This is a genomic window from Streptomyces sp. NPDC048411, assembly GCF_040704695.1.
Taxonomy (GTDB): Bacteria; Actinomycetota; Actinomycetes; order Streptomycetales; family Streptomycetaceae; genus Streptomyces.
In genome coordinates, this window is record NZ_JBEZKL010000034.1 from 1 (window position 1) to 55,840 (window position 55,840).

Annotated in this window: 54 protein-coding genes and 3 pseudogenes (1 of these 57 cut by a window edge); 37 read left to right on the forward strand and 20 right to left on the reverse strand. The window is 70.2% G+C overall.

The annotated features are described in order from the left end of the window. Positions 1-888 precede the first annotated feature (888 nt). The 3 genes from AB0915_RS14800 to AB0915_RS14810 all read left to right on the forward strand — a co-directional run bounded on the left by AB0915_RS14800 (position 889) and on the right by AB0915_RS14810 (position 2,797). Positions 889-1,302, forward strand: coding sequence for an Imm10 family immunity protein (locus tag AB0915_RS14800; protein WP_366691450.1), 414 nt, complete (start codon positions 889-891; stop codon positions 1,300-1,302). Between the two features lie 153 nt (positions 1,303-1,455). Next, positions 1,456-1,794 carry a hypothetical protein gene (locus AB0915_RS14805; RefSeq protein WP_366691451.1) on the forward strand — a complete coding sequence of 113 codons (339 nt, stop codon included), beginning with the start codon at positions 1,456-1,458 and terminating at the stop codon, positions 1,792-1,794. Between the two features lie 688 nt (positions 1,795-2,482). Then, positions 2,483-2,797, forward strand: coding sequence for a hypothetical protein (locus AB0915_RS14810; protein WP_366691452.1), 315 nt, complete (start codon positions 2,483-2,485; stop codon positions 2,795-2,797). A 211-nt stretch (positions 2,798-3,008) separates the two neighbouring features. On the opposite strand, the gene AB0915_RS14815 is transcribed toward AB0915_RS14810, so the two are convergent. The 4 genes from AB0915_RS14815 to AB0915_RS14830 form a co-directional block, all read right to left on the reverse strand. Continuing rightward, the gene (locus AB0915_RS14815; protein ID WP_366691453.1) at positions 3,009-3,446 is read right to left on the reverse strand and encodes a hypothetical protein; all 438 of its coding nucleotides are present in this window, start codon (positions 3,444-3,446) and stop codon (positions 3,009-3,011) included. Positions 3,447-3,699: 253 nt separating this feature from the next. Continuing rightward, positions 3,700-4,200, reverse strand: a complete 501-nt coding sequence (locus AB0915_RS14820) for a YfbM family protein (protein WP_366691454.1) — start codon at positions 4,198-4,200, stop codon at positions 3,700-3,702. 487 nt (positions 4,201-4,687) lie between these two features. Further along, positions 4,688-6,865, reverse strand: coding sequence for an MMPL family transporter (locus AB0915_RS14825; RefSeq protein ID WP_366691455.1), 2,178 nt, complete (start codon positions 6,863-6,865; stop codon positions 4,688-4,690). Positions 6,866-6,894: 29 nt separating this feature from the next. After that, positions 6,895-7,197 carry a hypothetical protein gene (locus AB0915_RS14830; RefSeq protein WP_366691456.1) on the reverse strand — a complete coding sequence of 101 codons (303 nt, stop codon included), beginning with the start codon at positions 7,195-7,197 and terminating at the stop codon, positions 6,895-6,897. 143 nt (positions 7,198-7,340) lie between these two features. Here AB0915_RS14830 and AB0915_RS14835 point away from each other — a divergent pair, with 143 nt between their 5' ends. Both AB0915_RS14835 and AB0915_RS14840 read left to right on the forward strand, forming a co-directional pair. Further along, the gene (locus AB0915_RS14835; RefSeq protein ID WP_366691457.1) at positions 7,341-8,468 is read left to right on the forward strand and encodes a histidine kinase; all 1,128 of its coding nucleotides are present in this window, start codon (positions 7,341-7,343) and stop codon (positions 8,466-8,468) included. Next, positions 8,465-9,127, forward strand: a complete 663-nt coding sequence (locus tag AB0915_RS14840; protein ID WP_366691458.1) for a response regulator transcription factor — start codon at positions 8,465-8,467, stop codon at positions 9,125-9,127. Before AB0915_RS14835 ends, AB0915_RS14840 begins: the two co-directional genes overlap by 4 nt. Before the next feature lie 367 nt (positions 9,128-9,494). Here the strand turns inward: AB0915_RS14840 and AB0915_RS14845 are convergent, their stop codons facing one another. Both AB0915_RS14845 and AB0915_RS14850 read right to left on the reverse strand, forming a co-directional pair. Continuing rightward, positions 9,495-10,013: a PIN domain-containing protein gene (locus tag AB0915_RS14845; RefSeq protein ID WP_366691459.1), complete on the reverse strand. Its 519-nt coding sequence runs from the start codon at positions 10,011-10,013 to the stop codon at positions 9,495-9,497. A 56-nt stretch (positions 10,014-10,069) separates the two neighbouring features. Further along, entirely contained in the window at positions 10,070-10,852 is a 783-nt protein-coding gene (locus AB0915_RS14850) for a polysaccharide deacetylase family protein (RefSeq protein WP_366691460.1), read from the reverse strand. Positions 10,853-11,585: 733 nt separating this feature from the next. Here AB0915_RS14850 and AB0915_RS14855 point away from each other — a divergent pair. Continuing rightward, positions 11,586-12,830, forward strand: a complete 1,245-nt coding sequence (locus tag AB0915_RS14855) for a protein kinase (RefSeq protein ID WP_366691461.1) — start codon at positions 11,586-11,588, stop codon at positions 12,828-12,830. A 216-nt stretch (positions 12,831-13,046) separates the two neighbouring features. On the opposite strand, the gene AB0915_RS14860 is transcribed toward AB0915_RS14855, so the two are convergent. Beyond that, on the reverse strand, positions 13,047-13,691 hold the full coding sequence (locus tag AB0915_RS14860; protein ID WP_366691462.1) for a dihydrofolate reductase family protein: 645 nt from the start codon (positions 13,689-13,691) through the stop codon (positions 13,047-13,049). A gap of 74 nt (positions 13,692-13,765) precedes the next feature. Here AB0915_RS14860 and AB0915_RS14865 point away from each other — a divergent pair, with 74 nt between their 5' ends. From AB0915_RS14865 to AB0915_RS14875, 3 genes are all read left to right on the forward strand, one after another. Beyond that, the gene (locus AB0915_RS14865; RefSeq protein WP_366691463.1) at positions 13,766-14,287 is read left to right on the forward strand and encodes a helix-turn-helix domain-containing protein; all 522 of its coding nucleotides are present in this window, start codon (positions 13,766-13,768) and stop codon (positions 14,285-14,287) included. Between the two features lie 164 nt (positions 14,288-14,451). After that, positions 14,452-14,748: a hypothetical protein gene (locus AB0915_RS14870; RefSeq protein WP_366691464.1), complete on the forward strand. Its 297-nt coding sequence runs from the start codon at positions 14,452-14,454 to the stop codon at positions 14,746-14,748. Between the two features lie 157 nt (positions 14,749-14,905). Beyond that, positions 14,906-15,337, forward strand: a complete 432-nt coding sequence (locus AB0915_RS14875) for an SRPBCC family protein (protein ID WP_366691465.1) — start codon at positions 14,906-14,908, stop codon at positions 15,335-15,337. A gap of 121 nt (positions 15,338-15,458) precedes the next feature. Here AB0915_RS14875 and AB0915_RS14880 read toward each other — a convergent pair whose 3' ends face one another. Continuing rightward, positions 15,459-16,250, reverse strand: a complete 792-nt coding sequence (locus tag AB0915_RS14880) for a hypothetical protein (protein WP_366691466.1) — start codon at positions 16,248-16,250, stop codon at positions 15,459-15,461. A 526-nt stretch (positions 16,251-16,776) separates the two neighbouring features. Here AB0915_RS14880 and AB0915_RS14885 point away from each other — a divergent pair. Together AB0915_RS14885 and AB0915_RS14890 are read left to right on the forward strand one after the other, a co-directional pair. Continuing rightward, complete coding sequence (locus AB0915_RS14885) at positions 16,777-17,325, forward strand: hypothetical protein (RefSeq protein ID WP_366691467.1); 549 nt, start codon at positions 16,777-16,779, stop codon at positions 17,323-17,325. A gap of 70 nt (positions 17,326-17,395) precedes the next feature. After that, a complete protein-coding gene (locus AB0915_RS14890; protein WP_366691468.1) occupies positions 17,396-21,997 on the forward strand; it encodes a cation-translocating P-type ATPase in 4,602 nt (1,533 codons plus the stop codon). A 187-nt stretch (positions 21,998-22,184) separates the two neighbouring features. Here AB0915_RS14890 and AB0915_RS14895 read toward each other — a convergent pair whose 3' ends face one another. After that, the gene (locus tag AB0915_RS14895; protein WP_366691469.1) at positions 22,185-23,162 is read right to left on the reverse strand and encodes a WYL domain-containing protein; all 978 of its coding nucleotides are present in this window, start codon (positions 23,160-23,162) and stop codon (positions 22,185-22,187) included. A 105-nt stretch (positions 23,163-23,267) separates the two neighbouring features. On the opposite strand from AB0915_RS14895, the gene AB0915_RS14900 reads away from it, so the two are divergent. Next, positions 23,268-24,008 carry an NIPSNAP family protein gene (locus AB0915_RS14900; protein ID WP_366691470.1) on the forward strand — a complete coding sequence of 247 codons (741 nt, stop codon included), beginning with the start codon at positions 23,268-23,270 and terminating at the stop codon, positions 24,006-24,008. A gap of 157 nt (positions 24,009-24,165) precedes the next feature. Continuing rightward, positions 24,166-24,564, forward strand: coding sequence for a nuclear transport factor 2 family protein (locus tag AB0915_RS14905; protein ID WP_366691471.1), 399 nt, complete (start codon positions 24,166-24,168; stop codon positions 24,562-24,564). A 163-nt stretch (positions 24,565-24,727) separates the two neighbouring features. Here the strand turns inward: AB0915_RS14905 and AB0915_RS14910 are convergent, their stop codons facing one another. Continuing rightward, positions 24,728-26,293: a serine protease gene (locus tag AB0915_RS14910; protein ID WP_366691472.1), complete on the reverse strand. Its 1,566-nt coding sequence runs from the start codon at positions 26,291-26,293 to the stop codon at positions 24,728-24,730. Positions 26,294-26,436: 143 nt separating this feature from the next. Between AB0915_RS14910 and AB0915_RS14915 the strand changes: the two genes are divergently transcribed. Continuing rightward, a complete protein-coding gene (locus AB0915_RS14915; protein ID WP_366691473.1) occupies positions 26,437-27,108 on the forward strand; it encodes an RNA polymerase sigma factor in 672 nt (223 codons plus the stop codon). Then, complete coding sequence (locus tag AB0915_RS14920; RefSeq protein WP_366691474.1) at positions 27,105-28,193, forward strand: CU044_5270 family protein; 1,089 nt, start codon at positions 27,105-27,107, stop codon at positions 28,191-28,193. Before AB0915_RS14915 ends, AB0915_RS14920 begins: the two co-directional genes overlap by 4 nt. 142 nt (positions 28,194-28,335) lie before the next feature. On the opposite strand, the gene AB0915_RS14925 is transcribed toward AB0915_RS14920, so the two are convergent. Beyond that, on the reverse strand, positions 28,336-29,076 hold the full coding sequence (locus AB0915_RS14925; protein WP_366691475.1) for a PP2C family serine/threonine-protein phosphatase: 741 nt from the start codon (positions 29,074-29,076) through the stop codon (positions 28,336-28,338). A gap of 367 nt (positions 29,077-29,443) precedes the next feature. Between AB0915_RS14925 and AB0915_RS14930 the strand changes: the two genes are divergently transcribed. The 3 genes from AB0915_RS14930 (at position 29,444) to AB0915_RS14940 (ending at position 33,220) form a co-directional block, all read left to right on the forward strand. Further along, positions 29,444-30,232 (forward strand): DUF72 domain-containing protein, encoded by a 789-nt coding sequence (locus AB0915_RS14930; RefSeq protein WP_366691476.1) that lies wholly within the window; start codon positions 29,444-29,446, stop codon positions 30,230-30,232. A gap of 317 nt (positions 30,233-30,549) precedes the next feature. Next, a complete protein-coding gene (locus tag AB0915_RS14935) occupies positions 30,550-31,818 on the forward strand; it encodes a GNAT family N-acetyltransferase (protein ID WP_366691477.1) in 1,269 nt (422 codons plus the stop codon). A gap of 727 nt (positions 31,819-32,545) precedes the next feature. Then, complete coding sequence (locus AB0915_RS14940; RefSeq protein WP_366691478.1) at positions 32,546-33,220, forward strand: CAP domain-containing protein; 675 nt, start codon at positions 32,546-32,548, stop codon at positions 33,218-33,220. On the opposite strand, the gene AB0915_RS14945 is transcribed toward AB0915_RS14940, so the two are convergent. Both AB0915_RS14945 and dacB read right to left on the reverse strand, forming a co-directional pair. Continuing rightward, a complete protein-coding gene (locus tag AB0915_RS14945) occupies positions 33,187-33,336 on the reverse strand; it encodes a hypothetical protein (protein ID WP_366691479.1) in 150 nt (49 codons plus the stop codon). The two genes, AB0915_RS14940 and AB0915_RS14945, sit on opposite strands and share 34 nt — an antisense overlap. Before the next feature lie 153 nt (positions 33,337-33,489). After that, the gene (dacB, locus tag AB0915_RS14950) at positions 33,490-35,103 is read right to left on the reverse strand and encodes a D-alanyl-D-alanine carboxypeptidase/D-alanyl-D-alanine-endopeptidase (protein ID WP_366691480.1); all 1,614 of its coding nucleotides are present in this window, start codon (positions 35,101-35,103) and stop codon (positions 33,490-33,492) included. A gap of 202 nt (positions 35,104-35,305) precedes the next feature. Here dacB and AB0915_RS14955 point away from each other — a divergent pair, with 202 nt between their 5' ends. Then, positions 35,306-35,434 (forward strand): hypothetical protein, encoded by a 129-nt coding sequence (locus AB0915_RS14955; RefSeq protein ID WP_366691481.1) that lies wholly within the window; start codon positions 35,306-35,308, stop codon positions 35,432-35,434. Positions 35,435-35,448: 14 nt separating this feature from the next. Here the strand turns inward: AB0915_RS14955 and AB0915_RS14960 are convergent, their stop codons facing one another. Continuing rightward, positions 35,449-36,234: an HAD-IIA family hydrolase gene (locus tag AB0915_RS14960; protein ID WP_366691482.1), complete on the reverse strand. Its 786-nt coding sequence runs from the start codon at positions 36,232-36,234 to the stop codon at positions 35,449-35,451. 99 nt (positions 36,235-36,333) lie between these two features. Between AB0915_RS14960 and AB0915_RS14965 the strand changes: the two are divergent. Then, a pseudogene (locus AB0915_RS14965) lies at positions 36,334-36,963 on the forward strand (phosphoribosyltransferase family protein); the annotation flags it as partial. Between the two features lie 15 nt (positions 36,964-36,978). Here the strand turns inward: AB0915_RS14965 and AB0915_RS14970 are convergent. Continuing rightward, positions 36,979-37,719 carry a polyprenol monophosphomannose synthase gene (locus tag AB0915_RS14970; RefSeq protein WP_366691483.1) on the reverse strand — a complete coding sequence of 247 codons (741 nt, stop codon included), beginning with the start codon at positions 37,717-37,719 and terminating at the stop codon, positions 36,979-36,981. 543 nt (positions 37,720-38,262) lie between these two features. Here AB0915_RS14970 and AB0915_RS14975 point away from each other — a divergent pair. From AB0915_RS14975 to crcB, 3 genes are read left to right on the forward strand one after another with little or no spacing between them, the layout of a single operon-like run. Beyond that, the gene (locus AB0915_RS14975; RefSeq protein WP_366691484.1) at positions 38,263-38,757 is read left to right on the forward strand and encodes a CrcB family protein; all 495 of its coding nucleotides are present in this window, start codon (positions 38,263-38,265) and stop codon (positions 38,755-38,757) included. Then, positions 38,754-39,119 (forward strand): DUF190 domain-containing protein, encoded by a 366-nt coding sequence (locus tag AB0915_RS14980; RefSeq protein WP_366691485.1) that lies wholly within the window; start codon positions 38,754-38,756, stop codon positions 39,117-39,119. Before AB0915_RS14975 ends, AB0915_RS14980 begins: the two co-directional genes overlap by 4 nt. Next, complete coding sequence (crcB, locus tag AB0915_RS14985; protein WP_366691486.1) at positions 39,116-39,490, forward strand: fluoride efflux transporter CrcB; 375 nt, start codon at positions 39,116-39,118, stop codon at positions 39,488-39,490. The genes AB0915_RS14980 and crcB overlap by 4 nt, the downstream gene beginning before the upstream one ends. A gap of 215 nt (positions 39,491-39,705) precedes the next feature. Here the strand turns inward: crcB and AB0915_RS14990 are convergent. The 3 genes and pseudogenes from AB0915_RS14990 to AB0915_RS15000 form a co-directional block, all read right to left on the reverse strand. Then, positions 39,706-39,963 (reverse strand): annotated as a pseudogene (locus AB0915_RS14990) (ATP-dependent helicase); the annotation flags it as partial. A gap of 283 nt (positions 39,964-40,246) precedes the next feature. Beyond that, complete coding sequence (locus tag AB0915_RS14995) at positions 40,247-40,450, reverse strand: cold-shock protein (protein ID WP_366691487.1); 204 nt, start codon at positions 40,448-40,450, stop codon at positions 40,247-40,249. A 348-nt stretch (positions 40,451-40,798) separates the two neighbouring features. Further along, positions 40,799-40,968 (reverse strand): annotated as a pseudogene (locus AB0915_RS15000) (MerR family DNA-binding transcriptional regulator); the annotation flags it as partial. Between the two features lie 399 nt (positions 40,969-41,367). On the opposite strand from AB0915_RS15000, the gene AB0915_RS15005 reads away from it, so the two are divergent. The 8 genes from AB0915_RS15005 to AB0915_RS15040 all read left to right on the forward strand — a co-directional run bounded on the left by AB0915_RS15005 (position 41,368) and on the right by AB0915_RS15040 (position 47,888). Next, positions 41,368-41,844 (forward strand): hypothetical protein, encoded by a 477-nt coding sequence (locus tag AB0915_RS15005; protein ID WP_366691488.1) that lies wholly within the window; start codon positions 41,368-41,370, stop codon positions 41,842-41,844. 6 nt (positions 41,845-41,850) lie between these two features. After that, positions 41,851-42,420, forward strand: a complete 570-nt coding sequence (locus AB0915_RS15010) for a toxin (RefSeq protein WP_366691489.1) — start codon at positions 41,851-41,853, stop codon at positions 42,418-42,420. A 41-nt stretch (positions 42,421-42,461) separates the two neighbouring features. Continuing rightward, entirely contained in the window at positions 42,462-43,718 is a 1,257-nt protein-coding gene (locus tag AB0915_RS15015) for an MAB_1171c family putative transporter (protein WP_366691490.1), read from the forward strand. Next, entirely contained in the window at positions 43,715-44,320 is a 606-nt protein-coding gene (locus tag AB0915_RS15020) for a hypothetical protein (protein ID WP_366691491.1), read from the forward strand. Before AB0915_RS15015 ends, AB0915_RS15020 begins: the two co-directional genes overlap by 4 nt. Before the next feature lie 27 nt (positions 44,321-44,347). Further along, on the forward strand, positions 44,348-45,409 hold the full coding sequence (locus tag AB0915_RS15025) for an NAD-dependent epimerase/dehydratase family protein (RefSeq protein WP_366691492.1): 1,062 nt from the start codon (positions 44,348-44,350) through the stop codon (positions 45,407-45,409). Positions 45,410-45,673: 264 nt separating this feature from the next. Then, on the forward strand, positions 45,674-46,408 hold the full coding sequence (locus tag AB0915_RS15030; RefSeq protein ID WP_366691493.1) for a glycosyltransferase family 2 protein: 735 nt from the start codon (positions 45,674-45,676) through the stop codon (positions 46,406-46,408). After that, positions 46,405-47,052 (forward strand): DUF2064 domain-containing protein, encoded by a 648-nt coding sequence (locus AB0915_RS15035; RefSeq protein ID WP_366691494.1) that lies wholly within the window; start codon positions 46,405-46,407, stop codon positions 47,050-47,052. The genes AB0915_RS15030 and AB0915_RS15035 overlap by 4 nt, the downstream gene beginning before the upstream one ends. 26 nt (positions 47,053-47,078) lie before the next feature. Continuing rightward, positions 47,079-47,888 (forward strand): class I SAM-dependent methyltransferase, encoded by an 810-nt coding sequence (locus AB0915_RS15040; RefSeq protein ID WP_366691495.1) that lies wholly within the window; start codon positions 47,079-47,081, stop codon positions 47,886-47,888. A 337-nt stretch (positions 47,889-48,225) separates the two neighbouring features. Here the strand turns inward: AB0915_RS15040 and AB0915_RS15045 are convergent, their stop codons facing one another. Next, positions 48,226-49,578, reverse strand: a complete 1,353-nt coding sequence (locus AB0915_RS15045) for a molybdopterin-dependent oxidoreductase (protein WP_366691496.1) — start codon at positions 49,576-49,578, stop codon at positions 48,226-48,228. 222 nt (positions 49,579-49,800) lie between these two features. On the opposite strand from AB0915_RS15045, the gene AB0915_RS15050 reads away from it, so the two are divergent. Continuing rightward, complete coding sequence (locus AB0915_RS15050; protein WP_366691508.1) at positions 49,801-51,147, forward strand: hypothetical protein; 1,347 nt, start codon at positions 49,801-49,803, stop codon at positions 51,145-51,147. A gap of 48 nt (positions 51,148-51,195) precedes the next feature. Beyond that, positions 51,196-52,044 (forward strand): GNAT family N-acetyltransferase, encoded by an 849-nt coding sequence (locus AB0915_RS15055; protein ID WP_366691497.1) that lies wholly within the window; start codon positions 51,196-51,198, stop codon positions 52,042-52,044. A 100-nt stretch (positions 52,045-52,144) separates the two neighbouring features. Here AB0915_RS15055 and AB0915_RS15060 read toward each other — a convergent pair whose 3' ends face one another. Further along, complete coding sequence (locus AB0915_RS15060; protein WP_366691498.1) at positions 52,145-53,587, reverse strand: DHA2 family efflux MFS transporter permease subunit; 1,443 nt, start codon at positions 53,585-53,587, stop codon at positions 52,145-52,147. 69 nt (positions 53,588-53,656) lie between these two features. Here AB0915_RS15060 and AB0915_RS15065 point away from each other — a divergent pair, with 69 nt between their 5' ends. From AB0915_RS15065 to AB0915_RS15080, 4 genes are all read left to right on the forward strand, one after another. Further along, positions 53,657-54,325, forward strand: a complete 669-nt coding sequence (locus tag AB0915_RS15065) for a TetR/AcrR family transcriptional regulator (RefSeq protein ID WP_366691499.1) — start codon at positions 53,657-53,659, stop codon at positions 54,323-54,325. A 181-nt stretch (positions 54,326-54,506) separates the two neighbouring features. Continuing rightward, complete coding sequence (locus tag AB0915_RS15070) at positions 54,507-54,992, forward strand: peroxiredoxin (RefSeq protein ID WP_366691509.1); 486 nt, start codon at positions 54,507-54,509, stop codon at positions 54,990-54,992. A 104-nt stretch (positions 54,993-55,096) separates the two neighbouring features. Then, on the forward strand, positions 55,097-55,606 hold the full coding sequence (locus AB0915_RS15075; protein WP_366691500.1) for a hypothetical protein: 510 nt from the start codon (positions 55,097-55,099) through the stop codon (positions 55,604-55,606). A gap of 54 nt (positions 55,607-55,660) precedes the next feature. Then, positions 55,661-55,840: the beginning of an SPFH domain-containing protein gene (locus tag AB0915_RS15080; RefSeq protein ID WP_366691501.1), read on the forward strand. It continues 1,269 nt past the right edge of the window; 180 of the gene's 1,449 nt are visible here — the first part of the coding sequence; the start codon lies at positions 55,661-55,663; its stop codon lies off the right edge, out of view.

Below are 55,840 nucleotides of genomic sequence, written 5' to 3' on the forward strand. Positions count from 1 at the left end.
ACCCAGGCAGAGCCGAGCAGTCGCGGCCCAGGGCGTCAAGGTCGTTCGTACAGTGGCGCGCTCCACCTTGACGCCCTGAACCACGCCCGCTCCACGGTGTGTGGGTCGAAGGCGGACGGGATGGGAGCTGGGGAGAGTTGTGGGCTGGGGGGGTGGTGTGTGCGCGAGGGGTCTCAAGAAGTTACTTAAGCGCCGAGACTGGGCTGTTCCACGTGAAACCGCCTTGTTAGCAGGGGATTTGCTGCGACTTGCCGCGCCCAGCACTATCGGGCGTCTTGTTTGTCGGTGCCGTACGCCAACATGGGACTGTCCGGAGAAAACGACCGGGAGCGCCCGACCACTTTGGCGAGAGACGGGCGCTCCCCGAAGCGCAGGAGAAGCATGCCCTCCCAGCACCTGGATACCAGCGTCTCAACTCGAACCGCTGGCATCAATCAAACTGTCGCACAGTTCACTGACAACCCCCGATTGATCATCGCGGCCGCTATCGCTTGCTGCGTTGTAGGTCAGGAAGCCATCACGGCTGTCTTGGACGCGTCAACGCGGCTGATCACGGTGATCATCGTCCTGATCTCTATGCGAGCAGTGGCCCGCCCGATATCTGATGTCTGACATCAGCGTCTGACACCAACAGGTGTGAACAGCGCCGATCAACGCCGAACCTCAACGCATGGCCAGCAGAGGAACGAGGTGGGCTGAGCGTGGTCGATGAGGCCCTTGGATCGACCTGATAAGGATGAGGCCGCAGCTCCAAGTTCGCAGCCATCGCGGGCGGTGCCCCCGACCAACGGGGTGCACCGCCCGTTGCCTCGACTAGGTCGTTTACGTGCCCTCGACCTCACCCGGGACATGATCGCGACTGTCAGCCCCGAGTGTTAGAACACCTGCATGACGTACAGGTTTACGGCGCGGATTGCTTGCGGGCTCGACGATCCGGATCAGGATGACTGCGTGATGGCGGGTGCGGCCGAGTCGGACGACGAGGAGGCGTTCTCCCTGTTGTTCATGTGTGACTTCGACGAGCCCGATACTCAGGAAGTGTCCCTGGGCATGGACACGCACTGTCTGGTCACGCCCGACCAGGGCACCGCCTACGGCTGTGTACGCGAGGTAGAGCTAGAAGGCGATGTGCTGCGGGTGACGTTGGACCCTTCGGCTTTGGACGCCCTTGGCCTGACCGATCCTGTCGTCGAGGCCCTGCTTCGAGCGCCGGCCGCGGACGTGGCACGGATGCGTGACGTGCTACCGCGCATCCTGGCGTACGGGCGCCCCGATGCCCGCCCAGGGCTGATCAAGTTGTAGCGAGTACAGCAGCGGAGTACAGCAACCACAGCAACCGGCCCCAACCCGTAGCGTCCCCTTGAGGCCGAAGCGCAACCCGTATGCCCCTCCCCGACCGATCTCTGTAGAGCTACGGATCAGATGCTGAGCCTCTGCAGCAGGCATCATGAGCACGTGGGGATCGACGTGGAACTGCACTCAGCACGGCCGACGCGTAACTGGCGCAAGTCCCGAGCGACGCTGCTGCAGAGTTCGTACGGGCACGGCGACGCGTTGGCCGATGCGCTCGGCTCCCTCCGGCTGCTTGGAGTGCCGGGGAGGCTAACCGCCGTAGACCCGTACGGAGATGCTCTGATGAACGAGCAGGAGTCCGCCGCTGCGCTCGGCGAGATCCCCGATCTACGGCAACGATGCACCGATAAACGTCAGCTCGCCGCGTTGGACGACCTTGCAACGTTGCTGGAGCAGTGCGCCGGCACTCCGGGCAGCTACCTGTGCTTCCAGGGCGACTGAAGCTCGTGCCCCATCCGTGCCCGATAGACCGGGGACTCACGGTGAATCACGGTCACCAACAGAGACCGTGCATGACGAAGGCCCCCGACCGATGTTCCTGGTCAGGGGCCGTTCACCTGCGGTGGGTGTGGGATTTGAACCCACGGTGACATCGCTGCCACGACGGTTTTCAAGATTGCTTCAATCGCCGAGAAACCAGAGATACCGGTGTGATCCGTTCAGGACAACCTGACACAGCTCGCGGGCCTGTACGACCCAGGCCCCGCCGCAGGCGTCCGGAAGCCGATCGAGTTCGGTGAGGAGCAACGGGACCTGCCGATGATTGAACATCGCGTCTCCGTAAGGGATCAAGGCCGAGAGTATCGGGAAGGCAGCCGGGTCGAGGGCGGCGAAGGCATCCGTCCATTCCACCCCGCCCCGGACACTGGCCACGATGGCCCCGGAGTCGCCACGTACTTGCATATTGATCACTCGCTGACACTATCGGCGCCTCGTGCCCGTTGCGTGCCCGTTCCGGCAGGACGTAGCGGGGACTCACGGGGAGTAGCGGCGCCAGGCACGCTCCGGCCCAGGTCAGGGAGTTGCCAGGTCAGCCGCCATCCGCATACGGCGTCTTCCAAACTGGTGCTCCGAAGCCCAAAGCGCCAGCACCGCATAGCCCCGCTCGACCGTCGCGTACCTTGACCGCGTGGATGAGGAACCGGTGGTCATCAAGCTCACGCACGACCAAGCGTTCGTGCTGTCGGACTGGCTCTACGAAGTGATGATGAAGTCGGACAAGCTCGATGCGATCGTCCCGGACCGCGCCGTCTGGTCAGGCATTTACACGATCTCCGGCACCCTGGAGAAGTCGCTCGTTGAGATCTTCATGCCCGACTACGCCGGTCGTCTGGAGCAGGCACGGCAGCGTTTGCTCGACGCCATGGGTGGCGACGAGGACGAGGAAGTCGAGGCGACACAAGGCGTGTCAAGAGAGCCATCTGGCGATGACATCAGCGGCTGACACCAACACTGCCGGTTACCGGCGAATCCCGCCGGACTCACGCGGCACGTGGACCCATCACCGGCCAGGATTGGCCGTGGTGCGCGACGCCCACGGACCGACCTGATAAGGATGAGGCCGGATCTCAAAACCTGTCCCGCGCGGGCGTCATCCTAAGCTCGATGGACGACGCCCCATGGTTCAGTTTGAGACTTCACCGACCCTGATTCGCCTAGCGACCGTAGACGTGCCCACGCACCAGTGGGTCGTTCTCCAGGATGAAGTCCGAGACCTGCCAGAACTCGCTCAGTCGGGGGTGCTGCAGGGCGGCTTCACGATCGAGCTTGAGCCCGAAAAGGGGACCATCGGGGTGGGCGAGTCCAGCGGTCACCAGCGTGGAGGCGGGCTCGGTTTGGCCAACGACGGAACCGACGCGGCAGGCGAAGGCAACGTGATCGTTCCACTTGTCCGGCCCATCGCCCCACGTACCGAAGATCACGTCTATCCACGCGTCGTGGTCTCGGTCGGTGTGGTGATAGCAGTTCGCGAAGTACACGGCGTGAGGAGCACCGTCGGCGTAGATGAAGTCCCACGCCCGCTCAATGGGGGCGTTGCAGCAGTCGCACGTGAACTCGCGAGTCTGGCGGTCGGGACCGAAGGTCAGCAGCATGCCGGACATCATGCTCGATGCAGTAATCGGCTCACCTAGCGGGTCGACCGGCGCCGTGCCCCACGCGTGCCCGATCGAGCGGGTAACCACGGGGAATGCCGGTGCGTCACGGTGCCTGAGCACACGGACGGCCCCCGACCGATTCACCTGGTCAGGGGCCGTTCATCTGCGGTGGGTGTGGGATTTGAACCCACGGTGACATCGCTGCCACGACGGTTTTCAAGACCGCTCCCGGCGCTCACCGGGCCCAGAGTCAGTCCAGCCAGACGATGACCGCATGCCCCGCCTGAGCTGCGGCAGCGAAGTACTGCGCCAGGCCGACGAACCAGTCTCCGCCCCACTCCAGCGAGGACCGATCCTCCCAACCCAGCGGGTAGATCTCCGCAGCCACCAATTCGTGCGGTTCGACTCCATCTAGGAGTTGGTCGTACGTCAGGCAGCTCAGTTCTTCGGCTGCTAGGCGAACCCGGTCCGCGGGCAGGTAGTGCGGTGGACCGTATCCCCAATCGTCGGCCTCGCCGAGAGGCTCTTCCCCGTGGATGACACTGACGGGGAACCCGGAGCGTTGCAGCAGGAAGTCCAGCAGGTGCCACGCCTTGTACGTCGAGAAGTGGCGGGCCTCGACTCGCGAAAGCTTGGCCTCCTCTTCAACGTCACGCGACTCCTCGATGTAATCGAGCGCCCAGTCCGAATCCTGAATCGCGCGTTCCAGCTCGGCCGCCGTCACACGGAAGTACTCACCGATCATGCTCATGGCCGGATGCTAGACACCACGACTGACATCGCTCGCCGGGCCGTCTCAGTTTCCGTCTCATTCATCCACGCCCAAGGCCGTTCACGGGGGTCCACACTCCGAGCCACGTGCTTCGGCGGCCCGGGTAGTACGCAGGTGTACGGCGATGAACGACCTCGACCACACCACCAACACGGTTGGACATCTTGCGCCTGTCTCAGGACCCGGGCGCACCAGTCTCGCACCAGAACGCACGGTCGGTCACGGTCAACGGCGGCTCAGCGAGGGACGGCAGCCATGGCAATCAAAGGGACATTCTTGCAGGTCAGCCACCAAATCACCGTGCAAGTGCCGGTGATTCCCAAGCTCAGAGCGCGAGTTCGATTCTCGTCACCCGCTCTTGAACGAAGGCCCAGGTCAAAGACCTGGGCCTTCGTCGTTGTCCACTCTCCGGGGCCTCACCCAAGGAGCCCTCCAGGGGATCCCCGCACTGCGAATTGAGAAGGGGTCAGACTTTGGCCTCTTCCCCGGCCCCGGCCGGTGCGGTCGAGGTCGTCTTCGGTGCCCGGCGTCCGGGCATCCACCAGTTGGCCTTGCCGCACAGTTCCATCACCGCGGGGACGAAGATCATCCGGACGATGGTGGCGTCGATGAGCACGGCGACGGCCATGCCCAGACCTCCCTGCTTGACGGCGACATCGGGGCCGAGCAGCGAGGTGGTGAAGACGGCGATCATGATGGCGGCCGCGGTCGTGATCACCTTGGCGGTCCGCGCCAGCCCTGTCGCGACGGCCGTGCGGGTGTCGCCGGTCCGCTCGTACTCCTCACGGACCCGCGAGATCAGGAAGACCTGGTAGTCCATCGACAGGCCGAACAGGACCGGGAACATCATCATCGGCACCCAGGTCGTGACGGGCATGGCGGCGGGGAACCCGAGGGCCGTGCCGAGCCATCCCCACTGCACGACCGCCACCAGCACACCGTAGGCGGCGCCGATCGACAGCAGGTTCATCACGGCGGCCTGCAGGGCGATCGTGACCGACCGGACCAACGCGATCAGCAGCACCATGGACATCGCGACGACGACCACGATCATCAGGGGCAGGCGCGAACCGGACTCCTCGGCGGTGTCGATGGTGCCGGCGTTCGGTCCGCCGACGAGGACCTGTTCGCCGCCGGGTGTCCCGGGCAGCACGTCGTCGCGGAGCTTGTGCACCAGGTCCGTGGTCGCCTCGTCCTGGTACCCGGTCGTGGGGAAAGCGAGGAAGGTGACGGCCTTCCCGTCCTCACTGACCCGGGGCGGTGTGGCATGGGCGATGCCCTCGGTCCTGCCGACCGCTTCGACGACGGGAGCGAGATCGGCGTCCTCGGAGTCGGCCCCGGCGACGAAGACCAGGGGTGCGCCGTAGCCCGGGCCGAAGCCCTCGGAGAGGATCTCGTACGAGACGTGGCTGCTCCGGTCGCGAGGCTGGACGCTGGCGTCGGGCTGGCTCAGCCGCATCGACAGCGTGGGGACGGCCAGCACCAGCAGGGTCCCGCCGGCGAGGAGCGCGGCGACCAGCGGACTGCGCTGCACCGCACCGGCCCAACGCTCGGCGAGCGTACGGCGCTTCCGGGACGGTGCGCCGGCGGGCCGGTTCCGGCGGGACGCACGGCGAGGCAGGCGCAGCGAGTTGATCTTGTGTCCGGTGAAGCCCAGGAACGCGGGCAGCAGCGTCAGGGCGGCGATCATCGTGACCAGCACCGTGATCGACGTGGCGACGGCCAACCCGGTCATCAGCCGCTGACCCATGACGAGCAGGCCCATCAGCGCGATCACCACGGTCGTGCCGGCGAACAGCACCGCGTGACCCGCGGTGGCGATGGCCTTGACCGTGGCGCTCTCGGGGTCGTCACCGTCCCCGAGGCCGTCCTTGTAGCGGGTCACGATGAACAGCGCGTAATCGATGCCGACGCCGAGCCCGATCATCGCGCCGAAAGTCAGAGCGAAGTTCGGCGCGGGAACCAGGTGCCCCACGACCTTCATCAGGGCGAGACCGCCCACAATGGCCAGGAGGGCGGTCGCGATCGGCAGGCCCATCGCCACCAGTGATCCGAACGCGATGAACAGGATCACGGCTGCTGCCAGGAGGCCCACGCTCTCGGCCGGGCCCTGCGGGGGCGTCTCGGCCTTTTCCGCCATGTACCCGCCCAGCGCGAGCGTGACGCCGTCGCCGGAGGCGTCCTTGACCATGTCCACCAACGGCTTCACCTCGCTCTTCTCCACCCCCCTGTCGCTCAGCGGGATGGTCGTACGGGCGATGCGACGGTCCTTCGTCACCAGGCTCTTGTCCTGATACGGCGAAGTCACCGGTCCGGTCACGGGCGAGTCGGCGAGATCGGCGACGGCCTTCTCGATCTTCTGCTTGGCGGCAGGATCGTCGATCCCCTTTTCGGTTTTGATCGCGAGAGTCAGCCTGTCCCCTTGCTCCTTGGGGAAGTGCTTCTCCATCAGCTGCTGCGCCTTGGCCGACTGCGAGTCTCCTCCGGAGAAGTCGTTGTCGGGGGCGGCGCCGTAGCCGAATCCGGCGAACGCCACGGCGATCACACCGATGATCCAGATCAGGAGGACCAGGCGGCGGCGCCGGAAACAGAAGCGGCCCAGTCCCGCCAGAGCCCCGCTCGTGGGGGCAGTCTCGGTTGCCATCATCGTCTCCTCAGATCCCTGTCCCTCTCTCACGCGGACGCGCACAAGTGGACGGTGCGGTCGGCCGGTCGGCCGGTGCGGCGGGAACGGGTCGGGGTCGGCCGGCCGATGACCACGCCGGCCGGCGCCACCAGTGCGGCCACGGTGCCCACGAGTCGCCCGGTGGTCAGGGCATAGGCATCGGCGGCGAGCGGCTGGACCGAAGCGTGCGCGGCCGCAGGTGCGGCAAGCACGTGACGGACGGACATGAGGTGCTCCTTCTCCTCGTACGACTCCTGCTCCTGGATGTCGCCCGATCCTGTCCGCCGGACCTGCCGCCAGTCGTCCCGCACACGGACGCACTTCGCGCTGCCGCCGGTGGCGTACGCGGCTACCGCGGACGCGGCAGGAGCCGCGCGGGTACCGCGGACGCGGTAGGCGGTCGGTCATCCACGAGCCGGACTCGCCCGTGGCGACATCTGGCTAGGGTGCCCGCATGGGCATACGACGGTTCGGTGTACCGGCTGGTGTCGGGGACTGGGTGATCGCCGTGGGCGTGGCGGCGCTGATGCTGGGCGACGGGTGGTCCGGGGAGCACCTTGGCACGGGGCCCGACCCGCTCGGCTACGCGCTGCTGGCGGTCGGCGGCCTGGCGCTGGCCGCGCGCCGCAGGGCTCCGGTTGTCGTCCTGGCCGTCACCGGGCTGTGCGCGGTGGGCTACCAGGCGGCCGGGTTCGACGTGCTCACCGTCGCATACCTGGTCGCGGTGTACGGCGCGGTGCGGGCCGGGTGCCGTGCCGTGGCGGTGACGGCGTCCCTGACCCTGCTGGTGGCCCTCCAGCTCACGGCACTGGTCGTCCGCGACGGGCCCGTGGGCGAGGTGTCGGTGCAGGCCCGCGGCACCCTGGAGATCGCCTGGCTCATCGCCGCCTTCGCCGCGGGGGAGGCGTTGCGGCAGGCGGAGCAGCGGGCGGAGGAGGCCGAACGCACCCGGGAGGAGACCGCGCGGCGCCGTGCCGACGAGGAACGGCTGCACATCGCCCGGGAACTGCACGACTCGCTCACCCACCAGATCTCCGTCATCAAGGTGCAGTCCGAAGTCGCCGTCCACGTGGCCCGCAGACGCGGCGAGAACGTGCCGGAGGCGCTGCTGGCGATCCAGGAGGCCGGACGTGAGGCGAGTCGGGAGCTGCGCGCGACCCTGGAGGCGCTGCGCGACGACGACACGGCCCCGCCACGCGGGCTCGCCGACGTACCGGAACTGGTGGAGCGGGCCGGCAGGACCGGTCTGGAGGCGACGCTGACGATCGAGGGGCAGCGGCACGACGTGCCGGCCGCGGTGGGCCGGACCGCCTACCGGATCGTTCAGGAGTCGTTGACCAACATCGTCCGGCACGCCGCCGCCACTACGGCATCGGTCCGGATCGACTACCGGCCCGACGCCCTCGCGCTACGCATCGACGACGACGGCAAGGCCACGCCGGGTGCCACCCCCGTGCCCGGCGTCGGGCTGCTCGGCATGCGCGAACGCGTCACCGCCCTCGGCGGCCTCCTGCGCGCCGGACCACGCAGCGAGGGTGGCTTCACCGTCTGGGCCGAACTCCCCGTGGAGCGAACGTCGTGATCCGAGTCCTGCTGGTCGACGACCAGCCGCTCATCCGCAGCGGATTCCGCGCACTCCTCGACCTCGAGGACGACATCGAGGTGGTGGCCGAGGCCGCCGACGGCAAGGAGGGCCTGGAGCTCGCCAGGGAACACCTGCCGGACATCGCGCTCATCGACATCCAGATGCCGGTCGTCGACGGCATCGAGGCGACCCGGCGCATCGCCGCGGACCCGGCCCTGGCCGGGGTGCACGTCGTCATCCTGACCAACTACGGCATGGACGAGTACGTCTTCGACGCGCTGCGCACCGGCGCCGCGGGATTCCTCGTCAAGGACATCGTCCCGGACGACTTCCTGCACGCCGTCCGCGTGGCCGCGCGCGGCGATTCCCTGCTCGCACCCTCGATCACCCGCAAGCTGATCGACAGGTACGTGTCCCAGCCGCTCGACACCGGTGCCGAGGCGGGGCTCGAAGATCTGACCGGCCGCGAACGCGAGGCCGTCGCCTTCGTCGCGCGGGGCCTGTCCAACGCCGAGATCGCCGACCACATGGTGATCAGCCCGATGACCGTGAAAACCCACATCAACCGGGCGATGACGAAACTCCACGCCCGCGACCGAGCCCAACTCGTGGTACTCGCCTATGAATCCGGCCTGGTCGTCCCGCGCAACTCCTGATACCCCCGGGCCGCAGCCACCTTCCGACTGCGGCGTGGTCGTGACGAGCAACGCCGGCAGCTTGCCCGGCTGGAGCCACCCTCAGGCCGGGAGCTTCGCCGACCGTGCCCCATCCGTGCCCTTCGGAGCGGCGAACAGCGGTCACCACGGGTGCGGGCGGAACCTCTCGACAGGCCCAGCGGAGGGGCTTGTCCGCAGGTCAGAGGCCATATTGGCGGCCAGAGCGGCGGTGATTCCCAAGCTCAGAGCGCGAGTTCGATTCTCGTCACCCGCTCCATAGCAAGCCCCAGGTCAGCAGCCTGGGGCTTTGTCGTTGCCCGGACGAATTCAGGCGCCGCGCGCCAGCTTCGCACCACCTGCCACCACATCACGTCATTCGGCGCCCGATGTGCCCCGTCAGGAGGTCGGCGAAGCCGGGTAAGCCGGCCTTCGCGAGTCGAGCGATGGCATCGGCGATGGTGACTGGCGGGTTGCACTTCTCTCCGCTAAGTCTGACCACTGTCTCCGCTACCTCATGCGGCAACTCCCGGTACAGCCCGCACAGGTACGAATCCGGGTCGATCACCCGCACTCCACGCTCAGCCAATTCACCGGCAGGGAAGTCTGCAAGGTTCCACGTGATCAACGCGTCGGCCCCGGCAGCCACCGCTGTTGCTGCATGGTGTCGGTCGTCGGGGTCATCGCCCGGCATCTCATCCACAAGGTGCCCATAGACCGCCGCCTCAATCTCGCAGTCGGCGAAGAAACGTCGGACAGCTTGGGCAACCGCGGCAGCCGATTCCGCCGAACGCCTTCCCCCGCGGGCCTGCGGTGTGCAGAACGTGGCCGTCCAGCAGTTCCTGATCACCTGGGACTGGTCGGAAGTTGCGATGACCAACTTGTTCATGCCTGTCTGCCGGTGCCGGGGGGGCGGGTCTTGATGTCGGTGCGGGAGAGCCTCACTCACCGCACGGGGAAGCCGAAGGAGTACCCCTGCTGCTTCAGCCAGGGCAGGATCTCGCGCAGAGCGGCCAAGGTCTGAGAGCGGTCCCCTCCCGCGTCGTGGAAGAGGACGGTCGGCCCGTTGGAGATCTCGCTCTTGACGGTGGCGACCATGCTGTCCACACCGGGACGCTCGAAGTCTTTGGTGTCGACGTTCCAGCCCAACGGTCGCATCCCCCGGGACGCGGCGAGCTGTCGGCTGTACGGGGTGAAAGCACCACCCGGGGCCCTGTAATACTGCGGCCGGACGCCCCCGGACGCCTTGGTGATCATGCGTTCGGCATCCAGGATCTGCTGGGACTGGTAGGCCTCGGACCGGGTGTCCATGGTGGTGTCGTGCGAGACAGTGTGGTTGCACAGTCGGTGCCCGTCTGCCACGACCGCCTTGACCAGGTCAGGGTGCGCCTGGGCCTGCGTACCCACCATGCAGAACGTAGCCTTCACACCGCTGTCCTTCAGCAGTTGCAACACCTGCGGCGTCCAGACCGGGTCCGGTCCGTCGTCGATGGTGATGTTGACGCCCCGGGCGCCGCGATCCGAGGCGTGCGCGATGTCCGCCGCCACCTTGGCCACGGTCCGGTCCTGGGGCCGGGCGTCCGGCGCTGAGACACGCGCTTGCGGCTGCCGCCCTCCGGCGGTGTCGGCCTGCGCGGTCCACACCGAGGTGGCGGCGGCCACCACTGTCACCCCGAGCGCCGCCGCGAGAAGCCGGCCGTTCCATCCCCTTCCCTTATGCCTTGCCATGTCCGCCCGCCCCTTTGCTGTCTCCGCCGATGCCGTGCACCCATGAAGACATACGAACGCCCCTAGACGATCCCTCGGTTACCGATCACGGACGAATCTGCAGGGGGCCGGCGACAAACGCAGGAGTTCCGCGACAGGTGCGGGGGCGCGACGGCCTCGACAAGACAAGCTACCGGTGAGTGCGGCGGACGCGGGTCCGCACGGATTCCGGCGGAGGCACACACGCTCCGTCGAATGGCTCGCGAAGCAAGGGCGATGGCTGTCCTACTCGGTCGGCGTGATTCCCAAGCTCAGAGCGCGAGTTCGATTCTCGTCACCCGCTCCATAAGAAAGCCCCAGGCCATCGGCCAGGGCCTTCTTTGTTGTCTGCACCAGTTCAAGCGTCCCGTGCCCGTTGCGTGCCCGACGGCTGATCGTCGGGCACGTGGCCGGCCTTTTCCCGCTCGGCCTGGACGCGGGCGTCGATCCCGTCGGCCGCTTCCCTCTGCCGCTCCAGGTTCGAGTGCTGACAGATCAGCATTGCCTGCGGGGTTCCGGGAGCGTCCCGCGTCGTTCGTGCCCCGCGCGATCACGAACGTGACCCGTCAGGCCTGCGCGCCGCCTTCTGCCGCTGGGGCAGGGCACCAACCGTTAACCTGATGCGGTTTGCGGCCTCCGTTTCACGTCTGCGCCGGTGAAGTGCATTCCGCAGCCGTCAGGTTGAAGGCAGGACTGGATCGAGGTTGGTGTGCAGGTGCTGGTGGCAGATCGGTACCGGCTGGAGACGCCCATCGGCCGCGGTGGCATGGGGGAGGTCTGGCGGGCCACGGACGAGGTACTGGGCCGCCCTGTCGCCGTCAAGCTGCTGCTGGGAAGCGAAGCCGATCCGTCGGCCGCCGCCCGCTTCCGTCTGGAGGCCCAGACCGCGGCCCGGCTCAGCCACCCTCACGTGGTCACCGTGTTCGACTTCGGGGCCTGGGAAGACCGCTTCTATCTCGTCATGGAACTGGTCGAGGGGGTCAGCCTGGCGCACGCGTTGGGCTCCGAGACGGCACTGAGCCCGGAGCGGGTGGCCGACATCGCCGCGCAGGCAGCCACGGGTCTCGCCGCGGCACATCGTGAGGGCATCGTCCACCGAGACATCAAGCCCGGCAATCTGCTGGTGGACGGCAGAGGGACGATCAAGATCGGCGACTTCGGCATAGCCCGGTTCGTCGACGATCCCACCGCAGCACTCACTACAGCCGGCCAGATAGTGGGCACCAGCCTCTATCTCGCCCCCGAACGCGCGCTGGGCAAGCCCGCAGGGCCCGCTTCCGACATGTACTCGCTCGGCTGCGTCCTCTATCAACTGCTCGCCGGCCGAACCCCGTTCCAGTCCGACACCGCGACCGGCACGCTGTTCCAGCACGTCGACGCGACCCCCGTGCCTCTGCGGCAGCTCGGCGTCGACGTGCCTGGCGCCTTCGAGACGTACCTGTCGGGGCTGCTCGCCAAGCAGCCCGAGGACCGGCCGACGGCCGCGCAGGTCGCCGACTGGTTCCGCCAGGAATCCTGGCAAGGACACCCCCAGCCCCTCCCCTCACCAGCGCAGTGGAACGATCCGGTACCTGGGTCCATGACGACCCCCACACTGCAGCCGACCGAAGCCCGGCGGCCGGCGTCTCGACACAACGCAGCGCCTGCGCAGCGTCCGAGCACCCGAGCGTTCATGCGACGCCGCCCACGGGTGGCAAGCGCGATCGCCGGGACCGTCGCTTTCTGCGCAGCCGTACTCATCGGGAAGGCGTTGGCCTCACCCGACGACAACTCCGCCACCGATCCGCCAACCGGCCCCGGCATCACCGCAGAACCCACCCCACCAGCCTTCCCGTCACCCGAGACGTCCGCGTCCGAAGAAGACGGGCAGGGGGCGGAAAACGGAATCGACGAAGGCCAGACCGAAGAAGAAGGAGACAAGGGCAGCAAGGGCAGCAAGGGGCACCACCACAAGGACTGACGCGAGGATCCGCCCGGAACCGGCTTCACAAGGCGGTCCAGGGGGCGCACCACTACGTGCCCTTCAGGGCGGCGAACAACGGTCGGCAGGGGGCTTCCTCGTTGTCCCGACCTTCACAGGGGTGCGCTTCACCGGCCGGAGGGCGACCGAGCAAACGGCGCCTCGGAACCCGGACCGCTGCGTGAACCATGTGCGGGCGCCCCTGCGGGCCAGTGGTCATCGTCTCCAGAACAGGAGGTGAGTGATTCCGCTGGGGCTCGGCACCGACTCGAGGTGGAAGCGGTCGAGCAGGTCGGTGTGGCTCTCCCACAGCCGTTCGCCTCGACCGATGTCGACGGGCGCGACGGCGATGTGCATCGTGTCGACCAGGTCGGCCTCGAGGAACTCGCGGATGGTGGTGACTCCGCCGCCGAGGCGCACATCCCGACCATTGGCGGCCTGCTTCGCGCGTGCCAGTGCCTCGGCCGGTGTCGCATCGATGAAATGGAAGGTGGTGTCAGCCAGGGTGAAGGACGGGCGTTCGTGATGGGTGAGCACGAAGACCGGCGCGTGGAACGGCGGGTTGTCTCCCCACCATCCCTGCCACTCATGGTTCTCCCAGGGGCCACGCTGGGGGCCGAATTTGTTACGCCCCATGATCTCCGCTCCCATGCCGCGGGCGTGGTCGCGGGTCAGGTAGTCGTCCAGGCCGCGAGTGCCGCCGGGGTCGGTGCGGTTCACCCAGCTGGCGGTAGCGCCCGCCCAGGAGAAAAGGGGGGCGGGGTCCGCGTGGCCGAAGGGCCGGTCCAGGCTCTGCCCCTCACCGGCACCGAACCCGTCCCGCGACACGGTGAAGCACTGCACCCTCAACAGCTGCGACATGCATCCTCCTTCAGGAGCTGACAGCAACTTCCGATTGCAATCTGCAACCGGTGGCACACTACTACCCTATGGGTATGCCGCAACCAGTACGGACCGATCGCCTGCCCGTGCCGGAGGGGAAATCGGGCTGCCCGATCAACTTGACCGTCGAGCTGCTGGGCGACCGATGGAGTCTGGTCGTGCTGCGGGATGTCATGTTTGGCGGCCACCGGCACTTCCGCGAGCTGCTCACGCATTCGATCGAGGGCATCGCGTCGAACATCCTTGCCGCCCGTCTGTCGAAGCTCGTGAACGTCGGCCTGCTCACTCGGCACGATGACCCAAGTCACCGACAGAAGATCGAATACCGGCTCACCGAGGCAGCGATCGAACTCGTTCCCCTCTTGACGCAACTGGGTGCCTGGGGCTCCCGATGGCTCCCGACATCGCCCGAGCTGTCGATCCGTGCCCAACTTCTCGCTCGCGGCGGCCCCGAGATGGGGGAGCGATTCATGGACGAGCTCCGCGCCATGCACCTCGAAGGCCGTCCTCAACCCGCCGACGGCGTCCTCGCCGAACTCACCCTGGCCTACGAACGCGCCGCTTCCACAAGCTGAATGCCATGATCGCGGATGGGCCGGCCCGGCCCTGATCCGTCGGGCCCGCTCAGCGCCCCGGGGCGACCGCGCTCCCCCGCAGCAGAGGCGGAAGCGGTGCCACAAACCTACGATGGATCAAGAAGGCGCCATCAAGTCGAACCGGCGTTCCAGAGGAGGCCGCGATGGTGGAGCACTTTGTCTGGGTGACGACACGCCGCATCAAGCCGGGCGCGCTGGAGGAGTTCGAGAGGGCCTGGCGCCCGGACACGTACCCGCAGGCGCTGCGCCGCGCCTACGCGTACTGGTCCGAGGACGGGCAGGAGATCACCGGGGTGTCGTTCTGGGACACCAAGGAGGCATGCGACTCCTGGCGGGCCTCCGCGGCGGAGACGCAGCGGCGTGAGGCCATGGCCCCGTACATCGTCGAGGAGCGGGAAGGCTTCTACCGCGGCCGCGAACTCGGACTCGGGCACGCCTGAAGCCGCCGCGGTCCTTGTGCCCGTGCCCCGGAACCCCGAGGACGGACAGCACCGGCCCGCCCGGCCCGCGGACACCGACGCCGGCCTCCACCGACCCTCTGGAGGCGACAATGGGGATATGGCCCCGTAAACCGTGAACCGACCTGCGAGGTGGCCGATGAGCACTCTCGAAGAACAGATCGACGTTGATGTTCCGATCGCTCTGGCCTGGGAACGCCTTCACCAGGTGGAGACCTATCCGCGATTCGTCGACGGAGTACGCGAGGCTCGTTCGGAGGACGGGCACCGGGCACACCTGGACGTCGACGCGGGCGGCCGAGCTCAGAAGTTCGAAGCCGAGATCACTGACCGCGGCAAGGAACACAGGATGGAGTGGCAGACCACGAGCGGTCCCGACCTGTCGGGAACCTTCTCGCTGCTGCCCATCGACAAGGAGCACACCCGAGTCCAGGCCCGGATCGAGTACGACCCGGGCACCGTCAAGGAGGCGTTCGGCGGACCGAAGGGATTCGCCCAGGCGACCGCGATCGAACGGCGTGTACGGGACGACCTCGAGCACTTCAAGGAGTTGGTGGAACAGAAGCGGTGAGGCGCCCCCACTGTCGGCAGCATGCCCTGCGCAACGGGCTGGTGCTGCGGGTCTGCGGCTGCCGGCCGACGCGCGCAGGGCGAAGGCCTGAGCGGGCAGGCGCTGGAACAGCTGCGCGCAGCTACGCGATATCCCTTCGGGTCGCCGCGAGGTAGCCGACGAGGGCGAGGATCGCGATCGTCCAGTAAAGGGTGACCGGCCCGAGACCCAGCGCCAGTCCGCCCCGCGCGGAGGGCACCGCCATCCAGTCGGCGAAGGAGGCGCCCAGCGGCCGGGTCACGATGTACGCGGACCAGAAGGCCGCGATCGCGCTCAGGCCGAACCGCCAGTGGGCGAGCGCGGGCACGGCGATGACCACGGCGAACATCACGCCCGAGCCCAGGTAGCCCAGACCCAGGGGGATGGCGGTCAGATCACCGGCAGCGGTGCCCAGCGCGAAGGTGGCCAGCACGGTGGCCCAGTAGAACGCCTCGCGTCGGCGCGTGTGGATGCTGTGGATGGACAGCGTCCGCTCGCTCGCGTACCAGAGGGCGAAGACCGCGCCCAGGGCCAGCAGGAAGAACGGGGCGGACACCAGGTAGGGCACGCCGAGGCCGACATGCAGGACGTCGGCGGCCATCGTGCCGAAGACGCTGACCATGACGACGGCGGTCCAGTAGATCCACGCCACGTACCGACGCACGGACATCTGGAGGACCAGGGCTGCCACCAGACCGATCCCGCCGAGTCCGACGGCCAGGACGGGGCCGAGCAGATGGGCCAGGAAGTCCGACGCGGTCTCGCCCATACCGGTGGTGAGCACCTTGATGATCCAGAACCAGACGGTGACCTCCGGTACCTTGCTCATCGCGCGCCGGACCGTGGGTACAGCGCGGGAGGGGTCGCGGTCGTTCAGGTGTTGATCTGTCGCCATGGGCGGCAGCCCTGGCAGGGGGTCCCGTGTGCGCCCCATGCCCCTTTGCCCCATATTGACCTCTCTCACCACAGCTTTGCCCTCGCTTTGACGTTCTGCACGATCGGGCCGCGCACCGAGGCAGCAGTGTCCCCGCCCGAACCTGTACGCAGCCTGAACAGGCGGCCCGGCCGGCCGGGCCGCCCCCACGTCGCCGGGCCGGAGACGGGGCCGAGGCCGTCGCGCCCGGGCGGGCGTTCGGGGTCAACGCTCGGGCCCGGGCCGGGCACTCTTGCCGCCAACTCCTCACGGCCGGGACACGCGCGGGGTTCCGGCCGGCGATCCGCAGCGGCCTCTGCCGGGACCGGGACGCCGATCCTCGCGGACTCGACGCAGCGGTCCTCACCGCCGAGTACGTCATACGGCGGCATGTTGATATGCCCAGGCTTGCCGAAATCGCCCGATCTGGTCATGGTTGTCGGAAAGGTGAGAAGCGTCACGGCCTCGGTGTCGTATGCCTCACCTTCGCTACGGAGGGAGAGCGACCATGACTGACAGTTCCCATGCGGCAGGCTCAAGGGACACGGAGGTGCAGCATCCCGTCCAGGAGGCGCTGGCGCACCCCATGCAGACGATGACGACGGCAATGGAGAAGGTCCCTGGCGCCGAGAAGGCCAAGGGGATCGTCGACGGCGTTCTGGACTCCGTCGGGATCGTCTCGCCCCATGCGCGGCGTGTCGCGGCGTACACCGGTGCCGGGCTGCTCGGCGTGGCCGGTGTGGTCGAGTGGCCGGTGGTCGCGGCGGGCGCCGCCGTGGTGTGGCTCACGCAGCCACGTCCCAAGGATGTCGAGGCGGCCCAGGCAGCCGGCGAGGCCCGCGCCGAAGCATCGCAGGCGAAGCGCGCCGCCCGGTCGGCCAAGGCGTCGACCGCCACCGGAAAGGCGAAGACCCGTCCGGGCAAGGCCACGCCGGGGACGGCGAAGACCCGCGCGCCCAAGAAGACGAGCACCTCGGGCACGGCGAAGGCCCGCGCGTCCAAGCGCGCCGCCACGAACACCTCGCAAGCCAAGGCAGGTGGGCGGAAGAAGCCCTGACGCCGGCCTTCCACCCGCTCTCATGACCGTCCCGCCGCCGACCCGTGCGGCAAGCCCGCGAAGGTGAGACATGCTGCTCCGTTTGCTGACCGGGCTGCCCGCCGTGGCCCTCCAGAACGCCTTGGCCGCCCCCGTCGAGGCCACCCGCCGGATCGCCCCGTCGACCACCGGCACATCGCGGACGGTCGCCGATCTGGTGAGCGCCGGTGCGCGTGGCGCTGTGAGCGGCGCGGCGGCGGTGGCGACGACCGCGCTGCGGGTCGGCAGGGTCGCTCGCAACGCCGTGACCCCTCAAGTCGGTTACTGGCGCTCCGGCTCCCGCATGCACCTCGCACTGCGGCACCATCCGAACTCGCCAGAACCCACCGTGGAGCGGCTCGAGGCCGCCGCCGAGGAAGTGGCCGTCGAGCTGGCCGAGCACCCTGACGTACTGATCGCCTACTGGGACGGCGGCCTTGGGCGGCTGGTCATCCAGACCACCGAGGGTGCGATCGGCGAGCAACTGGTGGACTGGGCGTCCGAACTTGCCGCCGAACACGGGCTGGTGCTCGTCGGTGAGCAGACGCTGGAACACGCGCACCCGGGTGCGCCCGGGGGCGTGCGCGCCAATGCTGTCGCCGTGGCCTGCGACGCGGCGGGCATCGCCACCTCCCTCGCGGCACGGACACTCTTTCTGAAGCCCGTGCCGGAGGTCGTCGTGGCCACGGTCGTGGTGATGCGTGAGGACTCCCGGGTACGGACAGTGCTGAGCCGCGCGCTGGGCCCGGACATGGCCGATCTGGTGCTCGCCGCAGCCCATGCGGCTATTTGTGGGGTCGGGCAGTCGCCGAGTCCGCTGCTGCTCGACGCGGCCTTGCGGACCGCCCAGTTGGTGGAGTCCGTGGCCCAGCTCGCGGCCTTCGACGCCCTGCACGACACACTGTGCGCTCCGGACAGGCTGACCGTGGCCGGAGACGACGTCGCACGTCCACCGCTGCGTTCGTGCCCTGGCGAAAAGTATGCCGACGCCGCGATCAACGGGATGCTGGGCGGCGCCCTCACCACGCTCCTGTTCACCCGCAACCTCGATGGGGCGGCCGAGACCGCACTGGCCGGTTCGCCCAAGGCTGCGCGCTACGGCCCGGCGGCCTTCACCGCGGCACTCGGCAGTGCCCTGGCGCGCGAGGACGTGCTGGTCCGCAACCCGGAGCGGCTGCGCCGACTGGAGCTTGTGGACACCATGGTCCTGCATCCTGAAGCGCTGCGCGGCACTCGGCGCACCGTGCTCGAGGTCCATCCCAGCATGGCCGGCTGGGATCACCGTCGGCTGTGGCAGGAGTCCACCGCAGCCCTGAGTGCGCCCGGGGACGGGGCAATGCCGGCCGGGGAGCCGGGACTCGGCCTGCGACCGGTGCCCGACGAGTTGACGTCGAACGCGGGGCGGTCGGACACGGGACTGATGATCGCGTCGGTGCACGGCGAAGATGTCGGTACCGTCCTGGTCGGCTGGGAGGTCGACCCGATGGCCGAGGCCGCGTTGGACGCGGCGCGCCGGGCCGGCCTGCACGTTGTGGTGCTGGACGACCACTCGCTCGGCGAGTTCGGGACGCTGGCCGACCAACTCGCCCCTGCCGAGATCCCGTTGGCCGACGTGGTGGCCGGCCTGCAGAGCGGCGGACGGACGGTCCTCACGGTGGCGCGCGTGCCGGACGACCGGGTTGCGGCGGAACATGCGTTGACCGCGGGCGCCCGCGACGTACTCAACGGGCTGCTCCGCAGTGACATCGCCGTCGCCCTCGCCGACGAGCGCAGCGCTGTCGTCTGGGGCGCGGACATTCTGCCGTTGCGCGGGCTGGAGGGCACGTGGCGGTTGCTGTCCGCCGTGCCCGCTGCGCGGGCGGCCAGCCGACGGTCCAAGTTTCTCGCCGAGGCGGGCGCCACGCTCTCCGAGCTCCTGGTACTCACCCGCGGGGCCCGGACACAACGGGTCCCCTTCCCCCTCGAACTGCGGATCAGCCCGGTCAACATCGCCACCGCCGCGGCTCTGGTGTCGGGCTGGTTCACCGCCCTGGGCGTCGCCGCCCGTACGACCCCGCACCCCAGGCCGCGGGTGCCTTGGCACGCTCTGCATCCGGAGGAGGTCATGGCCCGGCTGGCGAGGGCGCCGCGGGCCGCGCCCACCGCATGGGCGGTGGTGCGGACCCGGGCCGGTCACGTCATGGGCGCCGCAGCCACTCATCCGGCCTTCGCGCCGGCGCGGGTCGGCGCACGTCTGGCAGGCGCCGTGTGGGCCGAACTCGACGACCCGTTCACCCCCATCCTGCTGGTCGGTGCCACCGCGTCGGCGCTGCTGGGATCCGCAGTGGACGCATTCCTCGTCGTCGGCGCCGTCGCGGGGAACGCCTTTGTCGGCGGCGTACAGCGGCTGCGCGCGGAGCAGGCACTGTCCGAGCTCGTCACCGGGCAACGGAGAACAGCCCGGCGCCTCCCCGACGTGTCAGCGGACGAGGCGTCCCTCGTCGAGGCCGAACGACTGACGCCCGGCGAGGTGATCGAGCTGCGCACCAACGACGTCGTGCCGGCCGACGTGCGCCTGCTGGAGGTCAGCGGCTTCGAGGTCGACGAGTCCTCATTGACCGGCGAGTCACTGCCCACCCGCAAACAGGTGGCCGCCGTACCACAGGCACCCGTCGCCGACCGCAGTTGCATGGCGTTCGAGGGCACCACGGTGGTGGCCGGCCACGCCCGCGCCGTGGTCGTGGGCACCGGCGCCCAGACCGAAGCCGGCCGCGCGGTGTCCCTCGCCGCCCGGGTCCCCACCTCGGCAGGGGTCCAGGCACGACTGCACCGGCTGACCCGCCGGGTCCTGCCCCTCACCCTCGCCGGCGGCGCCGCGGTGGCCGGTCTGTCCCTGCTGCGCGGCCGCCCGGTGCGCACCGCGCTTCAGGGCGGGCTGGCAGTCGCGGTGGCCGCCGTCCCCGAAGGCATGCCCTTGGTGGCGACGGTGGCGCAGATGGCCGCGGCGCGGCGGCTCAGCAAGCTGGGTGTCCTGGTCCGCACGCCGCGCAGTCTGGAGGCCCTGGGACGCGTGGACACCATGTGCTTCGACAAGACCGGGACCCTCACCGAGAACCGGTTGCGGGTCGTCCGCGTGGTCACTGCCACCGGCACCGAGCACCCGGCGATCGGCCCCGAAGCGGAACCGATCCTTCGCATCGCCGCCCGGGCCTGCCCGCGCGTCGCCGAGCAGCCGGGTGCCCACGCCCACGCCACCGACGAGGCCGTCCTGGCCGCCGCCCCGCGCGCGACCGCGTGGACCACCGTGCGGGCCCAGCCCTTCGAGGCGAGCCGGGGCTACGCGGCCGCCGTCGGAAGGGACGACGACGAGGACATGCTGGTCGTCAAGGGGGCGCCCGAAGTCGTGCTGCCCTGCTGCCCCGCTGCGGATCCGACAGCCGTCGCCGCGGCACATGCCCTTGCCGCCCAGGGCCTGCGGCTGCTGGCCGTCGCCCGGCGCCGCCTCGCGGCGGACGAGGCGGCGGAGGCCCTGGACAAACCCCTCGAGCTCCTGGAACTCATCGGGTTCGTGGCACTGGCCGACACCCCTCGCGCCAGTTCGGCTCCGCTCGTGGCCGGTCTCGGCGAGGTCGGCGTACAACCCGTCATGCTCACCGGCGACCACCCTCAGACCGCCCGTTCCGTGGCGGTCGCTCTCGGCTGGCCATCGGATGTCACGGTCGTCACCGGTGACGCGCTGGCCGCACTCGACCGGGCGGGGCGGGCGCGCCTGCTCCGGGACTGCGGCGTCGTGGCTCGCGTCGCACCCGAACAGAAGCTGCAGGTGGTCGAGGCGCTCCGGGAGGCGGGACGCGTCGTGGGCATGGTCGGGGACGGCGCCAACGACGCCGCCGCCATCCGGGCCGCCGATGTCGGGATCGGCATCGCGGCGCGTGGATCGGCCGCCGCGCGCAACGCCGCGGACCTCGTGATCACCAACGACGAACTGTCGGTTCTCATCGACGCCATCGGCGAGGGCCGTGCCCTGTGGCGAAGCGTGGCCGACGCGATCAGCATTCTGCTCGGAGGGAACGCCGGCGAGGTCGGCTTCTCCGTACTGGGCACCTTGCTGTCCGGTACGTCACCGCTGACGACGCGTCAGCTGCTGCTGGTCAACCTGCTCACCGACATGTTCCCGGCGATGGCGGTCGCGGTCACCCCTCACGATCCGGAACCCGCCGGTGAGCCCGCCGCAGCCGACGACGCACCCGTAGGCCTCGCCGTCCTCGGCGGGCCGCTGACCCGGCAGATCCGCCATCGTGGCCTGATCACCGGAATCGGCGCGGCCATCGCATGGCTGATCGGCAGCCTCACTCCGGGCTCGGCGCGGCGCACCAGCACGATGGCCCTGTGCGGTGTGGTCGGCGCCCAGCTCACCCAGACCGTCGTCGGACGCCGCCACAGCCCACTGGTCCTGGCCACCGTCCTCGGCACCGCTGCCGTGCTCATCGCCCTCGTCCAGACTCCCGTCGTCAGCCACTTCTTCGGGTGCACGCCGCTGGGCCCACTGGCGTGGGCCGGTGTGGCCGTAGCCGTCGGTGCCGCCGCCCTCGGCCCCCGCGTACTGCCCCAGGCCGACCGGCTGCTGGCCGGCCTCGCCTCGCGCGTGCGTCCCGTGGTGCGGCTCACCCACTGACGACCTGAAGGTGATTCAGCGCGGCGCCGGAAGTCAGCAGTGGCAGATCAGTGACGTCGGGGGCAGGTGACGACGGCGACCGACTGCGGGGGGCTCGGCTCCACTCCCACCCCGGTCCTACGCACAGCGCCCCTGGGCGTCGCGCACCGGGCCCGCACCACCGTGCGGAATGTCCTGTCCCGTCGGCTCACCCGCGCCCATAGGTCCGGGCGAGTACGCACACGGCGTCTGCCATGGCCCGGCGCAGTTCCTCCGGCGCGACGACCTCCACATCGATGCCGAGCCGCAGCAGCTCACCACGGGCATGTTCGGTGCTCTCGGTCGGGATGACCGCCTCGATCCAGCCGTCGTCGCCAACCGCCTGTGCCGTGGCGTCGAATGCCCGGACCACCTCGGGGGGAACGTTGGCCGGCAGCCGCTCGCGCCCCTTCGGGGACAAGCGGATGGTCGCAGTGCCCGTATAGCGGCGCGCCTGGAAGTCGTCCAGGTAGGACGACCAGTACTCACCCAGGACGAAGTCCTCCGGCCGTTCGAAACGCTCGTCACTCAGCATCGCGTCGAGGACCTGGGTGATCCGGTAGGTGGCGATCCGGCCGTTGGCTGCGGCCACGAGGTACCAGGTGCCGGACTTGAGCACCAGGCCGTAGGGGTGCAGCCGGCGGTTCACCTCCTGCGGCTCGCGCCAGCGCCGGTAGCGCACATCCACCGCGTGCCGGCTGAACACCGCCTCGACGAGCAGCGGCAGATACGGAGTCGCCTCGGCTTCCCGGTACCAGCCCGGTGCGTCCAAGTGGAACATCGCGTCGGCCCGCGTCGCCTCTTCGCGCAGCCCCGCCGGTAGCGCGGCCAGCAACTTCAGCCGTGCTGCCGCTACTTCCGCCGCGAGCCCCAGATCGGCAGCGGGCGTGGGCAGTCCGGCGAGGAACAACGCTCTGGCCTCGCGCTCGCTCAACCCGGTGAGGCGGGTGCGGTAGCCGTCGAGCAGCTGATAGCCGCCGACGCGGCCCTGCTCGGCACGGACCGGGATCCCGGCGGCCTGCAGGCGATCAAGGTCGCGGTAGGCGGTACGTACGGAGACGCTCAGCTCGTCGGCCAGCCGTCGTGCCGACATACGGCCACGGGTCTGGAGCAACAGCAGCATCGAAAGCAACCGGTCGGCGGACACAGGAGGATTCTGCTCCGAAACACTGACAGCTTCTGGCACACATGGGCCCTACCGTCGGCCCACGTCGATCCACCCGGCCCGAAGAACGCGAAAGAGGAATCGTCCGTGCCCAGAACCGACCCTGCCGACCACCCTGCTGTGATCGAGCTTCGCCAGTACACCCTGCGCCCCGGCCGCCGGGACGAGCTCATCGATCTGTTCGACCGGGAGTTCGTCGAAACCCAGGAGGAGGCCGGGATGATCGTCCTCGGCCAGTTCCGGGACCTCGACGATCCGGACCGTTTCGTCTGGCTGCGCGGCTTCACGGACATGGAGGTCCGGCGGGAGGCCCTGTCCGCCTTCTACGGCGGGCCGGTCTGGGCCGCGCACGGCCCCCAGGCCAACGCCACCATGGTCGATTCCGACAATGTCCTGCTCCTGCGGCCCCTGCCGGCCGGGAGCGGCTTCGCGGTGACCCCGTCCGACCGGCCGCAGGAAGCTGCCGCGGTACCGGATCGGTTCGTGGCCTGCGCGCTGTGGCACTTCCCTCCGGGCTGCCACAACGGCATCGAACTGATCCGGGACGGTCTCGTCCCTGCGCTGCGGGAAACAGGGCCCGCACCACTCGCCGTACTCACCACGGAGCCGGCGGCCAACACATTCCCCAGGCTCCCGGTCCGCACCGGTGAGAACGTCGTCGCGGTCCTCACCTCGTACCCGGACGAGAGTGCGCACCGCGGTCACCTCGCCCGCGCCATGGCTCATCCCCTCGTACGGGAGGACCTTCTTACGGACATCGAGCAGGCGCAGACCGCAGCCCCCGAACTCCTGAGGCTGGCACCCACGGCCCGCTCACTCATCCGCTGAGAGACGGGGCGCCCTCTCGCGCCCCGGCGGGACACCGCCCCCAGCCTCCTGAACGGGGCGTTCCCGCACGTGCCGGTCCGGGTGGTGCACGCCCCCGGACCGGCTGGGTGGTCTCGGCGACTGCGCCCCTCGCGCCTTCGGTGTTAGCGTCGTGTCCATGTCTAAGACCGAGATCGACGCAGTGACCGCCGAGTTCTTCGGCGCCTTCGACAATCGGGGCGGCAAGGCTGCCGACGTGGCCCGGATCCGGCGGCTGGTTCTTCCGAGCGGCGTGATCGTCACCACCGCCCCGGAGTTCACGGTCTACACCGTGGACGAATTCATCGAGCCTCGCCGGCAGCTGCTGTCCGACGGTCGACTGGTCGAGTTCTCCGAGTGGGAGACCTCCGAGCGGACCGAGATCGTCGGCGACATCGCGTCGCGGTTCAGCGAATACCGCAAGTCCGGGGTCTTGGACGGTGAGCCGTACGACGGTGTCGGGACCAAGACCTTCCAGTTCGTCCGCACCTCGGACGGCTGGCGGATCACGGCATTCGCCTGGCACGACCGGCCCTGATTCCTCGGGCACCCGTCGGGGCGGGACGGCCGGCAGAGAGACAGAGCTCCCCCCGCCCAAGGTGCCGGAAGCCGAAGGTCCCACGCCCCGTTCACCTGCCCGGATTGCGGCCTCCCCCGCGGTCGGGAGCCCACTCCCTGTCGCGGGGGAGGCCGTTACTGGGTCATCGGGTCCGGTAGGCGTCCATGATGGTTTGGGTGAGGGTGTTCCCGTCGGTGTCGGTCAGCTTCGCGCGCAAGGAGACGCCGGTGTCCGCGCCCGGGTTGTGGATCGTGACGGCGCCGTTCTCGACCGGAACCCGGGTCCACGAGGCGCCGTTGTCCACGGACACCGCGACCGCCAGCGAGCGCACACGTCCGTCCGCGGCGGCGCCCAGCACCGTGACGGGGACACGGAGTGCCGCGTTCGCCGCCGCGGTGCCGGTCGGGCTGAGCGCGGGCGAGAACCGCACGGCGCTCACCGGGACCGGGGTCTGGCCGGTCGTGGTGAGCGAGCTGAAGGTCCACGACGCGGTCACACGCGTGGCGGTGCCGGGCGCACCCTTGCGATTCACCGTGCTGGTGAGCCGGTATGCCGCGCGCCCCGATGGCACGGTGAACTCGGCTCGTCCGGGGGCGCCTGCCTTGGTCCCGACGCGCACGCCGTCACGGTAAAGAGTGGTCGAGGCCGTGCTGTACTGCGGTGACCACGGCACGTGGCCATCGCCGTCGGCAAGCAGCGGGACATCGACGGTGACGCGGTCGCCGTCGCGAACGACGCCGGGGCGGCCGGTGAGGTCGGGGCCGAAGACGGCGTTGTCGAAGGTGTGCGTGGTCGTGCCACCGGCCCGCACGGCGACGCCATCGGCGCTGTAGCGGCTCGATGCCGCGCCGGGCGTACCGGGGGCAGAGTAGGAGATGTCCCAGGTGCCGCGTTCAGGTGTCACGAGGTAGGTGGCGGTGCCGGGGGTCGCCATCATCTGGGCGACGCCGACGGTCGGTCCGGCACTCGGTTGCAGGTCGACGGACGCGGTCCCTGCGGTGCCCGGCCGGGCCGCGCCGCGGATCTGCACGGTGGCCAGGTCCTTCGGGGAGGGGTGCCGGGTGAGCCCCGTCAGGGCGCGGGGGCCGGTGAAGGTATAGCCGAGCGCGTAGCCGACGGTCTCGGTCGTCCAGTACGCGTCGAACCACTGCTTCACCGATCCGGGTTCACTGTCGGGACCCAGGTGCGCGACGCGCAGGTTCGAGCTGGAGTTGATCAGGTTGGCGTCCCGGGTGGTGCCGTCGTGCGTGACCTCGACGAACATCGCGCTGTGCAGGAAGCCCGCGGAGCCGTCGGGCGGCCGTACGTCGACGGGGACGGTGGTCCGCGCGTCGACGGTGATGGTGGTGTCGCGGTCGAGGTCGAGGCGCGGTTGGACGATCCAGTCCGTCCCGTCCGCTTCGTTACCTGTGGTCAGGGAGCTGTCCAGGAGGTACCGGCCCCGGGGCAGGCGCACGGTGGTCGTACCGGAAGCGTCGTACGGATGGGCGGCCTCGTCGGCACCCGGGCCGGAGATTCCGGTGACGTTGGTGGCGTAGTTCCCGGTCTTGTGGCCGGTGCGGTCGAGGTGAGTAATCGTGAGGGCGTACGTCGCCGGCTCCGCGGCGAAGGCGGTGGTGTCCCATGCGGGCGTCGCGCTGCCGACCAGGGCGACGGCGAGAGCCAGAGTACGCAGGACACTCCGGCGGGGTACGGAAGAACTGTTCATGACCTGCACTGCGCTTCCGGGCGCCGGCGTTCCCGTGAGCTGCGTCACGCCGGGTGCGAGGGCGTGGCCCCGCTGCGGCACGTGTGGCGCACGTCACCGGAACCGGCGCAACGGACGTGGCAGAGCAGAGTGTGGAATCACTCATGAGGAATCGCTTCCGCCGCGGAGACCGCGACGCCTTGGGAGAGCTGTACGACGAGCACGCCCAGGTGCTGTACCGCTATGCCCTGCGGGTGACGGGCGACTGGGCGGAGGCCGAAGACGTCGTCTCGGCGACCTTCCTGGAAGCATGGCGCAGCCGGGAGAAGCTGCGCCCCGACGGGGACAGTCTGCGCCCGTGGCTGCTGGGAATCGCCACCAACATCATGCGCCGCAACGCACGCGCACGCCGACGCCGTGAGATCGCGCTCGCCCGCGTCCCGGAACGCGGTTCGATTCCGGACTTCGTCGACGATCTCGTCACGCACCTCGCGGATGCCGAGCAACTGCGCGCCGCCCACACCGCACTCGCCCGCCTGCGGCGGCGCGACCGGGAGGTCTTCACCCTCGTGGTGTGGGCCGGCCTGGACTACGCGGCCGCGGCCGACGCACTCGGCGTGCCGGTCGGCACCGTCCGCTCACGCCTGTCCCGCGCCCGTACCCGACTGCGCGAGCTCGCCGGCACCGAAGCGCGCGCCGCACGTTCGCGGACCACGCAGGCCGGAGCCGGCCGGCCGGCCGCGGCGGAAAGCAGGGAACACTCCGCCAGCCCCGACAAGCCAGTACCGGGCCGTATCCCCGTCGCCCGGCCGTTGACCCAGGAGAACCACGGATGAACACCTCCCCGCGGCGCCGTACGCATCACCGGTCCGAGAAGACCGAACGCCTCGGCCTCACCAGCCTGCTGCCCCCGCCGCCGGTCCCCGGCCTGGGTCCCGACCGCGAACTGCTGCTGAAGGAAGCACTGCTGCGCAAGGCTGCCCCCGCCGAACAGCCCGGCGTCCTCACCACCCGGGCGCCGCGCCGGCGCCTGGTCCGGGTCCTGGTGCCGGCTGTCGCCTGCGCCTTGGCAGTCTGCGGCGTCGTGGCCGTGAACCTCGCGGACACGCCAGGGCGCGACAACATCGCGGTCACACACGGCGGCGCCCTCCGTGCACCCGAAGTGACACAGCTCCTCGACCGCATCGCGCTCGCCGCCGCCGGAAGGAAGCAACCGACGTTCCGTGCCGACCAGTTCGTGTACATCGAGAGCAAGGTCGCCTACGCCGCGCAGAGCGCCGGAGGAGGCCCCGTGACCATGGCCCCCGTGCACACGCGGCAGGTGTGGTTGTCCGCCGACGGCAGCCGCCCCGGCCTGCTGCGCGAGGGGGGCGGGCCTGACACCCCGCTCGGCACCGACGCACCGGTCCACACCCTCGACGGCCCTGGGGCGACGCCCCGGCCGAGCACGGCGCACAGGGCGGACCCGTCGATCACCAACCCGACCCATCAGTACGTCGCGTCGCTGCCCACCGACCCCGACGCCCTGCTGAAAATGATCCGGGACGAGACCCGCGGACAGGGCCAGGACCCGGATCAGCGAGCATTCACCGCGATCGGCGAACTGCTGGCCGAGACCTGGGCACCACCGCAGGTCAGCGCCGCGCTCTACAAGGCCGCCGCGAAGATCCCCGGGGTGACGGTGATCCATGCGGTCGCCGACGCCACGGGACGTGAGGGCGTTGCCGTCGCCCGTACGGCACACGGGCAGCAGACGCAGTGGGTCTTCGACCGGACCACGTACGCGTTCCTCGGTGAACGCACGGTCCTCACCGAAGCCGGCGACGCCGGCCCGGCCGGGACCGTTGTCGGCACCTCCGCGGTCCTCACCAAGGCCGCGGTCGAGCGGGCCGGCGAGACTCCCGCGCCGACGACCACGTAGAGAGGCAGCCATCCATACGTGCCGCCCCGGATCGCGGTTCCACCGGGGCGGCAGCCACCGGCTCGCATCCGTTCAGGAATCGTGTGCGTGGACGGACTGCGCCGTTCCGCGACCTCCCCCTGTTGCGACGGCCCACTCGCCCCTACTCGCCGATGCGTACCATCGCGAGCGTGATGTTGTCGGGGCCTCCCGCCTCGATAGCGGCCTTCCACAGCTCGAAAGCGGCCCTGCCGTCGTTGTGCACGCGCAGCAGACTGTCGAGTGCGTCCTCCGTCACCGGGTCGGTCAGCCCGTCGGTGCAGACCAGGTAGCGATCACCTGCGGACAGCGGCGCCGTCGTGACGTGGGGTGTGATGGCGCTGAACCGGCGGGCGCCGCCGAGCGCCTGTGTGACAAGTGACGTGGTGCGCCGGCCCGGCGGCAACGGCGGGCTGTCGTCCACGCTCACCTGGCGGAGTCCGTCCCGAGTCGCGTCGAGCACCCTGCTGTCGCCGACGTTGAAGGCGAGCAGCGACTCCGCCAGCACGACGGCGCCCGCGACCGTGGTCCCCATGGTGACCAGTTCCGGATTGCCGTCGGCGGCTGCGTACACCGCGTCGTTGCAGACGTTCAGAGCGTCACGAACGGCTTCCTCGCTGTCCAATGAAGGACCGAACGACGCGAGTTGGCGGACGACCAGCGCACTGGCCACTTCGCCGGCGGGCTGCCCGCCGATCCCGTCGGCGACCGCGACGACGAGCGGCGTGCCGAGCGGGAACAGCAGCGTCTGCGGATTCTCGGTCACGGTGCCGCACAGCGTCCACGGTCCGACAACGAGGCTGTCCTCGTTGTGATCGCGAATGAGCCCGGTGTGGCTCAACGCAGTGACGGCAATGTACGGCATCGAAGGGCCCCGCTCTCCGCTACGGCAGGTGCGTCCCGTATCTCCATTGTGGCGCCCTGGGCACGCGTCGGCTGTTCGGGGCTGCAGGCCGTCCACGGCCCCGAAGATCTGCTCGCCGCGTGGCGCACGCACCGATGAGCGACGGCGTGCGACACGCACCCCTGCCCGTACGTGCCACTCAGGGCGCTGGACAGCTGTCACCAGGAGCGTCCGGAGCAGTGCGCGACGAGATCGCTCCGCAGCATCAAAGGCGCGCTGCCGGATACGCCACGCCGCTGACGCCGACCCTGCCCGTCCGTGCCTCCACTACGGCGCACTCGCCCGGCGAGGCGTTACGGCCTCCGGCCTCAGGGGCAGGGATCGGACCATGCCCATGCTCGTCGGAACCTCAGGGTGGCAGTACAAGGACTGGCGCGGCGTTCTCTATCCCCCCGGGCACCCGCAGCGGCTGTGGCTGGAGGAGTACGCCCGGCACTTCGCCACCGTGGAGAACAACAACGCCTTCTACCGGCTCCCCACGGCGGAGACCTTCGCCTCCTGGCGGGAGCGGACACCGCAGGGGTTCGTCATGGCGGTCAAGGCCAGCCGCTACTTGACCCATCTGAAGCGGCTGCACGATCCCGCGGAGCCGGTGCTCCGGCTGATGGATCACGCCGAGGCCCTCGGCGACCGCCTGGGACCCGTGCTGCTCCAACTGCCTTCGAACTTCCATGCGGACATCGGGGCTCTGGACGCCTGCCTGAGCTGCTTTCCCGACGGGGTTCGGGTGGCCGTCGAACTCCGGCACACCTCGTGGTGGGAGGCGGAGCGGGAGCTCCGGGCGGTGCTGGAACGGCATGGCAGCGCCCTGTGCTGGGCAGATCGCTGGTCCCGCCCGGTGACGCCGCTGTGGCGTACCGCGTCATGGGGGTACGTACGGTTTCACGGCGGCATCGCGGAGCCGCCGCCGCGCTACGGCCGCCAGGCGTTGACGTCCTGGGCCCGTCGCATCGTCGACGCCTGGCCCGACGAGGACGATGTGTATGTGTACTTCAACAACGACCTGGGTGGTGCGGCCGTCGTGGACGCCGTGAAATTCGCCCGCGCAGCGGCCGCGTTGGGCCGGACAGTGAGCCGTACGCCTCCCGGAGCCCTGCCGGGGCAGTCCACGCCCTGAGGGTTTTCCTGCCGGGCTCGGGCTGTTCCGGGTGCGGCGGAATCGGAGCGGCTCGCCTCGCAGGCCGGATCTCCCCCACCGCTCCGCGCCGACAGCGATCCGCTCCGCATCCGGCCGCGCGGCACCGGGCGAGGGGGTGAATTCCCGTACGCGCGGCGTTGCTTGAGGCAGCAGTCAGCTCGACCGTCACGATGAGGCGGGTCGCACCGATGGGCCCTTCGCCCGGCGCCCCGGTGCGACCGTATGCCGTTGATTGGCGACCCTGCCGGACCTGGCTGATGATGGAAGTTCAAGGAGCGACGTCCAAGGGCTGGGCCATGGCTGTGTGGCATGTGCGGGACTTCACGCCGGACGATCTCGAATCGGTGGTGCGACTCGACGCGGAGAGCACCACGACCGACCAGCCCGCTGTTTTCCGCCTGTCCGAGGTCGTCGCCGCGGTGCAGGCACAGAATCCCGGTGTCGTCGCGGTGGCCGACGGGCACCTCGTGGGCGCGGCGGTGGGACGGGTGGACGGCGACCGGGCCTGGGTGCTGCGTATCGCCCTGCATCCGGCCTGGCGGAACCTGGGGCTGGGCACCGCGCTGCTCTCCGCCCTGGAGCGCCGCCTGCAGAGCGCCGGAGCCAAGATCGTCGCCGCGGTTCTGCCCGAGGAGGAGACGGGCGCCGCAGCGCTCGGCCATTCCGGGTTCCGACAGCACCGGGGGCTGACGTACTTCGAGAAGGTGCAGTCGGTGACCGCCCAGGACTCCGCGATCCTGTCCTCGCTCGGGGCGACGGTGCCCGCGGCCGGGCTCTGGGAGAAGCTCTCGGGTATGGCGGACGAGAAGCGGCTCGTCGAACGCCGGCTGGTGCTTCCCCTGGCCAACCCCGAGCTTGCTGACGCGCACGGCGTCGAACCGCCCCAGGCCGTCGTCCTGTTCGGTCCCCCGGGGACGGGCAAGAGCACGTTCGCCAAGGCTGTGGCAAGTCGGCTCGGCTGGCCGTTCGTCGAGCTCTTCCCCTCCCGGCTCGCACTGGAGGACGGGCTCGCGCACGGACTCAGCCGCCGCTTCGAGGAGATCGCACAACTCGACCATGCACTGGTCTTCATCGACGAGGTGGAGGAAGTCGCCGGCACCCGCAACCTCGCCGACCCCATGTCTGTCGGCGTGGTCAATGAGCTCCTCAAATCGATCGTGCGGTTCCGCGACCGCGACGGCAGACTGCTCATCTGCGCCACCAATACGGTCGCCGCCCTGGATCCGGCCTTCCTGCGCCATGGCCGATTCGATTACGTGCTGCCCGTCGGGCCGCCCGACCACGAGGCCCGTAAGGCCCTGTGGACCAGCTATATCGCCAAGACCGGGACCGAAGCCGACACGGCCGTGCTGGCCGACGCCAGCGAGGGATTCACCCCCGCCGACATCAGGCAAGCCGCCCGTACGGTCGCCCAGTCCGCCTTCGAACGCACCCTCGACACCGGGGAGAGGGCCCAGCCGACCACCGAGGACTTTCTCCACACGATCAGGCACACCCGTCCCACCGTCACCACCGACATGGCCCTGGAGTTCGCCGACCACACCATCCGCTACGGCCGCACCTGAAGGCCCGCGCCGGGCATGGATCCGCTCGGGCGGGCCCATGCCCGTGCGCGGTCTCCGAGCGGCTCCGGCAACTGTTTCCGGGTGGCCGCGGGGAGGCATACGAAACCGGGCGCCGCGGGAGAACGCACCGAGCTCGGTGAGCTCGGCCGGGGGACGGGTGCGCCCGGGCGTCCGCGGATGCGGTGCCCCGCCACAGCCGGGGTGATCCTTTTGCCCGCCCGGTTCAGGTGATCTTCTTTATCGCCTTTCGGGCGCCATTCCCTACCTTGCGCACTCACGAACCGCCCGTTGCACAGCGTGAAACGAAAAGAGAAGGCGCATTCATTCGCCGGTGACATCTCCCACATCGATGTTCGGCAATGCGGTCACCGAATAGTAGATATCACAACGGCGACTTGATGAGATTTGTCCGACTTGATGTCACATGCCCCGCGCGGGGTGGGCCGGAATCCGAACGGGCGGGTGGTCGCGCCCGTTCCTTCGGCGCGCAGGGAACCCTGACGACGCGACAGGACTTCTCACGGCTCCGGGAGCCGGACAAGCACGGCCGGGCGACCGTGGCAAGGGCCGGCCATCACTACGAAGCTCGATAGTCATGGGGCGTGTTGCCCCGCCTCGCGGCAGTTCCAAGAATGACGGCCGCACAGCATCTCCACAGCTCAAGCCAGGAACTGCGCTGAGCCCTGCCCTACCGGGGGCGCTTGGCGATTACCGAGCGAGGTCACGCATGAGGAAGCACCGCAGGAAGAAGTCCTACCGGCCGATAGCCATCGCTGTCGTCGCAGCGGGAGCCGTGGGCATCCCCTCCGCGGCCATGGCCTGTCTGGGCGCTCCGGAGGACGCGGGCAGCCGGCCCTCCGCCCACTGGGAGACCGTGAGCTCCGCGCACCACTGGAAGACCCCGAGCTCCGCGCACCACTGGACGGCCGGCCCCCGGGGGCAGAAGCCGACTGCGAGTGCGCCCACGAGCCCTGCGGCGTCTGCGAGCGCATCGGCAGCACCGGCCCCGACCACCACCCCCGCGTCCGCGGACACGGCCCGCGTGCTGGCGCTCGTCAACAGCGAGCGCGGCAAGGTCGGATGCTCGCCGCTCTCCGTCAATGCCAAGCTGACCAAGGCCGCGCAGGACCACAGCAAGGACATGGCCGACCACCGGAACATGTCCCACACGGGCTCCGACGGATCGTCGCCCAGCGACCGGATCACGCGAGCCGGTTACACCTGGAGTGCCTACGGCGAGAACGTCGCCTACGGCTACTCCACACCCGAGTCGGTGATGAATGCCTGGATGACCAGCCCGGGACACAAGCGCAACATCCTCGACTGCACGTACAAGGAAATCGGCATCGGACTCGCGCAGCCCGGCCACTACTGGACGCAGGATTTCGGAACGGCCCGATAGCGGACCAGGAAATCCTCGGTGGTCGCCGCGTCGCACCCGGTCGCGATACCGGCGTCGAGGCACAGAATGACGAACAGGAACCAGCCGGTGATGGCCATGGGTACCGTGCGCTCCAACCGGCCCTATGTACTGGTCGATTGCTCATACCTCGGCGGCCGGCCCGCGGGACGGTGCTCGCGGCAGCCTCGACCGGTTGAACCCCGTGTCCACCGGCCCGTGGACACCAAGGGCCCGCCGGCATCTCCGTGGCCCGTGGCGGCGTGCGTGGCTCAGGAACTGCCGCTCGCGTTCTCCTGAAGGATCGCGGCGATGTCGGCCACGTCGTTCCCGATGGTCAGCACGCCGTTGATGTCGGGCGTCGAGGCGCCGTTCACCCCGATGAAGAACACGTCGTAGTGCCCCTGGCTCGTCTCCAGATACCCGGCCGTCGTCTCCGCGCCCACCGCCAGCCGGTCGTTGAGGAGGTCGCCGCCTGCGACGGTTCCCGTCTTGGCGAAAACCTTGCCCCGGGCGAGGCAGTCGCGGCAGTTGCCCGCGAGGCTGCCGTCGACGCCCAGGGTCGGCAGAGCCTCCCGGAAGCGGTCCGCATCGGGGGTGCCCTGCCAGTACGTCAGGATCCGGGCGACGGCGCGGGGCGTGGCGCGGTCGGCCGGGTTGCCACCGCGGCCGTCGGCCAGGTGCACCGCCTTGCGGTCCACCTTCGCCTCGTCCAGGAACTTCGCCAGTGCGGGGAATCCGTGCTGGCACTGATGACTTCCCGTGCTGACGGCCATCAGGCAGATGCCGAGGTTCGCCCCGAGGTTGTGGCTCGCCTTGAGGATGAGGCGGGCGTACTGCTCGAACGGCGGGGACGTGAACCGGGCCACCTCGGGCGCGCCCCGGTAGGAGTCGGGCAGCTTGCCGGCCGGATTGGCTCCGCCCGCGGCCGCAGTGACCTCGACCCCGGCCCGCTTCAGTGCCTCGATCAAGGCGGTGCGGCCGAAGGCGTTCGGGTCCCGGATGTCCGACACCCGCAGGACCGGGGCGGAATCGGCGGCGATGGTGCCGGAGAGCTGGATCCGGGTGCCGTCGGCGGAGGGCGTCACCGTGATGTCGGCGGGCTTGCCCGCCTCGACGGTCCGGACGGAGGACGTGACGCGGTACGGCGCCACCTTCGGGCGCCAGTCCAGCTCGGCGGGCGCGCCCGGTGCGTCGCCGGGGGTGGTGAGCAGGTCGATGAGGTTGTCGTTGATGATCAGCGGCGTCGGCGCCGGGTCGAGTTCCGGGTCGGGACGGAACAGCCGGGCGTCCACGACCACGTCGCCGTCCACCTTGGTGATCCCCGAGGCGCGTACCTGCCGGGCCAGTTGGTCGATGCCGGCCAGCGGGTTCTGCGAGGTGAGAGTCGCTCCGGGGATGTCGTCGGCGTAGCTGTGGTCGATGGTGGTGAAGGCGACGGTGCCGTCCGCACGCGTACGGCCGCCGAGGGTCAGGTCGCCCTGCGCGACGAGGTCCAGATTCCCGGTGAGGGTCGCGCCCCGGCGCTCTCCGACGGCATGAACCGGCGTGACGAAGCGGTGATCGCTGCCGAGGGTGTGCCAGACGCCGCTGACGCCGAACAGTTTGGCCACGGAACCCGGGGTGAAGAACTGGTCCGCGTAGCGCGACTGCACCACCTTGCCGGTCTCCGGGTTCTGCTCGAACAGACCCCACTGGGCGTGCGGGTAGTCGGGCTTGCCCATGATCGAGGAGATGCGCGGGTCGAGCTCGTCCGGGGCTTTCGACGGCATCACCCAGTCCATGCCGAACGCGGCGACAGTGGCGACCAGCACGAGGCCGAGGAGGGTGAAGACGCGCCGATGCCTCCGATTCCGGCGTCGGTTTCCGGTGACGGCTGATGACATGCGAACTCCACCGGTGTGTGTGATGCACGAAGACCGGGAAAAGGGCGTTCTGAGGGTATGACTCGCGGGCGGCGCAGGCGGGTGGTCAGGCGCGGCGCGGCGGGCACATCCCTCGGACGGTGGCGGGAGGTGGGGCGGGTGTGTCCGTGCGGTCGTGGCACGGGTCCGCGTCCGAACCGTCGCGGCGCGGAATGATGCGTGCATGACCGACGACCTGGTGGAGTTCCTGCGCGCCCGCCTCGACGAGGAGGCGGACCTGGCACTGCCTTACGCCGACCACGCCGACCACCGGCAGGAGTGGCTGCCGCATCGCATGCGCGACAGCGACTGAGAGCCTGTCGGGGCTCATCGGTCCAGAAGAGCCGGGAGGCCCGCGAAGGAGTCGAGGACGTGGTCCGGGGTGCCGGTGGCGGAGCGGTGTGTCTCGGGCAGGTACTTGCCTGTTCTGACGAGGACGCCCGTGATGCCGCACCGCTGGGCCGCGAGTACGTCGGTCTCGATGTCGTCGCCCACCATCAGCGTGCCGGACGCGGTGGCGCCGAGGTGGGCCAGAGCGGTGGCGTAGAACGCCTCGGCGGGTTTGCCGGTGATTTCCGCCTCGGTCCGGGCGGCCCGTTCCAGCCCCGGGAGGAAGGCCCCGGTGTCGAGGGCGAGACCTTCCGCCGTACGCCAGTACAGGTTGCGGTGCATGGCGATCAGCCGGGCGCCGTGCTGGAGGTGGCGGAACGCGGCGTTGAGCGACGCGTAGTCGAACGCGTCGCCCGCGCCTCCCAGGACGACCACGTCCGCGGGAGCGCTCTCCCCCACGTCGACGACGGTCACGCCCGTCAGGTCCTCGCTGACGTCGCCGCTGTTGAGCAGCGCGCACCGGGCACCCGGGCAGTGGGCGCGCAGGTACGCGGCGGTGACGGCGGGCGCAGTGAGGATGTCGTCCTCGCCGACGGGGAAGCCCGCCGCGGCCAGCTTCGCCGCGATCCGGGCACGGGTGCGTGAGGTGGTGTTGGTGACCAGGGCGAACGGGAGTCCGGCGGCACGCAGCCGCTCCAGGGCGGCCACCGCGCCGGGCAGCGGTTCCCAGTCGACGGTGAGCACGCCGTCGATGTCGATCAGTACCGCTCCGATCCGTTCCATGGATCGACCGTCGCCGACTTGCGCGGGTGCCGCAAATGGGGTTGCTTCGAAGTAGGTGCGTACGTGCCTCTGTCTCCCCTGGGTCGGAGGTGAACCACCGTGCTGTTCACCGATCGCACGGATGCGGGCAGGCAGCTCGCCGAAGCGCTCCGGCATCTGCAGGGGGAGGAAGAGGGGGAGAAACCCGTCGTTCTGGGGCTGCCCCGTGGCGGGGTCCCGGTCGCCGCGGCGGTGGCGACCGCGCTCGGCGCACCTCTCGATGTGATCGTGGTCCGCAAGCTCGGTGTTCCGTACCACCGTGAGCTGGCATTCGGTGCCATCGGGGAGGGCGGGGTGCGGGTGATCAATGAAGACGTCGTACGCCGCGGGGGGATCAGCCGCGGGGACATCGCGTCCGTGGAGCGCGCCGAGACGGCCGAACTCGCCCGGCAGGCACGGCAGTTCCGGGGCGACCGGCCGCGGTTGGAGCTGGCCGGCCGTACCGCGATCGTGATCGACGACGGGGTGGCGACCGGCGCCACGGCCTCGGCCGCCTGCGAGGTCGTACGGGCGCAGGGCGCGGCCCGGGTGGTACTGGCGGTTCCGGTGGCGCCCGCGGACACGATCGCCTGGCTTCGTACGCAGGTGGACGAGGTGGTCTGTCTCTCCACACCGGCCCTCTTCTCGGCCGTCGGCGAGTGGTACCGGGACTTCTCCCAGACGCCCGACGAGGAAGTTCTCGCACTGTTGAAGGCTTAGAGGAGCTCAGTCCTGCTTGCCGAACCGCAGCTTCCACGGCGCCACCGCAGACTCGATCTGCACGCGCAGTCCGAGCTTCGACTCGCCGTTCACCCGCTCCTCGAATCGGATCGGGACCTCGACCACCCGCAATCCGCGCCTGACCGTGCGGTAGTTCATCTCCACCTGAAAGGAATACCCATTGCTGCGGACGGATGGCAGATCGATCGATTTCAGAGTGTCCGCCCGCCATACCTTGAACCCGGCGGTGGCGTCCTTCACATGCAGTCGCAAAATGGCATTGACATAGAAATTGGCCCAGACGGAGAGCGCCTTGCGGTGCCATGGCCACTCGGCGGCCAGCGAACCACCTTCCACATAACGGGACCCAATGACGACTGCGGCATTCTCGGCGAACAGTTTCTCGACCATGACCGGAACCACCGACGCCGGATGGGAGAGGTCCGCATCCATCTGAATGACAACTTCCGCCTTCTCCGCGAGCGCACGCGTCATCCCGGCCACGTAGGCGCGCCCGAGCCCGTCCTTCTCGGTGCGGTGCAATACTCCGACCAGGCCCGAGGTCTCGGCCGCGAGCCGGTCCGCCACATCCCCCGTGCCGTCGGGCGAATTGTCGTCCACCACCAGAATGTGCAGGTTCGGCAGGTGCAGATCCGTGAGCAGATCGACGAGGATCGGCAGATTCGTCCGTTCGTTGTAGGTGGGGACCACCACCACAATCCTCGGGGAGGTCTTCTCCACGGCCATTCCCTTTCGCCCTCTCGTACTCTCGGGGGTTCCCAGACGTTCTCGGGGGTTCTCCATTGTTCCGCGCTCCCGATCCGCGCGAGCCTAGCACCCGCCCCGTGCCCCTAAATGGGCGAAACATTATTCTCCGGTTTTCCCTCCCTCCTTCGCGACACCTTGGGACCGCTGACGGGCGGAGCCCCGGAGCCCTATGGGCCTCTTCCGTCACCGAATCGGAGTCGTGCCATCAACCACCCGCAGAATCCGGTCACTTTGAGCGCGGCGGCAGATCCCGGGAACCGTTCCGGACCGGATCCGGAAGGCGGCGAGGGACAACGCACCTCGTACCACTACGGGTTATGGGTCGCGCCCGGCGGCTGCCGACCTGCGGCGGGCGGAGCGTTCGGCCGGGCGATAGTCTGGTGCGAGCAGGGACTGGTGACGGTTGCTGCGCGGCGGTGGGGCCCGCCGTACCCGAACCGCGGCAGCAGTGCCGCCAACGGTCCCTACTTGCGGTGGGACGTGCTCGTGTCCGGGCACCCAGCAGGTAGGAGACATGCGCCCATGGGAGCCCAGCAGCCCCGAGCGACACCCGTGACGGATGGTCCTGACGGCACCCGGCGTGTCGCGCCCGTACCCGGGCAGCGCAGCCGGCAGCCGGGCGGGCAGTGGCCCGTCCTCGGCGTCATCGCCCTCGGCGGCGCCGCCGGAGCGACCGCCCGTTACGGAGCGTCGCTGATCTGGAGCACCCCGCCGGGCGGCTTCCCGTGGACGACTCTGGTCGTGAATGTCCTCGGGTGCGCGGTGATCGGCGCGTTCATGGTCCTGATCAGCGACGTATGGGCGGCGCACCGGCTGGTGCGCCCGTTCTTCGGCACGGGGGTGCTGGGCGGGTTCACCACGTTCTCCACGTACGCCGCGGACATCGAACGGCTGGTGGACGGCGGCCGGGCCCGTACCGGCATCGCGTATCTCGGGCTGACGCTGCTGGCGGCGCTCGCCGCGGTGTGGAGTGCGGTGTGGGTGACCCGCCGTGTGCTGGCGTGGAGGCAGCCATGACGAGGGAGACGGAGCCGGCCGGGGCGGCCGAGCGGGGGCTGCGCCTGACGGTCCTGGTCGGGGAGTCCGACGTCTGGCACCACCGCCCCGTCTATGCGGAGATCGTGCACCGGGCGCACCGGGCAGGGCTGGCGGGTGCGAGTGCGTTCCGTGGCATCGAGGGGTTCGGCGCCTCGTCGCGGATCCACACCCAGCGACTGCTGTCGCTGAGCGAGGATCTGCCGGTGGCGGTCGTGATCGTGGACACCGAGGACCGGATCCGCGCGTTCCTGCCGCTCATCGACGAACTGACCGGGGACGGCGTCGTCGTCCTCGACACGTGCGAGATCGTCCGCCCCCGCGACCGGGAGGAGGGCCGGTGACCTGGCTGCTGGTGATCGTCGGCGCCGCGATCGGCGCCCCGCTCCGCTATCTGACCGACCGTGCGGTCCAGGTCCGGCACGACACGGTCTTCCCGTGGGGGACGTTCGCGGTGAACGTGGCGGGATCCCTGCTGCTGGGGCTGCTGACCGGCGCGGTGGCGGCCGGTGCCGCCTCGTCGCAGGTGCAGCTGTTCGTCGGTACGGGGCTGTGCGGGGCGCTGACGACGTATTCGACGTTCGGTTACGAGACGCTGCGGCTGGCCGAGGACGGGGCGAAGCTCTACGCCACGGCCAATGTCGTGGCGAGCGTGGCGGCGGCGCTGGGCGCGGTGTTCGCCGGGGTCGCACTCGCCGAGGCGCTCTGGCAGTGACCCGCAATTACTCTTCCCGTGTAGGCCAAACGGGGGGTGCGCCGTCGCCCGACCGGCGACATGCGGTCGCCGAACGCGCGTTGCGGGGCAGGGACTTCATGATTCCTTCGCCCCGGCCCGCCCGGCTCCGGTACGGCGGTGCGGCGCGCCGGTGCCGGGCGGCGGCCGCGGGACGACGGGCCGCCGCTCCTGGGACGCTCCGTCGTCGGCGCCGTGATGGTGACGCCCTTGGCGGCGAGCGCCGCCGGCAGGGGCGCGGGCAGGTCCAGGCCGGCGAAGGCCTCGACGGCGGGCAGCGCCGGAGTGATGGTCTTCGGCGGGGCGAACTCGCCCTGTCCGGCGGCGGGCCGGCGGCCGTAGCCACCGGAACCGGAGCATGATCCGGAACCGGAACGGTAGCCGGAACCGGAACGGCTCGGGGCTCCGCCGCGGTTGCCGGAGCAGCAGTCGTTCGTGCGCGTTGAGCGGTTCAAGGAGAGCTCTTCCTCGATATGGCGCGTATCGAGGAATTCCGCGCGGCAGTGAAGTAGCGCAGGAATCGCAAGAACGGGCCGATGAAATGCGCGGAAGAAGCCCGGCTGCGAAAAGTGAGCCGTGTCCGGCACGGTGGATGATGAATCGTGTCTGTCACGGGGACGGGGGCCGGCACACGGGTACGGGCCCGGAAAAGCAACGAGCTGGGACCCGCACCCGAAGGCGCGGGTCCCAGCTGCGCACGTGCGTCTCAGCGCGTCGGACGCTGGAGCATCTGCAGGATCACACGGGGGTGATGTTCTCCGCCTGCGGGCCCTTCTGGCCCTGCGTGACGTCGAAGGTCACCTTCTGGCCCTCCTGCAGCTCACGGTAGCCACTCACGGCGATGTTCGAGTAGTGGGCGAAGACGTCAGGGCCGCCACCGTCCTGCTCGATGAAGCCGAAGCCCTTTTCCGCGTTGAACCACTTGACGGTGCCAGTAGCCATGTCTTTTCTCCTTCTGGGGCAGTGCCCGGGGACCTCGCACTGTGCCGGTCCCGCGTCGCCGCAATGATTACCCCGTCCGGAATGATGATGCCGGAATTACAAAAGCGCGCCCACCAGCCAATTGTGGCGACAAGAGCACTTGGAGTTTTGGGAACCACAACCGCAACTGGTATCCACCGTAGCACGATGCAAGTGACCGCGCGCGGCGTGTAATTACACTCCGTCCGGCACGCCATAAACCCTCGTCGCGCATTGCATAAAATTCTGTGCTTGCGACAACAGATATGCGCTCCCGGCACGGAGCCCCGGCGTAGGGACCCGGCCTCGGGACCCCGAACCCGCCACCGGCCTGCGCGGCTCCGCATCGAGGCACGGGGCCGCTTCGAGCCGGTCCTCCAGAACGACGATGCGACAGGCGGCCTCGATCGGCGTGCCGCGTCGACGAGTTCGGGGGCACGGGCGGCCATGCGCACCTGGTAGAGGGAGTAGCGGCGGTGGCCGCCCTCGGACCACAGGGGCGGTGGACACTGATCAGCTGGTCTGTTGATGGGGGGAGGGATCAATGGTCATAATGCATGAGTAGCCCTTCACGCATCCCCCGTCGTGAAGGGCTACAACGTGTTGTGGGCCCGAACATGTGGCTGGGCCGGCGGACACGCGGGCGCACGACGACTTCACGGGCAAGGGACTCCCCTCGTGGCCCCTTGCCCATGTTTTTTCGAGTTAACAGTGACGTAGAGTGTTTACGCAAGCCCACTCCTGACAGCGGAGCAGGATGTTCCGCCATGTCTCGCCCGCCTCCCCACGCTGCGGACCCCTCATTCCGGTTGGTTACAGTACGAGCCCGTCGACCGGATCCAGGCAGGCGCAGCGTCTCAGGGGCGCGCGTGCCGGCGGACGTGAACGTGGGGGCCCCGATGGACAACGGCGAAGAGCGCGCGCCGGAGCTGCGGACGCTGCAGCAGAAGGTCGAATACATGGTGGAGGAGACCTTCCCCGGCCAGAAGATCTCGGGGCGGGTCTTCGCGGACCTGGTCAGGGAACGCGGCGGCTCGCTGTCGCACAGCTACTTTTCCAACATCCTCGCCGGGAAGGTCACCCAGCCGTCCGAGGACATCCTCAAGGCCCTCGGACTGGGCTTCGGCGTCGACTGGCGCTTCTTCAAAGAGGAGTCCGAGGTCGTCGACGACGTCGTCGCCGGGCTGCGGTTCCTCGCGAAGCGGCGTACCGGGGAGATCAGCGGGCTCGCCGGACGCGGCCTGGCCGACGACGGTCTGCCGCCGGAACTCCTGCAGTTCGCGCTCTCGCTCCTGGAGGACGCGAAGAAGCGGCCCGGCACCCCCGCCGACGGCGAAGGCGGCGGTTCCGCCGCCGACGGCCCATCGGCGCATTAGGCCGCCATGTCCCTGCGCAAGCTGCGGAAGGAGTGCGAGGCCGGACTGGCCGACCTCCCCATCCCCGCGCCGTTCTCGATCGCCGGCCTGGTGGCCAACATGGAGGCGGCCCGCGGCCGCACCATCATGCTGCACGAAATGCCCGACCGGCTGGCGCGCGTCAATGCCGCCTGCGGTCTGCGGCTCGCCTCCGGCTCGACCAGCTTCGTGCTCTACCGGCGGCGCCCGACCGTGTACCAGACCCAGCACGTCATCCTGCACGAGCTGTGCCACGAGTGGTTCGACCACGGCACCTCGCTCGACGCGGACCAGCTCCAGCGCCTGCTGCCCGTCTTCGACACGTCCCTGATCTCCCGGGTCGTGGACTCCGGCGTCGCCGACTCGCTGCGCGCGGGCGACTCCACCGTCCAGGCCCGCGCCCAGTACGACACGCACGACGAGCGGATCGCCGAGTTCGGCGCCTCGCTCATCCCCCGGATGGCCAGGGACGTGACCAGCGACGACATGGTGGGACGCCTCGCCAATTCGCTGTCGCGCCCGGTCGCGCACCGCCGCGGCCTGTTCCGCCGTACATGACCCTTCCCCGTCCCCTTACCCCCACCCAGAGGAATCCCGCCGTGACCCCGCTCGACCTCGCCGGCTATCTCATAGCCGTCCTGATGACGGCTGTCGCCGTGTGGCGCATGCCGGCCGCCCTGTGGGGCGACGAGGAGGACAAGCGTCGCCGCGCCCTGTGGGGCTGCTACGCCGGATTCGCCGCCGCCCTGTGGACCAAGACCCAGGTGGTGCGGATCGGGCTCAACGACAGCCCGGTCACCGACCTCTCGGTTCTGATCAAGCACTACACGGCGACGATCGCGATCCTGGCGATCCTCAGCTACATCGTCGCCATCTACGGCCAGTACCCCGACGCCGGTGACGTCCCGCGGCACGTCCGGTTCGCCCGGGCGGTCCAGCAGGTGGCGGCCAAGGCGTCCGTCGCCACGCTGATCCTGCTGACAGTGCTCTTCTTCACCGTCGTCGACCGTTCCGTGCCGTCGGACCGCTTCGTTGCCGACCATGCGGGCCAGTGGGGCGCCACGCTGTACATGAGCGTGTTTTATCTCTACCTCGGCGCCGCGTCCGCGGTCTGCGCCTACCAGTGGGCGCTGGCCACCGCCGGTGCCGGGCTGCGCCATCTGCGGGTGGGGCTCGCGATGATGACGTTCGCGATGTTCATCGGCGTCGCCTACACGGTCAGCCGCACCCTGTTCCTGTGGGTCAGCGTCATCGACCAGCCGAGCCCCGCCTTCGCGCTGGAGTTCGACGAGGTCACCGAGGCCGCGCAGGTCGTGCTGTTCGCGTTCTTCGCGGTCGGTGCTTCCGTCCCCGCCCTCAGCAAGGGGCGGCGCCGGGCGAAGCTGTGGCGGGCCCAGACCCGGCTGCACGCGCTCTGGTACGAGCTGATGACGGCCTTCCCCGACCAGCCGTTCGAGCCCCCGGCTTCGCTCCGGCGCGAGCTGACCCGGTTCGACACCCCCGCGGACCTCCGGATCGACCGGTGGGCCGCCGATATCGCGGACGCGGTCGAGAAGCTGCGCCACTACGTACCGGACAGCCTGCTCCCGGCCACCGCGGCAGCTGCCGCGGCCGAGGCCCCTGTCCCCGCGAAGGCCGGTCCGCTCGCCGACGCGTACTGGATCAAGGCCGCCCTCACCGCGATGAAAGCCGGTGCTCCCGCCGGGAGCGCCGCGACGGTCGGCACCCAGCACGCCACCGACCAGGACGGTGAGGTGGCGTGGCTGGTGCAGGTGGCGACGGCCTACCGGACCGTCACCGAGGACCGGGTCCGGGACGTACTGGCGGCTTCGGCGGCCATGGAGAGGACGGCATGACAACCACCGATTCGGCCACCGGCTCCGACCCGACGACGGCCTCGGCCGCCCGCGTGGTCACGGACGTGCTGCAGCCCCGCAACCTTCTGCTGGCCGGCATGCTCGCCATGGGGGCGGCTGCCGCCGGCCACTGGACCGGTCTGCTGTGGGGCCTGCTCGGCGCCCTGTGCGCGGGGATCCTCCCGGCCGCGTACATCGAGTGGGAGCGGGGGCGCGGCACCTGGGGCGACCGGCATGTGGTCGACCGTACGAAGCGCGCACCGATCTTCCTCGTCATCCTCGGCTCAATCGGCACAGGCTCGGTCGTCATGGTCCTCGGCCACGCGCCCACCGGGATCCTGGTGGCGATGCTGGCGTTGTGGGCGATGACGGTCGTGCTGCTGGCCGTCAACACCGTCTGGAAGATCTCGGTGGACGCGTCGGTCGCCTCGGCGGTCGTCGCGCTGCTGGCCGCGGTCCACTCGCCTTGGTGGCTGCTCGCGTATGCGATGACGGTCGCCGTGTGCTGGTCACGCGTGGCGCTCGGGTACCACAGCGTCGCCCAGACGGTGGCGGGCTCGGCACTGGGTGCGGGGACCGCGGCCGCGTTCCTGCTCGTCTGACGGCCACTCGGGCTTAGCGTGACGGCCATGCGTGTACTGCTCACCGGCGGAGCCGGTTTCATCGGGGGACACATCGCCGGGGCGCTGGCGGCGCGGAAGCACGAAGTGGTGGTGGTCGACGCGCTGCTGGAGTCGGCGCACGGCGTGGGTGCCGGAGGCGGCCGGGACGGGCTGATCGTTGCCGATGTCCGGGACCAGGCGGCGGTGGCCGACGCGCTGCGGGGCGTCGACGCGGTCTGCCATCAGGCCGCGATGGTCGGTCTGGGCAAGGACTTCGCGGACGCCCCGGAGTACGTCGGCTGCAATGACCTCGGGACCGCCGTCCTGCTGGCGGAGATGGCCGCGGCCGGTGTGCGGAATCTGGTGCTCGCCGGTTCGATGGTCGTTTACGGCGAGGGGCGGTACGACTGCCCCCGGCACGGACGGGTCAGACCCGGGCCGCGGGCCGTGGACGATCTGGCGGCGGGCCGGTTCGAGCCGCGCTGCCCGGACTGCGGGGCGGAGCTGACGCCGGGGCTGGTGGGCGAGGACGCACCCACCGACCCGCGCAATGTGTACGCGGCGACGAAGCTCGCCCAGGAACATCTGGCCGCCGCGTGGGCCCGGGCGACGGGCGGCCGGGCGGTGGCCCTGCGCTACCACAACGTGTACGGGCCGGGGATGCCGCGCGACACCCCGTACGCGGGGGTCGCCTCCTTCTTCCGCTCCTCGCTGGAGCGGGGCGAGGCGCCGCAGGTCTTCGAGGACGGCGGTCAGCGGCGGGACTTCGTCCACGTACGCGATGTGGCGGCCGCGAACGCGGTGGCACTGGAGGCCGTGGGGGGACGCGGGGCGGGAAGTTTCGCCGCGTACAACACGGGGAGCGGGGATCCGCACACGATCGGCGAGATGGCGACGGCTCTGGCGTCCGCGCACGGCGGTCCGGCACCGGAGATCACCGGCGGGTACCGGCTCGGAGACGTACGCCATGTGACGGCGGACTCGCGGCGGTTGAGGGAGGAACTGGGCTGGCGCCCGGAGGTGGGCTTCGCGGAGGGAATGGAGGAGTTCGCCGGGGCGGCGTTGAGGGAGGCGGTCGCCACCGGTTGACCGACGGCCGCTCCGGCTCCGGCCGGCCCGCCCGGTCCGGACAGCCGGCGGCCACCTCGGCAACCGTCGGATCGTCGTCGACCACGACAACATGGCCGCGCGGCCCGCCGGGGGCGGGTCCGGGACCCGGGGTGTCCGGGATGTTCTCCATACGGTCACCTTGGCATCCCGGCCCCGAGTCGGGCAGTCGGCGGTCCGCCGAAGGGTCGACGTCCGTCTTCCGTAAGAACCTGAAGCCCGAAATGCCGGTTTTCGCTCCGTAGTGTGAGCGAGGTGACCGACTTCTACCCCGCCCACTCCCCCCACGCCGACGTGATCCTCCCCTGTCTGGACGAGGCCGCCGCGCTGCCCCGGGTGCTGGGCCGCATCCCGGACGGCTGGCGCGCCGTCGTCGTCGACAACGGCTCCACCGACGGATCGGCGGAGCTCGCCCGCTCGCTCGGGGCGACCGTCGTACATGAGCCGCGACGCGGCTTCGGCGCCGCGTGCCAAGCCGGACTGCTCGCCGCCGAGGCGGAGTTCGTCTGCTTCTGCGACTGCGACGGTTCCCTCGACCCGGGTCTGCTGCCCGGCTTCGTACGCCGGGTCGCCGACGGCGAGACCGATCTGCTGCTGGGGCGCCGCCGCCCCGAGGGCCGTGGCGCGTGGCCGCTGCACGCCCGCGCCGGGAATCTCGCGCTGGCCCGGATGGTGCGCCGCCGGACGGGACTGCGCCTGCACGACCTCGGCCCGATGCGGGCGGGGCGCCGGGCGGACCTGCTGGCACTGGAGCTCACCGACCGGCGCAGCGGCTACCCGCTGGAGATGGTGGTGCGTGCGTCGGACGCCGGGCTGCGGGTCGCCGAGACCGATGTCCCGTACCTGCCGCGTACGGGCAGGTCCAAGGTGACCGGCACCTGGCGGGGGACCTGGCATGCGGTACGGGACATGCGCGCGGTCCTGCACCGGCCGCCGGAGCGGACGAGCGCGGGGACGGCCCGTCAGGAGGCGCCCCGATGAGCGTGCCCGGCCCGACCGCCCTCCTCGTCATCGCCAAGGAACCGCTGCCGGGACTGGTCAAAACCCGGCTCACGCCGCCGTTCACACCCGCCGAGGCCGCACAGCTCGCCGAGGCGGCGCTCCGGGACACGCTGCGCACGATGCTCTCGCTGCCCGCCCGGCGGCGCGTCCTCGTACTGGACGGGCGGCCGGGGCCCTGGCTGCCGGCGGGCGTCGAGGTGGTGGCGCAGAGTTCCGGCGGACTCGACGAGCGGCTCGCGGCGGCGTTCGCCGGCTGTACCGGTCCGGCCCTGCTCATCGGCATGGACACCCCGCAGATCTCCGCCGCCCAGCTGGCGCCCGCGCTCTCCCCGGACGCCTGGGACGACTGCGACGCCTGGTTCGGCCCCGCCGACGACGGCGGCTTCTGGGCACTCGGCCTGGCCGCCCCCGACCCGGACCTGGTGCGCGGCGTGCCCATGTCCGTCCCGCAGACCGGTGCGGTCCAGCGGCGGCGTCTCGTCGACGCCGGACTGACCGTGCGCGATCTGCCGCGGCTGCGGGACGTGGACACGGCGGCGGACGCCGCGCACGTCGCCGCCGCCGCACCGCACGGGGAGTTCGCCGCGGCGCTGGCCCGGCTGACCGCGGCGGCGGCCCGGTGAGCGGCGCGGTGCCGGACCGCGGCGCCATGAGCACGGCAGGTTCCGAAAGAGAGGACCTCGCCCCGTGGTCCACCGACCCCTACGCCGACGCGCTGCGCAACGGCCATGGTCCGCTCTTCCTCCGCCGTACGGACGGCTGGCTGCTGCCCCTGGACGTCGAGCGCTGGTGTGCGCAGGCCGACGCCGCCGACCTGTCGGCGCTGCGCCGCTGCGAAGGGCCGGTCCTCGACGTCGGGTGCGGTCCCGGCCGCCTCGTCGCGGAACTGGCCTCCCGCGGCCAGCGCGCACTCGGCATCGACGTCAGCGCCGCCGCTGTCGCCCACACGCTCCGGATCGGCGGCTCGGCGCTGCACCGTTCCGTCTTCGACCCGCTTCCCGGTGAGGGCCGTTGGGGCACCGTGCTGCTGATCGACGGCAACATCGGCATCGGCGGCGACCCGCACGGTCTCCTGCTGCGCACCGCGGACCTCCTCGCCCCCGGCGGGCTCCTCATCGCGGAAACGTCACCGCTGGACATCGACGAACGGGTGCAGGTCCGGTTGTACGACGGTCGCCTCGCGCCGGAAGGGACTGGCGAGGAGGACCGGGCCGCCACCGGGGGCGCGCTCTTCCCCTGGGCCCGGCTCGGCACCCCGGCCCTGCTCCGGTACGCGCAGCCGAACGCCTGGCGGGCCGTCGATCAGTGGGTGTCGGACGGCCGCCCCTTCATTGCCCTGCGCCGCACCCGGAGGGTCCGGACGCCCAGCCAGCACGCCGACACCGCGAACAACGCCGCCGTGATCAGCAGCCAGTTCCCGAGGAACACATCGGGGGAGAGCCCGCTCGCCGGCTTGTAATGGGTCGCCTTCCTGCTGATCAGCGGGAACCACATCAGCAGGAGCAGCCCGGAGAGAAAGGCGGGCACGCGGACGAAATTGACCAGTCCGGAGCGCGGTCCCAGAACCGCGCGTACGCCCCGGTCCGCCGTCGCGTACACCGGCAGCAGCACGAGGTCGTGCACCAGCGCGGAGCCGACGAACCACACCGCGACACCGAACGTGTCCCCCTCCAGCAGCCGCACACCCGCGTAGCCCGCCAGGGCGAAGGTGGCGGCCAGGAGCAGGAGATGCAGCGGCCCTTCCCCGTACCAGCGCCTGAGGACCGCCGCGTACCGCGGGCCGTTCGTCCTCCGCATCACAGCTCTCCGAACGTCAGCCGGGTCACCCATTTGGTGTTGAGCACGCCGGGCGCGGCCGGGACGATGATCCGCGCCGGGTACCCGTGGTCCGGCGACAGCGTCTCGCCGTTGACCTCCAGCGCCAGCAGCGAGCGCGGGTCGCGCACCTGGTTGTCGCGGAGCGCGGCCTTCCGGAACGGCCCGCTGTGCTGCACGGACTCCACGAACACCCCCGGCGGCCGGTCCGGATACCCGGCGAGCGCCGCCAGATCCCGCAGCCGCACCCCGCGCCACCACTGGTCCGCGGTCGACCAGCCCTCCACGCACGCGATCGGCAACGCGGCGCTGTACTGGTCCATGGCCAGGAGCTGTTCCCGGGTGAACACAAGATCCCCGGCGGGTCCGCTGACGGTCAGCCGCCACCGTTCACCCGTGTCGGCCGGGGTGATCCGGACGGACGCGGCCGTCTTGTTGATCTGGAAGCCGTTGGGCCCCGTCCCGGGGTCGGCTACCCCGCGCGGGGTGAGGAGCGCGGTGCCGCGCAGCACGTCGAAGCTCCGGCCCACCGAGGTGATCAGCAGGAGGAGCGACCCGGCGCCCACCACGGCGAAGGCGCCGCGCCGGGAGATGGTCGGCGCAGCGGGGGCGGGGGACGCCAGCTCATCGGTCTCACCGCGCAGTTCACCGCTGCGCAGCACCCGCACGGCCCGCGGGAGCTTCAGCCCGACGTGGGCGACGAACCCGGCGAAGAACACCCACGCCCCGTAGAAGTGGAGCGTGTAGAACGACCCCGGGAACACGTAGAACACCTGGATGTTGAGCAGTCCGGTGATGAACTCGAACAGCGCCCCGCCGACGAGCAGCAGCAACGACACCCGTTCCAGGGCGTGCCCCACCGACCGGACCGGCGGCAGCGCGAAAAACTTCGGGATCACCGACCACAGCTTCGCCAGCAGTACCGGTACGAGCACGATGCCGCCCGTGACGTGCAGCCCCTGTGTCAGCCGGTACAGCCAGTGCGGTCCGGTCGGCCAGGCGAACAGGTAGAACCCCAGCAGTCCCTTGCCCGGCGTCTTGTCGTTGACCGGCGCAAGATCCGGGTTGTACGAGGCGTACGACAGCAGCCCCGTCACGAACACCAGCGTCAGCCCGACGAGGAGGACGAGCCCGAGCACCGCCGTGAACCGGACGCTGCGCACGGGGCTGCGCCAGAACCCGGGGGAGGAGGGCAGCCGATCCGTGGTCCGGAGCCGTTCGAGCACGGCCGGGACCCGCCCCGCGGACGGTCCGTCATCCGATGGCCCGGCACGGCCCGTCCCACCGAAGCGGAACGCGAACCGGAACGCTCTGTTGTGACGTCTGTCGGCCATGTCCCGACGCTAAGCCCGAGGTCTCGGGCCACAGCGCGTACGACTCCGGACGAAACCCCGACGTCACTCCCGATGACCGCCAACCGGGCCAAGATCTGACAGTTCGATGACGCGCCCCGGTGGCACCACCCGTGAGCGCCCCGCGCTGCATAGCGTGCCTGTGTGAAGACCGAGGAGCACGTGAAACGCGAGCAGCACACAGCCGGCCGTAACCACCGCCACATGGGCCGACGCCTCGACCTGATCGCCGCCGCCACCGGTGTCCTGCTGGTCACCGCCGCCGTGCTGGTCGGCCGGGCGATCCAGGACGCCGGCGGCAGCCTCTACGTCAACTGGCCGCCCCTGCTGGCGTCCTGGTACCCGCACACCGGCCCCGGCACCCCGGCCGCCGTGGTCGTCGCCGCGGCCGTCGTCGCGTACGGGCCGGTCCTCGCCGACCGGCTGCCCTGGCGGGGTCTGCTCGCGACCGCGTGGGCGGCCTCCCTCGGCTGGATCTTCTCCCTGGCGATGATCGACGGCTGGGGGCGGGGCATCGCCGACCGGCTCACCACGAAGCATGAATACCTTCAGGTCATCAGCCGTTTCGACGATATCGGCGCAGCGTTGCGCGGATTCAACACGCACATCCTGATCGGCCCCCCGGGCAACTGGCCCGCCCATGTCGCCGGTCATCCGCCGGGCGCCACGCTCACCTTCGTGCTGCTGGACCGGATCGGGCTGGGCGGCGGGGGCTGGGCCGGTGTCTGGTGCATCGTGCTCGGCGGCTCCGCCGTCGTCGCCGCCCTGGTCACGGTGCGCGCCCTCGCCGACGAACACCTCGCCCGCAGCGCCGCCCCGTTCCTCGTCCTCGCGCCGATGGCGGTCTGGACCGGCGCCTCGGCAGACGCCTGGTTCGCCGCGGTCGCCGCGTGGTCGGTCGCCCTCCTCGCCCTGGCCGCAACCCGGCGGACCCGGCCGGGCCGCGCCGCCGCGGCCGCCCTCGCCTCCGGCCTCCTCTACGGCCTGACCTGCTATCTCTCGTACGGCCTGACACTCATCGCGCTCCTGCTCCTCGCCGTCCTGCTCCTCGCCCGCAGCGCGCGCCCCCTTCCGCTTCTCCTGCTCGGGGCGCTCGTCGTGCCGGTCGCATTCACCCTGGCGGGCTTCAACTGGTGGGAGGGGTACCGGCTGCTGGTCGAGCGTTACTACCAGGGAGCGGGTGGAATCCGTCCGTACGCCTACTGGGTCTGGGCGAACCTCGCGGCCACCACGATCGCCGCCGGTCTCGCCACCGTCGCCGGTCTCCGCCGGGCCGCGGCCGGCGCCCCGTCCGCCGTCCGCGCCGTCCGCACCGGCGCCACCTCCGCACCGCAGCGGCTGAGCCTCCTCGCCCTGGCCGCGCTCCTCGCCCTCCTCGTCGCGGATCTGTCCGGGATGAGCAAGGCCGAGACGGAACGCATCTGGCAGCCGTTCGTTCTCTGGCTGCTGCCCGCCGCCGCACTGCTCCCCCCGTCCGCCCGACGCGGCTGGCTGACGGCGCAGGCGGTCGTCGCCCTGCTCGTCAACCACCTGCTCTGGACCGGGTGGTGAGTTCGGGAAGCACGTTGAACCGATCACGCACGGGGTACAGGTTGCCCCGTGCCGACATTCGAGATCACCACCGCAAGCGCCGCCGACATCGACATGCTGGGCGAGTGGGCCCACGCCGAGGGCTGGAACCCGGGCCGCACCGACAGCCACGCCTTCTTCGCCACCGACCCGCGCGGCTTCCTGGTCGGCAGACTCGACGGCGAGCCCGTCTCCTCCGTCTCCGTCATCCGTTACGGCTCCGGCTTCGGCTTTCTGGGCTTCTATCTCACCCGTTCGGAGCTGCGCGGCCGGGGTTACGGGATCCAGGTCTGGCGCGCCGGAATGGACCGGCTCGCCGGGCGCAACGTCGGACTCGACGGCGTCGTCGCCCAGCAGTCCAACTACCGTAGATCCGGGTTCCGTCCGGCGTGGACGAACATGCGCTGGGAGGGGCTGCCGCCGACGGACATCAGCGCACCGCCCGGCGTCTGTCTCGTCGACGCCCGGTCGCTCCCCTTCGACCGGCTGGCCAACTTCGACCGCCGTTTCTTCCCCGCCGAGCGCGACAGTTTTCTCGCCCCGTGGGTCGCCGCCCCCCTGCGCACCGCTCTCGCCGCCGTGGCCGACGGGGAGGTGCAGGGCTTCGCCGTGCTGCGCGCGTGCCGAACGTCGTCACGCATCGGCCCTCTGCACGCCACGTCGCCCGAGGTGGCCGCCGCCCTGGTGAGCGCCCTCTCGGCCACTGCACCGGAGACGGAGATCGCCGTCGACGTACCCGACATCAATCCGGCGGCGGTCCGACTCGCCGAACAGCTGGGTCTCACCCCGTCGTTCGAGACAGCCCGCATGTACACGGGTCCGACGCCGGACGTCGACCACACCGGACTGTTCGGCATCACCAGCCTGGAACTCGGCTGACCGGCGAGCCGCCTGCTACCGCCCGAGCCGGTCCAGCACCCACCGACAACGCGGCTGCCGGCCCCTCTCCTTCCGCGCCCGGGTCCGTCTCCGGCACGCTTCAGTGCACGTGCGGCCCGCCCGTCGTCTCCGGCTTCCCCCGCGGCACCAGTCCGACTGCGAGGACCGCACCGGCCCCGGCCGTCGCCGCGCAGACCGTGAACGCGTCGGCGAACCCGCCCACCGCACCGCCTTCGATCCCGGCTGCCGCGACCGTGGAGACGACCGCCACTCCGATCGCGCCGCCCACCTCGTGGAACGTGTTGACCACCCCGGACGCGAGCCCCGCCTCGTGGTGCCCGACCATGCCCAGCGCCGTCGTGGTCGCGGTGACGAAGACCGCGCCGAGCCCGAACGCGGCGACGGAGAGACCGGGCAGCAGCACCCCGTACACGCTGCTGTCCGCTCCCAGCCGGGTCAGCGGTACGGAACCGGCGGCGGCGATCACCATCCCGGCGACCGCTGTGCCGCGGCTGCCGGCCGTCCCGACCAGCCGCGACCCCAGATGCGCGCCGAACCCGACCGCGACGGCCACCGGCAGGAACACCAGCCCGGTCCGCATCGGGGTGAACCCTCGCGCATGCTGCAGATAGACCGACCCGAGGAAGAAAAAGGCGATCAGCAGCGCCGTCGCGACCAGCATCAGGAACGCGCCCGCGAGCACCGGCCGCCGGGTGAACATCCGCAGATCCATCAGCGGCTGCTCGGCCGCCCGTTCGACGCCCGCGAACGCCCCGTACAGGAGCACGGCCCCCGCGGCCGGCACGAGGACGGCGGCCGAGCCCCACCCGGCGTCCCCCGCCTCGACCAGTCCGTAGATGAGCGCTCCGGTCCCGGCCGTGACCAGCAGCGCGCCGGGCAGATCGAGCCGGGCGGAGGGCTGGGGGGCGCGCGCCGGGACGAGGGCGGGTACGGCGGCGAGCAGGGCGATCCCGATGGGCACATTGATGTAGAAGACCCACTGCCACCCGGGGCCGCCGGTCAGCGCACCGCCGAGCAGCACTCCGATCGCCGACCCGGTCCCGCCGATCGCCGCCCACAACCCGAGCGCCTTGTTGCGCTCCGCGCCGTGGAACGAGGTGGTGACGAGGGACAGGGCGGCGGGCGACAGCAGCGCCGCCCCCACCCCTTGGGCGATCCGGCCCCCGATCAGCATCGGGGCGCCGTCGGCGAGCCCGGTGCCCAGCGAGGCGACGGTGAAGAGGGCCAGCCCCGCAAGGAGGGTGCGGCGCGCGCCGAGGGCGTCGGCGAGCCGGCCGCCGAGCAGCATCAGCCCGCCGAAGCAGAGGGTGTACGCGGTGACGACCCAGGTCAGGGCGGTGCGGCCGAGGTGCAGGTCGGCGGCCATGTCGGGCAGTGCGACGTTCACGACGGTGACGTCGAGGACGAGCATGAACTGCGCGACGCAGACGAGGGCGAGCGTCGCCCAGCGACGCGGATGGGCGGGCGGATGCCCGGCCTGATGTGCGGCCGGATGCTGTACGTGCGTCTCGTGCGGACTCATGAACTGAACTGTACAGACCAGTTCACCTGAACTCGACTGTTCAGTTCAGCTGACTGTTAGCCTTGCCCCATGACCATGCAGAGCAGCCGCCGGGGGGACGCCAGGCAGCCCCCCGGCGGACCGCGCGCCGAGGCCAAGCGGCGGGCCATCGTCAAGGCCGCCCGTGAGGCGTTCCTGCGGGAGGGGTTCGGCGTCGGGATGGACGCCATCGCCACCGAGGCGGGCGTGTCGAAGGTGACCGTCTACAACCACTTCGGCAGCAAGGAAGCGCTGTTCACGGCCGTCATCGCGGGCGCCCTGGACGAGCCCCTGGGCGGCCCTTCGGCCGCCGCACTGGCCAAACTCGCCGACGCCGACGACCTGCGCACCGCCTTCGTCGAGGCGGCCCGCACCTGGGTGGCCGCCGTCCGCGGCAACGCCGATGTCATCGCCCTGCGCAACCTCGTCGCCGCCGAGCTGCACCGCTTCCCGGAGCTGGCGAACGCCTGGCAGGGCCACGGCCCCGAGGGCCACCACCCCGCCGTCGCCGACGCCCTGCGCACCCTCGCCGACCGGGGCCGCCTGACCATCCCCGACCTGGAGACGGCGATCATCCAGCTGTACGCGCTGCTGGTCTTCCCGCACCTGGTCTTCAGCTCGTACGGCACGGCCATCGACGACCCGGTCACGGACCGCCTGATCACCAGCGGCGTCGACATGTTCCTGGGCCACTACGCCCCGGCGGGGCCCACCGGCTGAACGCCCCCGCCATCTCGGTTCAGCGCGTCGATGAGCGCGTACGGCGGATGGTCCGCTCCGTGCGAGGGGGGCGCCGATCCGCCCTACGTACCTCCTGGTCGCGGAAGCCATCACCGTACCGAGCATGCTGTACCGGAACATCGGCGAACGCCGCACATCCGTCGCACACAAGGGACCCGCCATGGGATCGTCACCACACGTCGGCCAGCCCGTCCAGGACTTCACACTGCCGGGTGGAACGCTCGCCGAAGGCACGTTCGAACGCCGCGACTACACGCTCTCGGACGCCCGCGGCCGTACCGTCGTCCTCGCCTTCTACCCCGGCGACAACACGGCCGTCTGCACCAAGCAGCTCTGCTCGTACTCCTCCGGCCTGGAGACCTTCACCGGTCTCGGCGCGGAGGTCTGGGGAATCAGTCCACAGGGTGTGGACAGCCATGAGTCGTTCGCCCGCACGTACGGTCTACGGATGCCGCTGCTCGCGGACACCGGACGGGAGGTCGCCCGGGCGTACGGGATCACGGCGCCCGGGATCGGGGTGCGCCGCGCCGTGTTCCTGATCGGGCCGGACGGCGTGCTGCGGTGGAAGCATGTCGCGGTCCTCGGGGCCACCTTCCAGTCGCTGGACACGCTCGCCGACCACATCTCCGGCACCAAGAACAAGTAAAAGATTGCCGAACCCCGGCAATGTCACGACCCGCACGTGTATGGCATCATCCAGCCAGCTCGACGGAACTTCGGAGGATTTCGCGGATCGGGAAAGGTGATCACATGACCTTGTTTCTCGGCCTGGGCATTGCGGGGGTCGCGCTCCTCGCCCTCTCCCTGATCTTCGACGGAATCCTCGAAGGGCTCTTCGGGGGCGTACTCGACGGGCTCTTCGACGGCCTCCTGTCCCTCCCCGTCATTGCCGGATTCCTCTCGATGCTCGGCTTCGGCGGCGCGATCGTGCTCGGCACCACCGGTGCCGGTACGGTCGCCGCGACCGCGGCCGGACTGGTCGCCGGACTGGTCGCGGCCTGGCTGACCTGGAAGTTCAGCCGCGCCCTGATGCGCGATCAGACCGCCGCCACACCGCGGGGCGACGATCTCGTCGGCACGTCCGGGTCCGTCGTCACGGCCATCCCGGCCGACGGCTACGGCGAGGTCCTGCTGCGGCTCGCGGGCCAGCCCGTGAAACTCGCGGCGAAGAGCCCGGCGCCGGTCGAACGCGGCACCGAGATCTGGGTGGAGGCCACGCTTTCGACCACCTCGGTCGCGGTCCGCCCCGTCGAGCGCTGACCACCCACTGAACCGAGCTGCCGTCCCCGATCGGGAGGCAGGGGGGACCCCCTTATGAGCCCAGTTGTGACCGCCGTCGTCGGAGTCGTCGTACTCCTCGTACTCCTCGCCCTCGTGGTGATCACCCGCTACAAGGTCGCCGGGCCCAGCGAGGCCTTCATCATCACCGGCCGGCGCGGCAAGAAGTCGACCGACCCGGTGACCGGACGCACCAGCATCGACAACAGCGGGCAG

Bases quoted from the DNA above. Each gene is read 5' to 3' on its own strand.
- AB0915_RS14800 (WP_366691450.1), top strand. From the start codon at position 889: ATGACGTACAGGTTTACGGCGCGGATTGCTTGCGGGCTCGACGATCCG.
- AB0915_RS14815 (WP_366691453.1), bottom strand. From the start codon at position 3,446: ATGCTGCTGACCTTCGGTCCCGACCGCCAGACTCGCGAGTTCACGTGC.
- AB0915_RS14820 (WP_366691454.1), bottom strand. From the start codon at position 4,200: ATGAGCATGATCGGTGAGTACTTCCGTGTGACGGCGGCCGAGCTGGAA.
- AB0915_RS14825 (WP_366691455.1), bottom strand. From the start codon at position 6,865: ATGGCAACCGAGACTGCCCCCACGAGCGGGGCTCTGGCGGGACTGGGC.
- AB0915_RS14835 (WP_366691457.1), top strand. From the start codon at position 7,341: ATGGGCATACGACGGTTCGGTGTACCGGCTGGTGTCGGGGACTGGGTG.
- AB0915_RS14845 (WP_366691459.1), bottom strand. From the start codon at position 10,013: ATGAACAAGTTGGTCATCGCAACTTCCGACCAGTCCCAGGTGATCAGG.
- AB0915_RS14850 (WP_366691460.1), bottom strand. From the start codon at position 10,852: ATGGCAAGGCATAAGGGAAGGGGATGGAACGGCCGGCTTCTCGCGGCG.
- AB0915_RS14860 (WP_366691462.1), bottom strand. From the start codon at position 13,691: ATGTCGCAGCTGTTGAGGGTGCAGTGCTTCACCGTGTCGCGGGACGGG.
- AB0915_RS14865 (WP_366691463.1), top strand. From the start codon at position 13,766: ATGCCGCAACCAGTACGGACCGATCGCCTGCCCGTGCCGGAGGGGAAA.
- AB0915_RS14870 (WP_366691464.1), top strand. From the start codon at position 14,452: ATGGTGGAGCACTTTGTCTGGGTGACGACACGCCGCATCAAGCCGGGC.
- AB0915_RS14875 (WP_366691465.1), top strand. From the start codon at position 14,906: ATGAGCACTCTCGAAGAACAGATCGACGTTGATGTTCCGATCGCTCTG.
- AB0915_RS14880 (WP_366691466.1), bottom strand. From the start codon at position 16,250: ATGGCGACAGATCAACACCTGAACGACCGCGACCCCTCCCGCGCTGTA.
- AB0915_RS14885 (WP_366691467.1), top strand. From the start codon at position 16,777: ATGACTGACAGTTCCCATGCGGCAGGCTCAAGGGACACGGAGGTGCAG.
- AB0915_RS14890 (WP_366691468.1), top strand. From the start codon at position 17,396: ATGCTGCTCCGTTTGCTGACCGGGCTGCCCGCCGTGGCCCTCCAGAAC.
- AB0915_RS14905 (WP_366691471.1), top strand. From the start codon at position 24,166: ATGTCTAAGACCGAGATCGACGCAGTGACCGCCGAGTTCTTCGGCGCC.
- AB0915_RS14910 (WP_366691472.1), bottom strand. From the start codon at position 26,293: ATGAACAGTTCTTCCGTACCCCGCCGGAGTGTCCTGCGTACTCTGGCT.
- AB0915_RS14915 (WP_366691473.1), top strand. From the start codon at position 26,437: ATGAGGAATCGCTTCCGCCGCGGAGACCGCGACGCCTTGGGAGAGCTG.
- AB0915_RS14920 (WP_366691474.1), top strand. From the start codon at position 27,105: ATGAACACCTCCCCGCGGCGCCGTACGCATCACCGGTCCGAGAAGACC.
- AB0915_RS14925 (WP_366691475.1), bottom strand. From the start codon at position 29,076: ATGCCGTACATTGCCGTCACTGCGTTGAGCCACACCGGGCTCATTCGC.
- AB0915_RS14930 (WP_366691476.1), top strand. From the start codon at position 29,444: ATGCCCATGCTCGTCGGAACCTCAGGGTGGCAGTACAAGGACTGGCGC.
- AB0915_RS14935 (WP_366691477.1), top strand. From the start codon at position 30,550: ATGGCTGTGTGGCATGTGCGGGACTTCACGCCGGACGATCTCGAATCG.
- AB0915_RS14940 (WP_366691478.1), top strand. From the start codon at position 32,546: ATGAGGAAGCACCGCAGGAAGAAGTCCTACCGGCCGATAGCCATCGCT.
- dacB (WP_366691480.1), bottom strand. From the start codon at position 35,103: ATGTCATCAGCCGTCACCGGAAACCGACGCCGGAATCGGAGGCATCGG.
- AB0915_RS14955 (WP_366691481.1), top strand. From the start codon at position 35,306: ATGACCGACGACCTGGTGGAGTTCCTGCGCGCCCGCCTCGACGAGGAG.
- AB0915_RS14960 (WP_366691482.1), bottom strand. From the start codon at position 36,234: ATGGAACGGATCGGAGCGGTACTGATCGACATCGACGGCGTGCTCACC.
- AB0915_RS14970 (WP_366691483.1), bottom strand. From the start codon at position 37,719: ATGGCCGTGGAGAAGACCTCCCCGAGGATTGTGGTGGTGGTCCCCACC.
- AB0915_RS14975 (WP_366691484.1), top strand. From the start codon at position 38,263: ATGGGAGCCCAGCAGCCCCGAGCGACACCCGTGACGGATGGTCCTGAC.
- AB0915_RS14980 (WP_366691485.1), top strand. From the start codon at position 38,754: ATGACGAGGGAGACGGAGCCGGCCGGGGCGGCCGAGCGGGGGCTGCGC.
- AB0915_RS14995 (WP_366691487.1), bottom strand. From the start codon at position 40,450: ATGGCTACTGGCACCGTCAAGTGGTTCAACGCGGAAAAGGGCTTCGGC.
- AB0915_RS15005 (WP_366691488.1), top strand. From the start codon at position 41,368: ATGGACAACGGCGAAGAGCGCGCGCCGGAGCTGCGGACGCTGCAGCAG.
- AB0915_RS15010 (WP_366691489.1), top strand. From the start codon at position 41,851: ATGTCCCTGCGCAAGCTGCGGAAGGAGTGCGAGGCCGGACTGGCCGAC.
- AB0915_RS15020 (WP_366691491.1), top strand. From the start codon at position 43,715: ATGACAACCACCGATTCGGCCACCGGCTCCGACCCGACGACGGCCTCG.
- AB0915_RS15025 (WP_366691492.1), top strand. From the start codon at position 44,348: ATGCGTGTACTGCTCACCGGCGGAGCCGGTTTCATCGGGGGACACATC.
- AB0915_RS15035 (WP_366691494.1), top strand. From the start codon at position 46,405: ATGAGCGTGCCCGGCCCGACCGCCCTCCTCGTCATCGCCAAGGAACCG.
- AB0915_RS15040 (WP_366691495.1), top strand. From the start codon at position 47,079: ATGAGCACGGCAGGTTCCGAAAGAGAGGACCTCGCCCCGTGGTCCACC.
- AB0915_RS15045 (WP_366691496.1), bottom strand. From the start codon at position 49,578: ATGGCCGACAGACGTCACAACAGAGCGTTCCGGTTCGCGTTCCGCTTC.
- AB0915_RS15050 (WP_366691508.1), top strand. From the start codon at position 49,801: ATGGGCCGACGCCTCGACCTGATCGCCGCCGCCACCGGTGTCCTGCTG.
- AB0915_RS15060 (WP_366691498.1), bottom strand. From the start codon at position 53,587: ATGAGTCCGCACGAGACGCACGTACAGCATCCGGCCGCACATCAGGCC.
- AB0915_RS15065 (WP_366691499.1), top strand. From the start codon at position 53,657: ATGACCATGCAGAGCAGCCGCCGGGGGGACGCCAGGCAGCCCCCCGGC.
- AB0915_RS15070 (WP_366691509.1), top strand. From the start codon at position 54,507: ATGGGATCGTCACCACACGTCGGCCAGCCCGTCCAGGACTTCACACTG.
- AB0915_RS15075 (WP_366691500.1), top strand. From the start codon at position 55,097: ATGACCTTGTTTCTCGGCCTGGGCATTGCGGGGGTCGCGCTCCTCGCC.